The following is a 55,641-nucleotide window of genomic DNA, read 5'->3' as shown; positions in this document are numbered from 1 at the left end:
GCTGCCGGCGCCTATTTGCGCCAGTAGCGTTCCAGCAGCGGTTTGACCGTCAGGCCGTGGGCGACGATGGACAGGATGACGACGACCAGGGTGATGTCGGCCAGTTCGCGCGCCATGCCGTCCGCCAAGCCATGCGCGATGGCATAGCTGAGGTAATACAGCGAGCCGATGCCGCGCACGCCGAACCAGGCGGCCAGCCCGCGCAGGCGCACGCTGGTACCCGAGGCCAGCAGACCGAGCATCACGCTGGCCGGGCGCGCCACCAGCAGCAGGAACAGCGCTACGCTCCACGCCTGCCAGCTCCAGGCGGCGGCCGTGACGGCGCCGCCCAGCAGCAGCACCAGGGTCAGTTCGGACAGGCGTTCCAGATGTTCCTTGAAGACGAGGGATTCGCCGCTGACGGTCAGCGTCACGTCGCTGTCGTGCGGCTTGGCGGCGGACACGGCATGGATTTCCTCGGCCTGCAGCAAACCGTGCCGGTCTTTCGGCGCGCCGGCCAGCCGCAGTTCCGTCTGGCGCAAGGCCACGCCGGCGAAGAACACGGCCAAAAAGCCCCACGCGTGCAGCCACGTGGACACGCCGTACACGAGGGCGATCAAGCCCAAGGCCGCCAGATCGTCCAGCATCGCGTGTTTCGGCTCCTTGGCGCGCACCTGCCAGCCCAGCCAGGCCAGCAGCGCGCCGCCGGCCGCGCCCAAGGCGATGGCGCCCGCGCTGGCCCAGACCAGATCGCGCCACAGCCAGGTGATCCCGTGCGGCCCCAGCTCATGCAGGCCCAGCAAGCCCAGGCCCAGCATGACGAAGGGAAAGCCGCTGCCATCGTTCATACCCGCTTCGCTGGTCAGCATGAAGCGCAATTGCTCGCGGTCGCCCGCATGGCGCAGCTGCACGTCGGTGGCCAGCACGGGGTCGGTGGGCGCGAGGATGGCGCCCAGCAGTATGCCTGCGCCCAGGGGCAGGCCCAGCACGAGGCACGAGAAGGCCGCTACCAGGGCCACGGAAATGGCCATCGACAGCCACGCCAGGCGCAGCGACGGCAGCCAGCGCGTCAGGCTGAAGGGCACGGGCATCTTGACGCCGGCAGAAAACAGGGAGATGAGGACGGCGATTTCCGTCAGGGTTTCCAGCAGTGGCGCTTGCTGCACCAGGTCGAACGAAAACAGGCCAAGGAACATGGGCCCCAGCAGCAGGCCCACGCCCAGGTAAGCCATGGCCGAGGTCAATGGCAGGCGCGCGATGCCGTCGGCGCCCAGGCCACGCGCCAGCATCAGGCAACCGATCAGGATGAACCAGGCAGTGGTGCTCATGCGAACCATTGTAGCGGCGCGCGGGCAAGGGCAGCGCGCCGCACGGTTTTTTTATGCTTTGTGCAGCGACACGCTGTCGTTCTGCGCCTGCATGCCATGCAGCTCGATGGGGTCGTGCGTGGAGCGCAAGCGGGGCAGGCCGTGCGGATAGTGCGTGGTGATAAAGGCCAGCATCTGTTCGCGCACGATGCAGCGCAATTCGAACGCCTTGCCTGAATCGACAGCGCTGATGAGGAAACGCACGCGTACGGCCCGCTCGTTCGAATCCGTCGCCTGCACGGTGCAGACCCGGCCATCCCATTGGGATGCCGCTGCGCAGATGCGCGTCAGTTCCGCACGCAGCGGCTCGATCGGGATGCTGAAATCGAGCCACAGGAACACCGTGCCAAGGATCTCGGAGGAGGTATGCGTCCAGTTCTCGAACGGATTTTCAATGAACCACTGCAGCGGCACGATCAAACGGCGCTCGTCCCACACGCGCACGACCACGTAGGTGCCCTTGATTTCCTCGACCGTGCCCCATTCGCCATTGACGATCAGCACGTCGTCGATGCGGATCGGTTGAGAGAACGCAATTTGCAGCCCTGCAATGAAATTGCCGAGCACGGGACGGGCGGCGATACCGGCCACCAGGCCCGCCACGCCGGCCGAGGCCAGCAGGCTGGCGCCGATCTGCCGCGCACCGGGCAAGGTCAGCAGCACGAAGGACAGGCCCAGGAGGACCACGATGGCGTGCGCGCTGCGCGTCAGCACGCGGGCCTGGGTGATCCGGCGCCGCGCGCGCAGGTTGTCGGCCGCATCGACGGGATTGATCTGGGAAATCGTGATGCTGAGCGACTCGATGCATTGCATGGTCAGCCAGGTCAGCGCGATGATCAGCGCCACGCTGGCCAGGTGCGACATGGCGACCAGGCCCGGCGTGTCGTCGGGCGCGCTGGCCAGCACCATGCGCAAGCCGAAGACGATCAGGCTCAGCTGGCTGGCGCGGAAAGCCACGCGCGCGACGTTGCTGGCAAGCGGGTGGCCATTGGCCAGTCTTTTCAGCAGGCCGATGCCGGCCCGGTGCACGCCGATGGCAACCAGGGTGACGAGCAGGGCGGAAACGAGCACGGTCAGCGCCGACCGCAGCGGGCCTCCCATCAGCGAGTGGAACGTGCTGAGATCCATAGGCGAAAACTCCTTGAGATTGGTGGGGGATGTCGGAAGCGGGTATTTTACGGGCAGATGGCGTAACGGGGAGGTGCGTTGCCGAACGGATAAGACCTGCGTCAACGTGGATACTGGAACCAATTGCTGCGCTGCGCCATGTCACGTTGACGTTTCAATACGGAAAGCAAACGGGCGTCGCCGCAGTGGAAACATAGTCATACTTGCCATGCTTTTTGTTTTTGCAAAGGAAAACGATGATAGTACGATCACTCCGAATGTCCTTGCGCTTCATCCTGCCACTGGCCCTGGTGCTGGGACTGTTTGCCTATATTGTGGTACCCCTGCTCGACAACATCACCCTGCGCTGGTATGTGCGCGATCTCGACAGCCGGGCAGAATTACTCGCCGGAACCCTCCGGCCTTCGCTCACCGAATACCTGCCCGCGCAGGATACCACCCGCATCAGCGAACTGTTCCAGGGCGCCACGCGCGACGAGCGCCTGATCGCCATCGGCTTTTGCGACAACGCGGGCCATTTGCTGTACCAGTCCGCGCAATACCCCGCTTCCATCGGCTGCTGGAGCACACCTTCCACTGGCGGCTTGTACAAATCCCTGGCGCAATTGCCGCAAGGGCAAGTGCATATCAGCGAAACGCCCGTGATGCAGGATGCGTCCCAGCTGGGCCGCCTGGTGCTGGTGCAGGACATGAGCTTTGTCGAGCGCCGCAATACGGATACCAAACGTTTTATCTTTGCCTTCCTGGCCGTGCTGGCCGTGCTGATTTCCCTGATGACCGTGTTCGTGGCCCACCTGAGCTGGCGCGGCTGGCTGGCGGCCGTCAAGGACATCCTGCGCGGCGAATTGCTGTCGAAGAACAATCCCGCCGTTGCCGCCGCCGCACCGGCCGCCGCGCCCGCGCCGCCGCCGGAAATGCAGCCGCTGATCGGCGACTTGCGTGAATTGCTGCAGGAATACCATCTGGAACGCCAGGGCGATAACGGCTGGTCGTCCGACTGGACGCCGGACAAGCTGCGCGCCTTGCTGGAAGCGGACTTGTCGGGCGACCAGGTGCTCGTGGTGTCGAACCGCGAGCCGTACATCCATACCAAAACGGAGTCTGGTATTGCCGTGCAGCGTCCCGCCAGCGGTCTGGTGACGGCCGTGGAAGCCGTGATGCGCGCCTGTTCCGGCACGTGGATCGCGCATGGCGCAGGTTCCGCCGACCGCGAGACGGTGGACAAGCTCGACCACGTGCCCGTGCCGCCGGACAACCCCAGCTATACCTTGCGCCGCGTGTGGCTGACGCAAGAGGAAGAGCAGGGCTATTATTATGGCTTCGCCAATGAAGGCATGTGGCCGCTGTGCCATATCGCTCACGTGCGTCCCGTGTTCCGTTCATCCGACTGGGAGCAGTATGTGAAGGTCAACCGCCGCTTCGCCGACGCCGTGATCGCCGAGGCGAAGACGGACAACCCCGTCGTGCTGGTGCAGGATTACCACTTTGCCTTGCTGCCGCGCATGGTGCGCGAAGCCTTGCCGAAGGCGACGATTATTACCTTCTGGCATATCCCGTGGCCGAATTCGGAATCGTTCGGCATTTGCCCATGGCGCGAGGAAATCCTCGACGGTTTGCTGGGCAGCACGATCCTCGGTTTCCACACGCCATTCCACCGCAAGAATTTCCTCGAAACGGTGGACCGCTACCTGGAAACGCGCATCGAGCCGGAAGCGTCGACCATTTCCTATGGCGGCGAGATGACGCAAGTCGAGGATTATCCGATTTCCATCGCCTGGCCGGAAGACAACCCGGACCAGCCCGACGTGGCCACGTGCCGCGCGCAAATCCGCAGCGAACTGGGCGTGACACCCAACCACTTGCTGGGCATCGGCGTGGACCGCCTTGACTACACGAAAGGCATCGTCGAGCGCTTCCAGGCCGTCGAGCGCATGCTGGAACAGCAACCCGGCATGGTGGGCAATTTTACTTTCGTGCAAATCGCCGCTCCCAGCCGCGCTTCGCTCGATGAATACCAGAGTTTCGACGCCCGGGTGCGCAAGATGGTCGAGCGCATCAACCGCCGCTTCGGCAGCGGCAACTACGTGCCCATCCTGCTGAAAGCGGAACACCATGGCCAGGACGATTTGCAGCGCTATTTCCGCGCTTCCGAGGTGTGCATGGTGACGAGCTTGCATGACGGCATGAATCTGGTGGCCAAGGAATTCATCGCCGCGCGCGATGACGAGCTGGGCGTGCTCGTGCTGTCGCAATTCACAGGCGCCGCGCGCGAGCTGCACGAAGCGCTGATCATCAACCCCTACCATATCGAGCAGGGCGCCGACGCCCTGTACCGCGCTCTCGTGATGCCGCCCGTGGAACAGCGCGAGCGCATGAAGAGCATGCGGGCCCGTGTGAAACATTTCAATGTCTACCGGTGGGCCGGACGCATGCTGCTCGATGCGGCCCGTTTGCGCCAGCGCGACAAGGTCATGACCAAGATCGATGCCCACAGCCGCATCAAGCGGCGCAAGGGGATCTGATGGCGGAGATTCCTGACGATAGCGCAGCCTTGCTGCAACTGCTGAGTGCGCCCGGCAGCGCCGTCTTTTTCGACTTCGACGGCACCCTGGTCGATCTGGCGCCCACGCCCGACGGCGTGCGCCTGGAAGCGGGCGTGGTCGACGCGCTGATGCTGCTGGCGCGCTGGCATGGCGGCGCGCTGGCCCTCGTTTCCGGCCGCCCCGTGGCGCAGATCGACGCCATGCTCGCGCCCCTGATCCTGCCCGTGGCCGGCGTGCATGGCGTGGAGCGGCGCGGCGCCGACGGCACACGGCATGTGGCGGCCACGCCCGACGTATCGCTCGTGCTGGCGCATGCCCGCGCGCTGGCGGCGATGTACCCCGGCTTGCTGGTGGAACACAAGCGCGGCGCCGTGGCCCTGCATTACCGGCTGGCGCCGGAACTGGAGCAGCTGTGCTTGCAGGAAATGACGCTGGCCGTGCAAGCGTGCCCCGGTCTTTTGCTGTTGCATGGCAAAATGGTTCTGGAAGCCAAGCCGGCCGCCACGGACAAGGGCGGCGCCATCGCCGCCTTCATGGCCGAGGCGCCGTTCAAGGGACGCCGGCCCGTGTTCGCGGGCGACGATACCACCGACGAGGCAGGCTTTGCCTATGTTCAACAAATCGGGGGGCAGGGCGTGAAAGTGGGCAGCGGCCCCAGCGCCGCCAGCCTGCGCCTGGCCAGCCCGGACGTGCTGCGCACCGTATTGCTGGCCGCGTCCGTATCCCCGTTCAAGGAGTAGCCGATGACGACATCCTATGACACCCCCAGCGGTGCCCACGCATCCGCCGCCACTGCGCCGCCGGCGCAAGCGTCCCTCAACTGCGGCGTGGTGGGCAATTGCGCCTTCAGCGCCCTGATCGACCAGGCGGGGCAGGTCGTCTGGTCCTGCCTGCCCCGTTTCGATGGCGACCCCGTCTTCAATACCTTGCTGGACGACACGGAAAACGGCAGCGTGTGGGCCATCGACATCGAGAATTTTGCCCGCAGCGAACAATTCTACGAGCCGAACACGGCCGTGCTGCGCACGCGGCTGTACGACACGGATGGGCGCGGCGTGGAAATCACGGACTTCGCGCCCCGTTTCCTCAGCCGCGACCGCATGTTCCGCCCGCTGATGCTGATCCGCCGCGTGCGCCCGCTCGACCACGCCGTGCGCATCCGGGTGCGCCTGCGTCCCCGCTACGACTGGGGCAAACTGGCGCCGCAGGTCACGCAGGGCAGCCACCATATCCGCTACGTGGGGCCGGATCAGACCTTGCGCCTGAACACCGATGTTTCGCTCAACTATGTGCTGAGCGAAACGTATTTCGTGCTGGGCGGCACGGCCAACTTCCTGCTGGGCCCCGATGAAACCCTGGCCGGCGGCATCGACGAGACGGCGCGCATCTTTGAAAAGGAAACCATCAACTATTGGCGCGCCTACACGCGTCGCCTGGCCGTGCCGCTGGAATGGCAGGACGTGGTCATCCGCGCCGCCATCACATTAAAACTGTCTTTATATGAAGACACGGGCGCCATCATCGCCGCCATGACGACGAGCATCCCGGAAGCGCCTGGCAGCAGCCGCAACTGGGATTATCGCTACTGCTGGCTGCGCGACGCTTTCTTCGTCGTGCGCGCACTCAATAGTTTGTCCGAAGTGGGCACGATGGAAGAGTATTTGCGCTGGCTGACGAATATCGTCGCCCGCTCGAAAGGCGGCCACATCCAGCCCCTGTACGGCATCGGCCTGGAAGAGCAGTTGCCCGAATCCATGCTCGACCACTTGCCCGGCTACCGGGGCAATGGTCCCGTGCGCGTCGGCAACCAGGCGCAGGAACATTTCCAGCACGACGTCTACGGCAACATCGTGCTGGGCGCGGCGCAGGCTTTCCTCGACCACCGCTTGTTCCACCGGGGCGGAAAAGCCGAGTTCGCCGCACTGGAAGCCGTGGGCGACCAGGCCTTCAAACTGCACGCGGAACCGGACGCGGGCATGTGGGAGCTGCGCACGCGGGCCAGGGTCCACACCTCGTCCATGCTGATGAGCTGGGCCGCCTGCGACCGCCTGGCCAAGGTCGCCCATACACTGGGCTTGCCGGACCGGGCCGACCACTGGAACAGCCGCGCCGTGCTGATACGCGAGAGGTTGCTGCGCGAAGCGTGGAGCGAAGAGCGCCAGGCATTCGCGGAAAGCCTGGGCGGGCGCGACCTGGACGCCTCCGTCCTGCTGATGGCGGAAGTCAACTTCATCGATCCCATGGACCCCCGTTTCATCGCCACCGTCGACGCGCTGGAAGCATCGCTGTGCGACGGCCCCTATATGCGCCGCTACGAAGCGCCCGACGACTTCGGCAAGCCTGAGACGGCCTTCAACATCTGCACCTTCTGGCGCATCGACGCCCTGGCGCGCATCGGCAGGAAAGACGAAGCGCGCAAAATCTTCGAAACAATGTTGATGGCGCGCAACCACCTGGGCTTGCTGTCGGAAGATACGCACCCGGTGACGGGAGAGATGTGGGGGAATTTTCCGCAGACGTATTCGATGGTGGGTCTGATCAACTGCGCGGTCAGGTTGTCGGCGCCTTGGGATAGCGCTGTTTAAATAAATGCGGGCCTGGACCGCGGGCCTGAGAAAATGCCCATGGCGGCGTTGCTCGGGCTTGCCGTACATTCGTACTGTCTGCGCCCGCGCGCCCGGGTTTGCCCATTCGCTGGGCATTTTTCAGGCCCGCTGGGCCCGGGAGCCCGGGGTTGAGACTTGGGCCTTGGTTTGCTTTGCCACTGATTTAGATGTTAAGTCAAAGTTTTGGGTAAAGCAGGCTCGCGCCGTCCATACAACCTGCACTCCGCCGCCAGCGCCAGCAAATTCGGGTCGCGTTCGCGGCTGCTGAGCATCAGCAGGGTGATTTGCTGGTGCGAGCCGTAGCGCGCGTCCAGCGGCAGCAGTTCGATGCGCGAGCTGAAGGCGCGGACCCGGCCGGGCAGCAGGCTGTAGCCGATGCCGCCGCTGACGAGGTTGATCAGCGAGAAGATGTCGCCGACGCGCATGGCCGTGTCGGGCACGAAGCCCGCCAGGTCGAACGCGTGGTTGAAGCTTTGCGAGGTGACGAAACCTTCGTTCAGGGTGACGAATTTGTCATTGCGCAGCTGCTGCAAGTCCACCGAGGCGGCTCCCGCATAGGGCGAGGCTAGCGGTGCGGCCAGGTAGATGTCGTCCTGGAACAAGGGCACGGCGACCAATCCCGGGTGCTGTTCTTCCTCCTGCACGCCGACGATGATGGCGTCCAGGCGTCCATCGGCCAGGCTTTGCAGCAGTTCGCGGTTCGAGCCCAGGGTCAGGTCGATGTCGAGGCCGGGCCGGCGCAGTTTCAGGGCGATCACCAGCTGCGGGATGCAGTGCAGGGTCAGTGAGTACAGCGAACCGATCTTCAGGCGCACGGGGTTGATGCCCGACATTTCGCGCACCTTGCGCACGCCTTCCTCGCACTCGGCCAGCGCGCGCCGCGCCGATTCGGCAAAGGTGTAGGCCGCATGCAGGGGGATCAGGCTGCGGCCCTCGCGCTTGAACAGGGGGCAGCGCAAGCCGTCTTCCAGCGAGTGCAGGGCGCGGTGCACGCTGACCGTGCTCTGGCCCAGCGCATCGGCCACCCTTGCCAGGTTGTTCAATTCCATAAAGCTGAGAAAAACCTCGAGCTTTTTCAGCGTGATTTCTTCATTGATGGCCATGATCACCGTGATTATCGTGAGTTCATTAACTTCAGGGTAATGAACATGGTAGCAGGTTGATTGTCGCTGCCCCGTTTTCGCTCTATCGTCAGGGTTCGATAGCTTAATTCGGAGGCAAGATGTCAACCGCCACAGCAGCGCTAGCGCAGCGGCAAAAACAATGGGATACGCGGCGCATCGAGAAGCGCCGCCGCCTGGAAGCCGTGCGCCAGTACGCGAGCGGCCCTGTGCTGCAACAGGGCGACATGGTCGCCGTGCTCGAAGCGCTGCTCGCGCCGGGCGACCGCGTCGTCCTCGAAGGCAATAACCAGAAGCAGGCCGACTTCCTCGCCCGCATGCTGACCCAGGTCAACCCCGACAAGATCCATCATCTGCACCTGATCATGCCCAGCGTCAGCTTGCCCGAGCACCTGGACCTGTTCGAGCGGGGCATCGCCCGCAAGCTCGATTTTTCGTTTGCCGGCACGCAAAGCCTGCGCATCGCCCAGTTTCTGCAGGATGGCTTGCTGGAAGTTGGCGCCATCCACACGTATATCGAACTGTATGCGCGCCTGTTCGTCGACCTCACGCCGAACGTCGTCATGGTGGCCGGCTACATGGCCGACCGCCAGGGCAATCTGTACACGGGCCCCAGCACGGAGGACACGCCGACCCTGGTGGAATCGGCCGCCTTCCGCGACGGCATCGTCATTGCCCAGGTCAATCAGATCGTCGACGACGTCAGCGACTTGCCGCGCGTCGACGTGCCCGGCTCGTGGATCGATTTCGTCGTGCAGTCGGATAAACCGTTCTTCATCGAACCGCTGTTTACCCGCGACCCGCGCGTGATCAAGCCCGTGCACGTGCTGATGGCCATGATGGCGATCCGCGGCGTGTATGAAAAACACCAGGTGCAATCGCTCAATCACGGCATCGGTTTCAATACGGCCGCCATCGAGCTGATTTTGCCCACGTATGGCGAGCAGCTGGGCCTGAAGGGCAAGATTTGCCGCAACTGGGTGCTCAATCCCCATCCGACGCTGATACCGGCCATCGAGACTGGCTGGGTCGAGAGCGTGCACTGCTTCGGCGCGGAGCTGGGCATGGAGGGCTATGCGGCGGCCCGGCCCGACGTGTTCTTCACGGGCCGCGACGGCTCCATGCGCTCGAACCGCGCCCTGTGCCAGCTGGCGGGCCAGTACGCGGTCGACCTGTTCATCGGCGCCACCTTGCAGATGGATGGCCTGGGCAATTCGTCTACCGTCACCAATGGCCGCCTGGCCGGTTTTGGCGGCGCGCCGAACATGGGCCACGATCCGCACGGCCGGCGCCACCCGACGCCGGCCTGGCTCGACCTGATCGAAACCGATGATCCGCTCGCGCGCGGCAAGAAGCTGGTGGTGCAGATGGTCGAAACGTTCCAGGATGGCGGCCAGCCGACGATCGTCGAATCGCTCGATGCCGTGGCCGTGGGCCAGGCCAGCGGCATGCCGCTCGCGCCCGTGATGATCTATGGCGACGACGTCACCCACGTGCTGACGGAAGAGGGCATCGCCTACCTGTACAAGGCCCGTTCGCTCGACGAACGCAAGGCCATGCTGGCGGCCGTCGCCGGCGTGACGCCCATCGGCCTGCGCCACGACCCGAAGACGACGGCCAAGTTGCGTGCCGACGGCCTGATCGCGCTGCCAGAGGATATCGGCGTGCAGCGCGGCGCGGCGAGCCGTTCGCTGCTGGCCGCGAAAAGCATCGCCGACCTGGTCGAATGGTCGGACGGCCTGTATCAACCACCCGCCAAATTCAGGAGCTGGTAATGATTGCAATGAGCACGATGATGACAATGACACCGGTGCGGGAACGCTGCGCCACGTTGGGACGGCAAGTGCTGCAGGCGCTGCTCGATGAAGTGACCCTGACGCCGAAACCGGGCCTGGTCGATTTGCGCAGCCGTGGCGCTCACACGGACTTGAACTGGGCCCTGATGTGCCATTCGGCCTGCGTGCTGGAGCCCGTGTTTGCCGCCATGGCCGAGGCTGGCGCGCAGAGTGAAGACGACGACCTGCTGCGCCAGCGCATCGGCGCCATCGGCCGCGATGGCGAGGCGCTGATGCTGGACGCTACCGGCGGCGTGAATACGCACCGGGGTGCCATCTGGGCGCTGGGCCTCTTGGTGACGGCGGCGGCGCAGCAGGGTGCGCGCGGCGCGTCGCTGGCGCCGCAAGCCGTGGTGGCGCGGGCCGGCGCGCTGGCCCGTTTGCACGACCGCGGCGCGCCTGGCGCCACCGGCAACAAGGGCGAGCTGGCGTGCCGCCAGTACCAGGTCGACGGCGCGCGCGGCCAGGCACGCGCCGGCTTTCCCCTGGTGACGGGTGCCGGATTGCCTGCCTTGCACGCTTCGCGGGCGCGCGGCGACAACGAGACGACGGCGCGCCTGAATGCCTTGCTGGCGATAGTCAGCCAGCTCGATGACACCTGCGTGCTGTCGCGCGGCGGCGAGGCGGCCTTGCTGGCGGTGCGGGCAGGGGCGGCGCGGGTGCTGGCGGCCGGCGGCGCGGTCACTGCCGCCGGCACCGAAGCGCTGCTGGCGCTGGAAGCGGTGGCGCTGGCGCGCGGCGTCTCGCCGGGCGGCGCGGCCGATCTGCTGGCGGCCACCCTGTTCCTCGACCGATTGACAGAAGGAGAAGCGCATGGAAACGCGTGACTATACATTCCCGGCCGGGCAGCCGGCGGCGGGGCGCGCGCTGGCCGGCGTCGTCGGCTCGGGCGACCTGGAAGTGCTGCTGCAGCCGGGCAGCGATGGCGTGACCCGCATCGTCGTCAACACCTCGGTCGATGGCAAGGGCGCCGTGTGGGATGCGCTGTTGCAGCGCGTATTCGGCGGCGAGCCGCTGCCGGCGGCGCGCATCGTCATCAACGACTGCGGCGCCACGCCGGGCGTGGTGCGCATGCGCCTCGAACAAGCGTACGAAGCATTGCAAGCGGGGAGGGCGGCATGAGCACATTGCAGCAATTACTCGAGCGCGACAGCTTCATCGAACGGGGCGCGCGCAGCCGGGCCAAGGCCTTGCTGGATGCGGGCAGCATGCGCGAACTGCTCGACCCGTTCTGCGGCATCGCTTCGCCCTGGCTGCCGCAGCAGGGCGTGACGGCCCAGGCGGACGACGGCGTGGTGGTGGCCAAGGGCCTGTTCGGCGGCCAGCCGGCAGTGGTGCTGGCCATCGAGGGAGCCTACCAAGGCGGCAGTATGGGTGAGGTGGGCGGCGCGAAGATCGCCGGCGCGCTGGAACTGGCGGCGCGCGACAACCGCGACGGCATACCGACGCGCGCCGTGATCCTGTTCGAGACGGGCGGCGTGCGCCTGCAGGAAGCCAACCTGGGCCTCGCTGCCATTGCCGACATCCATGCGGCCATCGTCGACCTGCGCCGCTACCAGCCTGTCATCGGCATCACGGCCGGCACGGTGGGCTGCTACGGCGGCATGTCGATCGCGGCAGGCTTGTGCAGTTACTTGATCGTCACGCGCGAGGCGCGCCTGGGGCTCAACGGTCCCGCCGTGATCGAGCAGGAAGCGGGCGTGGATGAATTCGACTCGCGCAACAAACCGTTCATCTGGAGCCTGACGGGCGGCGAGCAGCGTTTCCACAGCGGCCTGGCCGACGCCTACGTGGAAGACGACACGGCGCAGATGCGCGCCACCGTGGCCGAATTGTTCGCACGCGGCGCGCCGCGGCAGCACCGTAGCAGCCAGGCCGACGATTTTCTCGCTCGCCTGGCGCAAGTGGACGCCGGCCCGCAAGCCACGCCGCAAGCCGTGCGCGCCATCTACAGCAAGGGAGCAGCAGCATGAACGCCATCACCGATACGAGCCGGGGCGCCGTCTGGCTCGCGGCCCTGACACAGCATGCCGCGCCGCTGCCTGATTACCCGCCTTCCGTGCGCGTGGTGGACGCGCCGCTGGCCGGCGAACCGGCGCGCTACCTCGCCGTGCTGCCCGACCCGGACAACCGTTTTCCCCGTGCACGCACGGGTGAAATCGGCCTGGTCGAAGCGTGGCAACTGGCGCGCGCCGTGCAGCAGGTAGTTTTTGAGGACCGAGAGTTGGCCGTGAAACGGCCCATCGTCGCCGTCATCGACGTGGCCAGCCAGGCGTATGGCCGGCGCGAAGAGGCCTACGGCATCCACCAGGCGCTGGCTGGCGCGGCTGGGGCTTACGCCGAGGCGCGCCTGGCCGGCCATCCCGTCATCGGCCTGATCGTCGGCAAGGCCATGTCGGGCGCTTTTCTCGCCCACGGCTACCAGGCCAACCGCCTGATCGCCCTCGACGATCCGCAAGTGATGGTGCATGCGATGGGCAAGGCGTCGGCGGCCCGCATCACCCTGCGCACCGTCTCCGCGCTCGAAGCGCTGGCCGAGACCATCGCGCCCATGGCCTACGACATCCGCAACTACGCCACCCTGGGGCTGCTGTGGCAAACCTTGCAGGTGGCGCAGCCGGACGCGCCGTCGGCGCAGGACACGGCCGCCGTCGGCGCCTGCCTGCGGGCGGCCCTGGCCGACATCCGCGCCGACCCGCTGCCGGACTTGTCCAGCCGCCTGGGCGCGCCGCACCGCCAGGCGTCGGCAAAAGTAAGGGAGGTGCTGGGGCAGCAGTGGTAGGTGAAACAACAGAGAAGACAAAAAGTCATTCCTATTCCTATAACGGAGACAATCATGATCATTTACGGAACCGCACTGCTGGCCCTGTGCCATTTGCTCGGCATCTTCCTGGGCGACCTGCTCGGGCAGTTGATGGGCGTCAAGACCAACGTGGGCGGTGTGGGCATCGCCATGCTGCTGCTGATTTGCGCCCGGCTTTACATGCAGCGGCGCGGCTGGCTGCCGCAGATGACGGAGCGGGGCGTCGAATACTGGGGCGCCATGTATATTCCCGTGGTGGTGGCGATGGCCGCGCAGCAGGACGTGGTGGCGGCGTTGCGCGGCGGGCCCGTGGCCGTGCTGGCCGCCATCGGTTCCGTGCTTGTCTGCGGCGCCGTGATTTCCATCATTAATCGCATGGAAAACCCGCGCATGGAAAACCCTGCCGCCGCCGAAGCCGACTCGATGCTGATCAAGGAGCACCGTCATGCTTGAGCTCTTTGAAAAAGCCGCCATCCACAATGGCCTGGTGACGGCATTCGCCGTTGTCGGCCTGGTCATGCTGCTGTCGGTGGCGCTGTCGAAGTATCTGACCCTGGGCCGCGTGCATGGCTCGGCGATCGCCATCGTCATCGGCCTGGGCCTCGCTTACTGGGGCGGCGTGCATAGCGGCGGCCACAAGGGACTGGCCGATTTGTCGCTGTTCGGAGGCATCGGCCTGATGGGCGGCGCCATGCTGCGCGACTTCGCCATCGTCGCCACGGCCTTCGAGGTGCAGGCGACGGAAGCGCGCAAGGCTGGCCTGATCGGCGTCGTGGCGCTGATGCTGGGCGTGGTGCTGCCGTTTCTCGTCGGCGCGGGAGTGGCGTATGCGTTTGGCTATTCGGATGCCGTCAGCATGACCACCATCGGCGCCGGTGCCGTCACCTACATCGTCGGCCCCGTCACGGGCGCGGCCATCGGCGCCAGTTCCGACGTCATGGCCCTGAGTATCGCGGCGGGCCTCATCAAGGCCATCCTGGTGATGGTGGGCACGCCCGCCGCGGCGCGTTTCCTGCGCCTGAAAACGCCGCGCTCGGCCATGGTCTTCGGCGGCCTGGCCGGCACCGTCAGCGGCGTCTCGGCGGGCCTTGCCGCCACCGACCGCAAGCTGGTGCCCTACGGCGCGCTGGTGGCCACGTTTCATACGGGCCTGGGCTGTTTGCTGGGTCCATCGTTGCTGTTCTTTGCCGTCAAGGCGGTGGTGGCCTGATGGAAGCCTGGCGTGCGCATGATTTGCTGTGGCTGGACGGCTTGCCGGACGACGCATCCTTGCCCGTCTGGGCCGACTCTGCCTGGCTGAGGGTTGCACCGCTCGTGGTGCGGCGCGCCGGCACGGCCCCCGGGCGCATCCCCGTGGGCGTGCGCGGCCGGCTGCGCAGCGAGCGGCATGCATGCGAAGTGGACGCCGCCGCCGTCGTGCGCCGCGTCACGCCGGAAATGCTGGTGCATGTGCCAGTGCCGGATGTTTCCTGCGCCGCGCTCGACGCGCTGCGGCAGGTGGCGCCGCCGCTCGACGCCACAGGCTGGATATGGGGGCCGACGGGCGGCGTCGGTTTCGCGCTGGCCAGCGGCTTGCCCGTGCTGCGCGCCGACAGCGACCTCGATCTGGTGCTGCGCATCGCCGCGCCGCCGGACGCCGCCCAGGCCGACGCCCTGCGCGCCATCGCGGCCACTGTCACGGCGTGCCGGCTGGACCTGCAGATCGACACGGGCCGTGGCGGCTTTGCGTATGCCGAGTGGGCGGCGGGGCGGGGCCGGGTCTTGCTGAAAACGAATCGCGGTCCCGTGCTGACGGCCACGCCATGGGAGCTGGCATGAGCGTCTTGTTTACCTTTCCCGGTCAGGGCGCCCAGACTCCGGGCATGCTGCATGCGCTGCCCGGCGATCCTGCCGTGGCGGCGGCCCTGGCCGAAGCGGCTGAAGTGCTGGGCCACGACCCTTTGGCGCTGGATACGGCTGCCGCGCTGGCGTCCACGCGGGCCGTGCAACTGTGTTTGCTGATCGCGGGCGTGGCGATGGCGCGTTCCCTGGCCGCGCGCGGCGCGCTGCCCGACATGGTGGCCGGCTTTTCCATCGGAGAATATGCGGCGGCCGTCGTCGCCGGCGCGCTCGATTTCACCGACGCCGTGCGCCTGGTGGCGCGGCGCGGCGAGCTGATGGAACACGCGTATCCGGCCGGCTACGGCATGGCGGCCATCATCGGCCTGGGCCTGGCGCAGCTGGAACCCCTGCTGGCGCAGGTGCACGGTGCCGCGCAACCCGTGTATATCGCCAACCTGAACGCGCCGCGCCAGATCGCCATAGCCGGCAGCGAGTCCGCCTTGCACGCCGTGATGGCGCTGGCTCTGGCGCATGGCGCCAGCAAGGCCAAGCGCCTGGCCGTCAGCGTGCCGTCGCACTGTCCGTTGATGGCCGCTGCCGCGAGCGAGATGGCTGCCGCCTTCGATGACGTGGTCGTGCGCCGCCCATCGCTCGTCTACCTGAGCAGCAGCGCGGCGCGCGCGCTGTTCGACCCGGCCCGCATCCGCGACAGCCTGGCCGCCAACATGGCGCAGCGCGTGCAGTGGACCGCTACCGCGCGCCTGGCTTGGGAACGGGGCGCCCGGCTGGCGCTGGAAATGCCGCCCGGCAGCGTCCTGACGCGGCTGTCGGCGCCAGACTTCACGGATGGCGTGGCCGTCTGCTGCGACGGCAACCGGGCCGACAGCCTGCTGGCGCTGGTGAGGCGGGAGCGGGGCGGCGCCGCGCCTTAGAGCCTGGCGCTCAGTCCAATCTGGAAGCCACGGCCCGGCAAGGGCGCGATGTATTTCAGTGGAGAGTTGTGCGGCCTGGCATCGTCATCGAGGAGGTTGGTGCCGCTGAGGAACACGTCGATGCCTGCAAACGGCGAATTGGGCACTTGCAGTGCGCGGCTCACCTGAAAGTTCACCATGGTGTAGCCGTCGAGCGGCACTTCCTCGCTGACACTCTTGCCCAGGTACTTCTGCTTGTCGTACCAGGTGCTGGAAAGCCTGGCCTTCCACCCCTTGTTTTCCCACAACACATTCGCGCCATAGCGGTTGGTGGGCATGTTGGGCAGGTAGGCGCCGTCGTTGTGCGCGCGCAGCTTGTCCGGATTGTCCGCCTTGTTCTTGACCAAGTCGGCAAATGCGGAGAGGTTCAGCTTGCCGTAGCCGCCAAGCTGAACGACCTGGGACACGTCGATCTCGAATCCCCTGACCGTCGTATCGGTCTGCTTCCAATATTTTAATGGCAGGCGATTCGCCGTCTGCAGTCCCGAGTGGCCAAGATACAGAAAGTTTTCATACTTCATGACGTAGCCGGTGGCGGACAGCTGGAAGCCGCGATTGCCGAACAATCCGGTAAGCTCGGTATTCCGCGCGCGCTCGGCCTTCAAATCCTGGTTGCCTTCTTCTTGGGTCATGATCGAATAGTGGCGGTTGCTTGCATACAATTCATTGACGTCGGGCGCTCTTTCCGACGAGGCATGGCGCAGCTTCGCACCGAAAAGCTGGCCAAGCTTGGCCGAGGCCCCCAGGCTATAGCTGTTCAGGCTGAACGACCTGTCCTCGAGTTTGGCGTTTTTCGCATTCCTCGACGTCTTGAATCCGCTCTTGCGGATGTCGTGCTCGACTTTTTCATGGCGAAAACCCGCATCGAAGGTGGCCCAATCGACGTCGAGGCTTTCCTTGACGAACAGCGCGCTGCTGGCCGTGCTCGCATCGGGAAGGTAAAGCTGCGGCCCGCTACCGGTGATGTCGCGGGATTGATGGCGCAGGCCAAGCAAGCCGCTCAAGGGGCCCGCGCGCCGGTGCGCCAGCAGGAGCTCGGCTTGATTGGTGTCGAAGCGGTAGTCATTCGCCTTCGCCGCTCCCAGGCGTTCTCCCGACGTATTGTTCAGGCGCGACACGCGCAGCTGCGCGCTTTCCATAGACGCGACGGGATTGCGCAGAGTGGCTTCCAGCGCATATTTATCCTGGCTGATCACGACGCCGACGGGCAACCCCTCGTCATAATTCGAGCCGAAAGACTTGTTTTCCATGGCAAAGCCCGGCACGCCATAGTCGCTATTCTTGGTGTCGAGGCTGACGGCCACGTAGCCGCGATCGAAAAAGTAGGTGCTGCCCACGGCAAAGTGGGAATTGCTGGCATAGCTGTTGCCCAGGGTGCCGTGGTAATCGGGTGTCACGTCCTTGTTGATCTTGTTCTGCACCGTCTTTGGTGTGCCGGGCACGTAAGCGGGGTTGGCCGGATTGACATAGGTCTTGCGCTGCCAGACGGACGTCGGCTGATTCGTATAGAAGGAAAAATCGCCATCCGCCCAGTCCGGATTTTCCGTCATGAACTGGTCGATAAACGGTTGCGAAGCCTTGTTGTAAACCTGCTGAATCCTCGCCTCTTTCTGGCAACTGTCGGCCAGAAAGCTATTCACGCCGCCCCTCGAAGGGAACAGCTGGCTGTTGCACACGCTTGCCTTGCTGTTGCCAGGAATATCGTAATGCCCGATTTTCTGGAAGGACATTTGCAAATTCGTCGAGAAATGTTTGCCATCGTTGAAATTCATGCGCAAGCCTTGCGCGTCGGCATCGTTGAAGCCCTTGCGCAGCACCAGCTCCAGATCTTTCTCCTTGCTCTCCATCTTCCTGGAAATGAGGCCGGAATCGACGTCCACGCTGCCGCCGATCGCATTGCCGCCGAAACGTACGCTGTCGGACGATTTGTTCACGCTCACGCTGCGCGCAAACAGCGGGTCGAACGGGATGTTGATATCGCCGCTGAGCGCATTCATGCCGAGGATGGACTGACCATCCTCGAGAATTTGCACGCGGCTGCCACTGAGGCTGCGAATCACGGGGGCGCCGGCATTCGGGCCGAAGGCGCTGCTTTGCACGCCCGATACATGCTCGAGCATGCCGCCCAAGGTCCTGTTCTGGGCTTGCGTATTTTCGACGATGACGACGCTGTCGATGCCGGAAGGCCTGTCTGCCCGGACTTTAATGGTTTGCAGGGCGACGTCGTCCGCCGCGTAAGCGAGCGGGGCAGTGGACAGCATGGCGGCTGCGAATACATGATGGCGCATAGGACTCTCTAAAGGCGAATGGGATGCTGGCGCCGGACGCAGGCGCAGCGCGAAGGTGTAGATGCAATTGAGTTGCAATAATAGTTTGCGCCCAATGCTATTGCAAGTAAACTGCATTAGCTGCGCGGAAAGAGTAGCGCGTACAGCCGGCATGAGCCGGCTACCGTGTAGCAAAGTGAGGAGGTGGGATGGCGTTACGCGTTGCGCGTGTGCGGCGCAGGCGCAACGAGCCCGCCTGCGCCCTTGTAGAGCGGTTACTTCAGGTGGATTGCTATGGCTTTTTCGCCTGCAGGCGGCGCGAACGCCGCTTTCTTTCCCAGATGACGATGCCCGTCACCGACAGCACGGCCACCATCACGCCCATGAAGGACATCATGATACGTCCCGGCATGCCGAGGATGCGGCCCGAGTGCAGGGGGAATTGCAGTTGCACGAAGACGTCGGCGGCCGTGCCTTCCCAAGGCTTGTGCTGGCCGATGATGCTGCCGTCCATGCCGTCGACGTACAGGTTTGACAGGCCCATGCCGGCCGCGCCGAATTCGTCGGCCGGGTCGAAGAACGAGACGTTGTAGAACGAGTAATTGCCGCCGTAATAAATACCGCCGATGGGTGAGGTGATGCCGCGCTGCACGGCCTGCTTTTTGGCGATGGCAACAGCTTGCTCGAAACCGATCGCGGGCGTGATATACGTGCCGTACGGTGCCGGCGTCTGCGTTTCGTACGGGCCCGGCGTGGTGGTCGAGACGAGCGACATGACGGGATAGAACACTTCACGGTACAGGTTCAGCGAGAACGAGGTGAACGCGACGACGATGATGATGGCCCACACCCACAGTCCGCCCGCGCGGTGCAAGTCGAAATTGAGCTTGTAGCCGCCGGCCGCCCAGCGCACCACCCACGACGGTTTCCAGCGCTGCCACCAGTTGGCGGCGTCGCGGTGGCGCGGCGATTCATCCTGCGCGCGCGGGCGCAAACGGCGCGGCGTGGTCAGATAAAACGCCACCATGCTGTCGAGCAGCCAGATCAGGGCGACCGTGCCCATCAGCCAGTAGCCCCAGCGGTCCGTGCCCCAGAAGGCGGGCACGTGCAGGCTGTAGTGCAGGTGGCGCAAAAACGGCATCAGGCTGCGGCGCGACAGGGAAATGGCCGTCGAATCGCGCGTGCCCGTGATCTGCGCCGTGACGGGATCGATGTAGACGGTGTTGTAGTCGAGCACGAACGGCTTGTTCGTGGCCGGGTCGGTGAGCGGACGCACCATGAAGGCGCCCGCATGACCTTCTTCCAGGCCCAGGGTCATGTAATTGACTTCCACGCGCGGGTCGGCGGCAGCCACTTTCTGCGCCAGCACGAACGGCTGCTGCAGGGGGCCGCGGCCCGGCGTTTCCATGATGTCGGCGTTGAGCCATTCGTCCAGTTCGTGGTCCCACGACGTGACGGCGCCCGTGAGGCCAGCAACGATGAGGAAGAGGGCGATGGTGAGACCGGCCCAGCGGTGTATGACAGTCCAGAAAGCGCGCATGCGGTACAAACCTTCAACATAAAACCGGCTTGTTGCCGCCAGCGGGCGCCACCGGGGCGCACAGGGAAAAGCCAAGTATGGGCCTAGTACAGGCCTGTTATTTTGATAATGGGAATCGTTCTCATTATCCGCCGTGGCGTGGCGTTTGTCCAGCGCCAATGGTGTTGCCTTGAGTCAAATGGCGCATGCTAAGATGCTAGCAAGAAGTTAATTTACATTCCACATGGAAATATTCAAGGTTGAAGCGGCATGCGTATAGAAGATCGGAACAATATCCGCGTGAACGAACGCAACGATGCACCGCTGGCGGGCGCGGCAGCCACCATGGTGTTCATGCATGGTTTTGGCTGCGATCAAACCATGTGGCGCTATCTGGAGCCGCTGTTTCGTCCGCACTACCGCACCGTGCTGTTCGATCTGGTCGGCAGTGGCGCTTCCGACCAGGGCGCCTATGATTTCGATCGCTATGCGCGGCTCGATGCGCATGGCGCCGATTTGCGCCAGGTCATCCATGCCGTTGGCGGCGGTCCCGTGATTTGCGTCGGCCATTCCGTCAGCGCCATGAGCGCCTTGCTGGCCACGATTGCCGAGCCGGAGTTGTTCGCCGCGCAAGTCATGCTGGCGCCGTCGCCGTGCTATGTCGACGATGCGGCGGCCGGCTACCGGGGCGGCTTCAGCCGTGCCGATATCGACGACCTGCTTGATGCCATGGACAGCAATTACCTGGGCTGGTCCGCCAGCATGGCGCCTGCCATCATGGGCGCGCCCGGGCAGCCGGGGCTGGGAGACGATCTTGTGAACAGTTTTTGCCGCACGGACCCGGCCATCGCCCGGCATTTCGCGCAAACCACTTTTTTGTCCGACCACCGCGCCATCTTGCTATACAACAGCACGCCAGCCCTGATCGTGCAATGCAGCGACGACTTCATCGCGCCGCCGTCCGTGGGCGAGTACTTGCGCGAAATGCTGCCGCGCAGCAGCCTGCACGTGGTCGAGAATGTCGGCCATTGCCCGCACATGAGCGCGCCCGATGCCAGCTACCGCGCCATCCGCCGCTTTCTCGACGGCCTGCACCTGTAATGCGCGACACGATGCCTTCCTTGCCTGATACCAGTACCTTGTTCCAGCACGCGGCCTGCGGCTTGCTGCTGTGCACGGCCGACGGCACCATCGTGCAGGCGAACGCCACCTTTTGCGGCTGGCTTGGCTATGGCGCCGCGGAAGTGCTCGGGAAAAAGAAACTGCAAGACTTGCTGACCATCGGCGGGCGCGTGTTCCACCAGACGCACTGGCTGCCGCTGATGCAGGTGCAGGGCAGCGTGTCGGAAATTCTGCTCGACATGCGCCAGCGCCAGGGGCAGTCGATCCCCATGCTGCTCAACGCCGTGCGCCGCGTGCACGAGGGCGTGCGTTATGACGAGATCGCCGTCTTTGTCGCCAGCGACCGGCGCAAATACGAACAGCAGCTGCAGCTGGCGCGCAAGGAGGCTGGCGAACTCAACGAGCGGCTGGCGGCCGCCGACCGGCGCAAGGACGAGTTCCTGGCCACCCTGGCGCACGAGTTGCGCAATCCGCTGGCGCCCATGCGCAATGTGCTGGAAGTGCTGCGCCTGGCGCAGCTGGACGATCCTCAGCTGCGCTGGGCCCGCGACGTGCTGGGCCGGCAAGTGGCGCACATGACGCACCTGGTCGACGACTTGATGGAAGTGTCGCGCATCACGCAGGGGCGCCTGGAATTGCGTCGCGCCAGCGTGGAACTGGCGCCCGTGGTGGAAGCGGCCCTGCACAGCGTGGCGGAGCTGGCCGCGCAGTCCGGCCACGCGGTGCACGTGGAGCAATGGCCGCAAGCCATCTGGCTCGACGCCGACGCCACGCGTCTGGGGCAGATGATTGCCAACCTGCTGACCAACGCCGTCAAGTACACGCCCGCCAACGGCATCATCGGGCTGGAAGTGGCATGCACGGAAAACGACGTGCACATTACCGTGCGCGATTCGGGCATCGGCATCGCGCCCGAGCACCTGGACACGGTGTTCGACATGTTTTCGCAGCTGGAGCCGGCCCTGTCGCGGGCCCAGGGCGGCCTGGGCATCGGCCTGTCGCTGGTGCGCGGCCTGGCCGAATTGCATGGCGGCAGCATCAGCGCGCACAGCGATGGCGTGGGGCTGGGCAGCATCTTCATATTGCGCCTGCCGCTGCCCGCCGTGCCGCTGCAAGCGCCGCCCGAGCCCAACCGCCGCTTGCTGGCCGGCACGCGCGAGGGCAAGGTGCTGGTCATCGACGACAGCGCCGACGCGGCCGAAAGCCTGGCGCTGGCGCTCGACATCCTCGGCTACGAAGTACGCACGGCCTACGACGGCCCGGCCGGCATGGCTGCGGCGCAAGTGATCATGCCGCAAGTCATCCTGCTCGACATCGGCTTGCCGGACATGAACGGCTACGACGTGGCACGGCTGTTGCGTAGTGAACCCTGCGGCAAGGACGCCATCCTCGTGGCCGTCACGGGCTGGGGCCAGGACAAGGATCGCCAGATGGCATCCGACGCGGGCTTCGATCTGCACCTGACCAAGCCCGTGGATTTTTATGAGCTTGATGCGGTGCTGCAGAAGATGCTGCGGGCGGAGTGAGGAGGGCATCAGCAAAATGAAAGACATGGAACAACTGACAGAATTGGACATTGCCGTTTTCCAGCTGCGCATGGGTTTCGCCCCGGCGGACCGCTGCGTGGATTGGGCCGTGGAACGCCTGCGTCTGGACCAGGAAGGCGACGACCTTGAGGTCGTGCTGCTGGCCAGCGCCCGGGGTGTTGAGGAGGTGCTGCCGCTGGCCGACGTGATCATCGAGCGCTACCGGGGCGCGCAGCGGCTCGATCAGCAATTCCTTGCTGGCAAATACATCGTCGAGCTGCGCGCCGCCTACCTTGCCGGCCGGGAAAGCGTGTCGTCGCTCGATGCCATCTTGACCCGCTTGTACCCGGCGCTCGATTATCCCCACTGGCTGACGATGCTGAGCCGCAATTGCGAGTATGCGACGGACGTGCCTGACTTCGAGCAGCCGTTCGAGGATGAATTCCACTATGTCGCCAGCCTGTGGGCGCAGGCGGAGAGCCTGGCCGCGTTTGATCGGGAATACAGCCGACAGACCTCCAATGGCCATGACATCAGGTAGATGCGGAGGGGCGACGGCAAGGTGCCGCGCCATCTGGATGGCGGCAGCGCTGCGTGCTTCTCTGCCGTCGTCTGGATACGCGTGACATACAATGTACGAAACTCTTTTTTGCCTGGATAGACGTGCAACATAAAACGATAGGCTTGATCGGCGGCATCGGCTGGGCTTCCACCCTGGAATACTACCGCTTGCTCAATGAAATGCTGGTGGCACGCATCGGTCCCGCGCATAGCGCGCGCATCATGCTGGTCAGCATCGACCAGGCCGATTTCGTGGCGCACGCGGCGCAAGCCGATTCCCACGCCATCGAGCAATTCCTCGTCAAGGAAGGGCGGCGTCTCCAAGGCATGGGTGCGGATTTTTTCCTGCTGTGCGCGAATGGCGCCCACCGCTTCGCGCCGGCCGTTGTGCCGCGGATTGGCTTGCCTTTCATCAGCATCGTCGAGGAAACGGCGAAGCGGGTGCGGCAGTCGGGCGTGCGCAAGGTGGGCTTGCTGGGCGTCAAACAGACCATGGCGGGCCGCTTTTATCACGATGCGCTGGAGCGTCTTGGCATCGCCACGGTGACGCCCGATGCGGCCGACCAGGAAGTCGTCCACGACATTATCTACACGGAACTGGTACAGAATATTGTTACCGATGCCAGTCGGAACATCTTCCTGGGCATCATCGAGAAACTACGGCTGCAAGGCGCGCATGGCGTGATTATGGGTTGCACGGAGATTCCATTGCTGGTCAAGCCCGGCGATATCGACTTGCCGTTATTTAATACCACGGCCATTCATTGCGAGGCGGCGGTGGCGTTTGCCATTGAGCACTAGATGAGAGGGCAGTGAGCGGCCGCCTGAGCAGGCCGCCACTCGCTTACACCATCAAGCCGGTTGCGCGCCGCCCACATTGCGGCTGCGGTTTTCCACCAGCACGGAAATACCGAGCACGACGATGCCGCCGCAGGCCAGCATGGCGCCGACCCAGCCCGTCGAGCGCAAGCCCATGCCCATGGCGATGGCGATGCCGCCGGCCCAGGCGCCCAGGGCGTTGGCGATGTTGAAGGCGGAATGGTTGAGGGCGGCGGCCACGGTTTGCGCGTCGCCGGCCACGTCCATCAAGCGCGTCTGCACGGCGGGAGCAACGGCGATGCCGGCGCCGATGGCGAACAGGTTGATGGCCGTCAGCCAGACATTGCTGCTGGTGTAGGTAAATGCAGCCAGGGCGGCCACGTTCCACAGCAGCACGCCGAAGATGGTCCACAGGCGCGAGCGGTCGGCAAGCCAGCCGCCGATCAGATTACCCACGGTCATGCCCACACCGATAATGGCCAGCAAGATGGAAATGACGAGGGGCGACACTTTCGTGATTTCCAGCAAGGTCGGTGTGATAAACGTGTAGACGGCGAACATGCCGCCGAAGCCGATCGCCACCATCAGCAGGGTCAGCCACACTTGCAGGCGGCGGAACACGCCCAGTTCGCGGCGCGGACTCGAGTCGCCAGCGGCGACCATGGGCACGAAGATGCGCACCATCAGCATGGTCAGCAAGCCCAGCGCGGCGACGAGCAAAAAAGCCGAGCGCCAGCCCAGGGTCTGGCCGATATACGTGGCCAGCGGCACGCCGAAGATATTGGCCACGGTCAATCCCATCAGGACACGGGCGACGGCCTGGCCCCGCTTGTCCGGTTCGGCCAGGGCGGCCGCCACCAGCGCCGCCACGCCGAAATAGGCGCCGTGCGGGATGCCGGCGACAAAACGCGCGACGACCAGCAAGCCATAATTGGGAGCGATAGCGCTGAGCAAGTTGCCGCCAGCGAACATCAGCATCAAGCAGATCAGCATCAAACGGCGCGGCATGCGGGCCAGGAAGATCGTGATCAGTGGCGCGCCGACGACCACGCCCAGCGCATAGGCACTGATCATGTGGCTCATCTGCGGCAGGGTCGTGCCCAGGTCGTCGGCCACCACGGGCAGGATGCTCATGGAGGCGAATTCGCCCGTGCCGATGGCGAGGCCGCCGATGGCCAGGGCCAGGTCGGCATAGCCAGCGCCAAAAGGCGCGGTGACGCGCGGTATCAATGGGTCTACGGATGCGTGCATGTTCTTGTTAGTTGGATAAGGATACGACAGGGTGGAGAGGCGTGCTGTGACTCAGCCGGAAGCGGCAATGCGCCGCCAGAATCGACGGCTGGCCGGTATTTTCGGGCTATATGAGCTGCCCAAAGACAACATTGTAAAAGATTCGGGCAAGTTCTGCCGGGAGTCGGCCAAAATATGCTGCACTGCACCCAACCACGCCTGCGCTTGTTGTTAACGATAACACGGAATCTGTCCGATTCCGTCACAGGCGGGCGAAGAATGCGCGGCTGTGGCGGAATTGGTTCTTGCTTGCTGTAATGCAGACTAGGTTTGCTGCAGCGCTTCGCCCGTAAGTGCTGAGCGAGCCCATGCTGCTGGCCATGCCCGCCGCGCTCCCGCTGGAGCAGGCCTCCGGTGTGGCCATGCCGGCGCAAAAAGACGTATAAATAAGGCAATCACGTGTAGGGAGGATTGCCATGTTCGATATGGATGTGCCGGTGTGGGAACTGGTGGCGCGCGCCGTCATCATCTACCTTGCCTTGCTGCTGATGGTGCGCATGACGGGCAAGCGGACGGTGGGGCAATTCACGCCGTTCGACTTGCTGGTTGTCATGCTGCTGAGCGAGGCGGTATCGAATTCCCTGTCCGGCGGCGACGAATCCGTTCCCGCCGGCCTTGTACTGGCGTTGACTTTGATCTGCCTCAATATGCTGATCGCATGGTTGAGTTCGCGCAGCCGCAAGTTCGCCGACCTGGTCGACGGCACGCCCGTGCTGCTGGGGCGCGACGGCAAGATTTTTGATGATGTCGTCAAGAAATGCCGGGTGGCCGGCGGCGATGTCGAGCAGGCGCTGCGCGAAGCTGATTGTCCGTTGGCGGACATGAAATGCGCGTTCCTGGAAGCGGACGGTAAGATCACCATCCTGCAAAAGTAAGCGGCCGGATCAGATTTTCTTGCTGTTCTTCAAATGCAGGGGCAGCCACCACCACATGCAAATGATGAGTGACCCCATCAGCACGCCGGCGATGATGCCGGCGATATGGCCGAACACTTCCGACATCACCAGGTTGGTGCCCAAAATAAACGCCAGCGCCAGGGAAAAGGCGCCGCACATCATGATGCGATCGGCCACGCGCTTGAAACGTTCGCGGTCTTGCAGCGGGCGCATCACGCGATGCTGGATGGCTGGTGCGCTGAGCAGTACCAGACTCGTCATGGAAAGGAAAAACGTCAGCAGGAAGACGACTTTTTCCGCCTGCACGATCTTCGCGAAGCCGCCATTGAAGGGCAGGATGATGAGGAAGGCCGTCAGCATCTGCGCGCCCGGCAAGAGGATGCGCAATTCGCTGAGCAGGTCGGACAAGTCGCCTTCGTCGCCTGGCTGGCCGTTTTCGTCCTGGTATTGCGTTTGTGGCATGGGGCCGTCCTCGTGGTGGTGATGGGGCCAGTCTACGCACAAGCGACCAGGCCGACTGTGGGCGGACGCACCTTCAGAACCATTGCGCGTAGCGCAGGCGCAGCCGCCACAGGGGCGTCGAGACGATGGCAGCTGCGCTGTGCGAGGCGTCATGGCCGCAATGGCCGCAGCTGTGGCGCTGGTGCGGCGCCAGCGCGAAGCTGCCCAGGTCCAGGTGCGGATGGCCGCAACGGGCGCAGTCGCTGCAGTCCAGCGGCGTGCCGGCCTGCAAGGCGGCGGTGAATGCTTGTGCGGCCGGTGGCGTGATGTTCAGCTGCACGACGTCGGGCGGGAACAGGCCGGGCAGGGCGCGGCAGTCGATGGCCAGCGCGGCCGCGTCGCGCGCCAGCAGGGCGCCGCCGTCATCGGCCTTGGCGCGCAGTTGCAGCAAGCCATCCTGCCCCGGGCGCAAGGTCGTGGCGTGAAACTGGCTGGGATCGAACAGCGCCGGATACAGCACATAGCCCATGGGACTGGCGTGCTGGCGGCAACGCATCTGCCGCGTTGACTGCCAGTCGGCCACGTCGGCCTGCGTGCCCCAGTAGCACTGGTGCGTACGGCACCAGTGGCGCGCCGCGCCGTTGCGGAACTTTCCGGCTGCCAGCAGATCGCACATGATGATGGCGTCTTCGCCCGCGCCGGCGCGAAAGTGGCCCGTGATGTGCTGCGTGGTGACGGCAAGGTGGCCCGTGCTCGCTTGCAGGGGCCAGCAGATGCCCGGCAGAGTCAGCGGCGTGGTCAACGGCCCCTCCGCGCGGCTATCGGCTTGCGAGCCGATAGTGGGCCGGAATGAAAAAGCCCGCCGACTGGGGCGGGCTGTGCTGAGGGAAATGCCTGCGGCATGGCCCGGTTTATTCTTCCGTATCGGCCAGGGTGACGATGGCGCGCGCCCACTTCGAGTATTTCAGATTCGCCAGATCGCGCACGGTCTTGATATTGAACGCTTGCTTGAGGAGCTCCGCATCCTTCTCGCTCACGCCTTGCAGCGCATCGACGGGTGCATCAGCGATTTCCTTGAAGGTCTTCTTTTCGTAAGCCTTGTCTACCGCTTTATTGATGTTCATGTGTTGATACTCCTCAGTAAGTGGGAAATTAATTCTACACGTTTTTGCAAACTGTCAATTTACGCTTGCAAGTTGTGCCGAACTAAATATGATGGAGGTGGATGCCTCGACAGTGAGGCGATCTGTACGTTCACCTCAAGATTGCAATTATAGCATTGTTATTATTCATAGTATAATGATTTCCATGGCGCAGAATGGTCTGCTCCATACCGAAGCCGCAGTCACGCGGCACCAATCGATAGCGTTCAGGAGAATACGATGAGTTTGCTAGATCAACTTGCAGGACAGGCGATGAGCGCTTTGGGCAATAAAAGTGCTGACGGGGAAGCCCCATCGGGATTGATGGCCAGTGTGATGGATCTGGTCAACCAGCACGGCGGCTTGCCCGGCCTGCTGCAGAAATTCCAGGAAAGCGGCCTGGGCGACCAGGTCGCCAGCTGGATCGGCACTGGTGCCAATGCGCCCGTCTCCGGCGAACAGATCAAGGATGCGCTCGGTAGCGACACGATCACTCAGATCGCTGAAAAAGCGGGCGTCGCACCGGACGCGGCCTCGGGCGGCCTGGCCGCCTTGCTGCCCCAGCTGATCGACAAGCTGACCCCCGACGGTCAGGTACCGGAAGGCAATGACCTCGTCAGCCAAGGTTTGAATATGCTCAAGGGCAAGATCTTTGGTTGATCAGACGATGCAGCAACAAAAAACCTCGCAGCGATGCGAGGTTTTTTGTTTTAAGCGGCGGCCATCATGCCGAAATATGGCTGCTCGGCTGTCAGCCTGGCTGTACTGCCTTCGACCAGATACGAGCAATAGCGGCGCCGCTCGGCGATGCCGCCGCGCCGTTCCATCAGTTCGCCCAGCATGGCGACGGCGTCGGTGGCCATCTTTTGCACGGGCTGGCGCAGGGTGGTGATGTCGTAGCTGAGCCAGCCCGATGCTTCCAGCGCGTCGAAACCGGCCACCGACATCTGCAGCGGCACCTCGATGCCCATCTGGTGGCGCGCCGTGTCCAGGCAACCGATGGCCATGATGTCGTTGCCGCAGATGACGGCGTCCGGCACGCGGCCCAGGCGGTCGATGACTTTGCGCAAGCCGCGTCCGCCGCTGGCGTAATCGTAGTTGCCGCTGACGACGATGGGCGCGGGCAAGCCCAGGGTCAGCAAACGGTCCAGCATGCCGGCCTTGCGTTCCTGCGCGACGGCCGAGTCGCCGGGGCCGTCGATGATGGCGAACTGGCGGTGGCCCGCCTCGGCCATGCGCGACACGAGCAGGCGCGCCGCTTCGCCCTGGTCGCACAGCACGGCATGCACAGCGTGTTCGCGCGGGCTGCGGTTGAACAGCACGAGCGGCACGTCGCGCCGGCCGAATTCGGCCATTTGTTCGTCCGACAGGCAGGCGGCCACGATGGCGCCATCGACCTGATATTGCCACACATCGCACAAGACCTTGCCGATGTCCACTTCGCGCTCGAGGGTAAACAACAAGAGGCGCTTGCCCTGGCGGGCGATTTGCTGGCTCAGGTCGGACAATACTTGCGGATAGTACAGATTGGCCAGGTTGGAAATGATGACGGCCACCAGGTTCGAGCGCCGCGTGATCAAGCTGCGGGCGGCCGCGTTGGGGATGTAGTCGAGGCTGATGGCCGCCTGCATGACCTTGGCGTGGGTGGCTGGCGAGACGCTGGCGCCCGGCTTGAAGCAACGCGATACGGCCGATTGCGACACGCCGGCCAGCAGGGCCACGTCATACGAGGTCACGCGCCGTCCGGCGCCGGATACGGGGCGGGCGGTGGTGCTGGGTGTCCGGGCTACAGTATTCTTTTTTCGCATAGTGGTCTGGCAAGCAACCTGTCTCAAAGTATTCCTGCAGGCCCGGCCGCTTGTGGCGGCCTGGGCGGGAAAAATGAGCATAGCGAAAATATTTCCATGTGGCAAGACTGTTTTCTTATCCATGTTGCAAATAATTTGATTTAATGGCAAGTGGTATGCTTGCTCCTCAATCTGGACTGTCGCAGGGGCCGCTGCCATAGGGGCTGAGGCGTCCCGGCGGGTCCACGCGGCGGGCGCTGAAATCGCTGGCCAGGGTGGGTAAGGGCAAGTCCGCCGTGGCGCTCGCTTCCGTGCCGCTGACCGTGCCCCGCACAGTCAATCCGATGCGCACCCAGGAACCGAAGTTGCGCGGATAGCTGACGGTGACGGTGGCCATGCCCAGCGCATCGCTCAGGCCGCTTGCGCTGACGGTCAGGGGAATGCCCGGGTCGAGCACGCCATTGCCGTTGCCATCGTAGGCGGCGTCAAAAATACCATTGCGCAAGACGTCCTCGTTGGCACAGCTGTAATTGGGCAGGGCCAGGCGCCAGACGCCCGTGTCGGGGAACTCGGGCTTGTCCGCTTGCCACACATAGGATCCCTTGGCATAGCGGCTGGGCCAGGCGGCGGCCGTGATGGCGACGCCGGGCACGGCGTTGCCGGCGCTGTCGGACACGAACACGGCAAAGTCCTTTTGCAGCACGCTGGCCGAATACTCGCGCAGCAGGCTGCCCGTGCCCAGCTTGACCGACAGCGCTTGCCGCGCCACCGTCAGGCGCACGAGGGCCATGGCCGCCGCCTGCGCAGCCCCCTCGATGCGGGCCTGGATCAGCACGCCGTCGCGGCCGCTGTCGGCCGGTCCCGCCACGTACTCGGCGCGCGCCAGGCCGTCGCTGCCCGTCAGTACGCGGCCCGCCTGCCGCAGGTAGCCGCCGCTGGGGTCGCTCAAGATGGTAAACAGCACGGGCGCGTTCTTGACCAGGTTGTTGGCCGCGCCATCGCGCACCACGGCGCCGATGGTGCTCATACTGGAGCTGGCGTTGTCGGCCAATGCCGCCGTGTTGGCGCGCAGCACGGCCGGATCCGCTTGTGCGGCCAGCTTGCTTGCAGGGCTCAATGGCGCGACGAATTCCAGCCGCGTCTGCGCCGAGGGACCACCGGCTACGGCCGCCGTGATGGTGGCCACGCCCGTGTTGGCCGACTGCACATAGCTGCGCGGCAAGTTGCCATTGCTGAACATCAAGCTGGTGGGCAAGGCCTGGCTGCAGGCGCTGTCCGCAAACAGGCTGCCGCGCGAGGTCGACAGGCTGGCGCTGCCCGTTTGCGCCACGCCCGCCTTGTCGTAGCGTGCGTCGATGGGCTGGCATGCCAGGGTGGCCACTTCCGCCAGTACGTCCGCGCCGCTGGCATCCTGGCCCACGGCCGGGCTCAGGCGCAGGTCGCTGCCCGCCACGGCGTACGGCTGCGTGGCGGCGGTGCCCAGTGCGCTGACGGACACGGCGTCCCTGCCCAGACTGCCGGCAGTCAGGCGCAGCACCAGCTGGCCTTGCGCATTGCTGAGCGCCGCGCCGCCATCCTTGACACGTACGCCGTTGCCGGTGCCCGTGCTGTAGGCGATGGCGGCGCCTGCCACGGGTTTGCGCGCCGAGTCGCGCACGGTGACGGTGAGGTCGGCGCTCTGGCCCAGCATCAGGGCGGCCGGCCCCAGCAGCTCTACAGTACTGCCCGTGACGGCCACCGTGCCCTTGCCGCTGCGCGTGCCCACATTGGCCGTTACGGTGATGCTGCGGTTGCTGTTGGCGCCTCCCGTGCCCAGCAGGGCGCGCGCCTGGCCGTTCTTGTCCGTCACGGCGTCGACGCTGCCGAGGATACCGGAATCGGCGGCAAAGGAAATCTTTGCGTTTGGCAAGGCGAGATTGGCGCCATCCTTGACGAGGGCCGTGACGGCCACTTCGCCGCCGGCCAAGCCCGCCGAGGCCAGTTCCGTGCTGGAAAACACGAGGTTGACGGCGCTGGCCAAGGTGGCCGGTTCGGGCGGCGTGACGGGCGGAATCACGGGCGGAATCACGGGCGGCGTCACCGGAGGCGTCACGGGCGGATTGACGACCGGCGGCGGGCTGCCGCCGCAGCCTGCCGTGCTGTGCAGCCCGCAACCGGCGCCGGCCTGGGTGTCGGCCGAACCGCCGCCGCAGCCGGCCAGGGAAACGAGGAAGGCGGCCAGCAAAGCTGCTGGCAGGTGGCGCAGGGGAGCATGGGGCACGATGGGTCTCCGGGAGCTGGCCGAGTTGCTCGGCGTTAATTTTCCAAGAGTATCTTTTGCGTGCGGTTGGTACTTGATGCAAAGCAAGCTTATGCTGTTGAGCCCGTCGGACGGGTTTTGCTGGTGCAAAAGCCTGCCTTCTGATAACATAACGCCCCTTTATTCAGGGAAGGGTCGACATGGCCAATGCTTGCGGCGTCGATTTCGGCACGTCAAATTCCACGGTAGGCTGGGCACGTCCAGGGCAGAGCACCATGCTCGGCCTGGAAGATGGCAAGACGACCTTACCGTCCGTCGTCTTCTTCAATGCGGAAGACGAGGAAGTCAGTTTTGGCCGCGCGGCGCTGGCCGGCTATCTGGCCGGTTACGAGGGGCGCTTGATGCGCTCGCTGAAAAGCTTGCTGGGCACGAGCCTCATCGATGGCCAGACGGAAGTGGGTGGCCGCGCCTTGCCATTTCGCATGTTGCTGGCGCAATTCATTGGCGAAGTGAAACGCCGCGCCGAGCAGTCCGCCGGCCGCGAATTCTCGTCCGCCGTGTTCGGCCGTCCCGTCTTCTTTATCGACGACAACGCGCAAGCGGACCAGCTGGCGCAGGACACCCTGGCCGAAGTGGCCCGTTCCGTCGGCTTCAAGGACGTCGCCTTCCAGTTCGAGCCGATTGCCGCAGCGTTCGACTACGAGTCGCAGATAGCCAAGGAAGAGCTGGTGCTGATCGCCGACATCGGCGGCGGTACGTCCGACTTTTCGCTGGTCCGTTTGTCGCCGGAACGGGCGAACAAAGCCGAGCGCCGTGACGATATCCTCGCCACCGGCGGCGTGCACATCGGCGGCACGGATTTCGATAAATACCTGAGCCTGTCTTCCGTCATGCCTCTGCTCGGCTATGGCAGCCGCCTGAACAACAATAGCGAAGTGCCGTCCAGCTATTATTTCAACCTGGCGACGTGGCACACGATCAACCTGGCCTATACGAAGAAGATCTGGGTGCAGCTGGCCGACGTGTGCCGCGATGCGCGCGAGCAAGACAAGATGGGGCGTCTGCAAAAGCTGATCGACGAGCGCGCGGGCCACTGGCTGGCCATGAAAGTGGAAGAGGGCAAGATTGCCCTGTCCGACGCGGCCGAAGTGCAGCTCGAGCTGGACCGTTTGTCGCCCGCGCAGAGCCTGTTGCTCAAACGTACGCAGTTCGACGAAGCTATCGGCCACCTGTGCGGTTCCGTGGAAGAAACCGTGCTGCGTCTGCTGCGCGACGCGGGCGTGGCGCCGGAAGCCGTCGACACCGTGTTCTTCACGGGTGGATCGAGCGGCGTGCGCCTGCTGCGCGAAAAGATCGCGGCGCTGGTGCCGGCCGCGCGCAAGGTCGAAGGCGATTTGTTCGGCAGTATTGGCGCAGGTCTTGCGCTGGACGCCGTACGTAAATTTGGTTGATAATCGCCACCCATTGCCGTACCCACGAAAGAACGCCCCATGAATGTGTTTGACAAACCGATCGTCATGATCGACTTCGAGACGACCGGACTGTCGCCCGACATGGGCGACCGCATCACGGAAGTGGCGGCGCTGCGCATCGAGGGCGGGCGGATCACGGACCGTTACGTGACCCTGATCAACTGTAATGCGCGCATTCCCTCGTTCATCACGGGCTTGACGGGCATCACGCAGGCGATGGTGGACAAGGCACCGCCCGTGGCCGAAGTGGTGCCGCAATTGCTGGACTTCATCGGCAGCGATGCCTTGTCGGCGCACAATGCCAGCTTCGATGAAAAATTCCTGCGCGCGGAAAGCGCCAGGCTGAACCTGACACCGGCGCACCAGTCGCTCGTGTGTTCCTTGAAACTGTCGCGCCGCGTGTTTCCCGGCATGGCCAGCTACAAGCTGGGCTTGCTGTCGAGCCAGCTGGGCATTTCCTTCAAGAGCGCCGCCCACAGGGCCGAGTCCGATGCGGAAGTGGCGGCGCAAGTGCTGATCCATATCGGCCGCCATTTGCGCAGCAGCTATGGCATCGCCGATGTCGACGCCGACTTGCTGGTGTCGCTGAACAAGCTGGCCGCCGCCAAGGTGCCGCAATTCCTGCAAAAGCATCCATCGCGCCGCTGAGCGGCGTTTCCCCTCTAAGCGGGCTCATCAAAGCGATATAATTTTGTTATTTCTATTGAGTCTGCTCAAGTCCTTCCCCCGCAGCGAATTTAAAATTTAAGCAACACACGATTTCGCCGCCCTGGGCCGCCGTTTTGCGCGTGCTGCCGGCAAGCGCAATGTGGATGGGGGCGCACATGGACAAGCACCATACTGCCAGAGATAGCCACCAGGCGTATATCTGGTTCCGCACGGCTGCCGAGCAGGGCAATGCCTACGCCCAGTTCAACCTGGGATTGATGTACAAGAAGGGCGAAGGCGTGGCGCAGGACGACGCGCGTGCCTTTGTCTGGCTACGCCTGGCAGCGCTGCAAGGGCTGGCTTTTGCGCAGAACCACCTGGGCGCCATGTATTACCACGGCCGCGGCGTGGCGCAGAGCGATGCCGACGCCGTGCTGTGGTTTCGCCGCGCGGCCGCCCAGGGCGATGCCTCGGCACAGCAGAACCTGGGGCAGATGTACCGCAAGGGACGCGGTGTGCTGCAGAGCGATGAGCTGGCCCTGGCGTGGTTTTACCGCGCTTCCGAGCAGGGCGTGGCCAGCGCGCAATCTCTGCTGGGCGAAGCCTATGCCCAGGGTCTCGGGGCGAAAAAGAACGATGCGCTGGCCCTGGCCTGGTTCCGCAAGGCAGCCTTGCAGGGCGATGCGCAGGCGCAGCTGAACCTGGGGCTCGTCTACAAACGGGGGCAGGGCGTGGTGCAGAGCGATGCGCAGGCGCTGGCCTGGTTCCGCCAAGCCGCGGCCCAGGGCTTGGCGGTGGCGCAGCGGCAACTCGGCGTGGCGTATGCGGAAGGCCTGGGCGTGGCGCCCGACCAGCTGCGCGCCTATGCCTGGCTGCAGCGGGCGGCCGAGCAGGATGACGCCGACGCCCAGTTCAACCTGGGCCTGATGCTGGCGCGCGGCCAGGGCGTGGACAAGGACGAGGTGCGCGCCATCGCCTGGTACCGGCGTGCCGCCCTGCAAGGCCATTGTATGGCGCAATACAATCTGGGCGGCATGTTTGCGGGCGGGCGCGGCGTCGCCCGCGACGTGCGCCAGGCCTTGGACTGGTATGCGAGGGCGGCGGCCCAGGGCGCGTCGAATGCGCAATTCAACCTGGGCGTGATGTATGCCAATGGCCAGGGCGTAGAGCGCGACGAAGTGTGCGCCGTGCGCTGGTACCGCACGGCGGCCGAGCAGGGCGATGCCAGCGCGCAAAATAACCTGGGCGTCATGTATGCGAACGGCCATGGCGTGCCGCAAGACGATGGCCTGGCCGTGCTATGGTATGCGCGCGCAGCGGGCCAGGGCCATGCGCTGGCCCAGTACAACCTGGGCGGCATGTACAACAGCGGGCGCGGCGTGGAGAGGGACCCCGTCTGCGGCTACATGTGGCTGGCGCTGGCGGCCGAGGGTGGCGATGGCGGGGCGCCCAGGGCCAGGGAAGCGGCTGCCACCAGGCTGGAGCCGGCACAGCTGCAAGAGGCGCAGCAGCGTGTGCGGCAATGGCACCAGGTGCGCTTTCCGCCGCTGCCGCCGCCTGACTGAAGCGCCGCCGCTGTGCGCGCATGGACGCGCGCCGCATGCGATAATTGCCGGCAGGCATGTCGCCAAGGCGGCACGGTTTTTCGGCACGGTGAAAGGTGAAGCATGGTAAGGCAGGCAGGCGAGGATGCATCAGAGCAAAAAGTCATCGACGACATCGCCACGCATGGCTGGCATGGCGTGCATATCGGTGCCGATGAAGAAGGTCCCGGCTATGCTTTTACCATAGGCGCTGGCCACAGCTTCGGCCAGCCTGAATTCCTGATCATGGGCTTGCCCCATTCCATGGCCCACCGGATACTCGATGTGGCGCTGGACGCCGCGCGCAGCGGCGCCATCACGGATTTCACGACCACCACGGACGTCTTGCTGGAAGGCCATCAGTGCGCCTTCGTGCGCGTGCCCGTCGAGCAATACCGCGACTATGTCGGCTATGCGCGCTGGTATTACCAGGGCGATGATTTTATCTTGTACCAGATCGTCTGGCCGTCGCGCGATGGCCACTTCCCATGGCAGGCGCAAGCGAGCGCGCAGTATGTGGAGAGCCAGCCCCTGCTGGGACCGGCGTCGCTGGCCACATGACGAGCATTGTGACCGGGACGGCTACCCTGTGCGTGTTCGACCCTGCGCTCTTGCGCCACAAGCTGGAAGATGACTGCGATTGGTGGAGCATCCCCAGCGAGGAACTGGCGGCCGTGAATGCGGGGCAAGTCGCGTTTTTCAACGTGGGCGGCGATGGCGCGTATGAACTTGCCTTGCACGCCGAACTTGCCGAACCGCAGGTGATCGTGCATCTTGCCGTCGTCTCGGGCCGCGTCTTCATCGGCGCGGGGGAAGACGTCACGGGAGGCGACCTGGAACCGGACACGGCGTATGGAGGACTGTTCGTGGACTTGCCCGCAGGCAGCTACCGCGTGCAGGCGCGCCGCGATGGTGCGCACATCAGCCTGGCATTCGTGCCTGATACGCGCAGCGGCAATGCGTTTGTCGATCTCGTGCGTATTTGATCTTGCGTATTTATATTGCCCCAGGCTAGGCATCCATGCGCGCCACAGCCGCGCCTTGCCGCCGGTCCAGGAACAGGCTATTGCCGTGGATTTTCTTTGCCTGCTTTTTTGCCTCGGCCGCTTGCGTGGCGATCTGGTGATGCGTGTAGTACTGGTGCGCCTCGACCTTGATGACGCCCAGCGACAGGCTGATCAACGAATAAAACACTTTCTTGCCTTGCCGGTCTTCGCTGATGTAGCCGCCCCGTTCGCAGTCGCCCGTGCTGTAGTAGGCGAGGATGGCGGCCGCGAAGTCGTCGAGCATGGCCTGGCAGCGCGTTTCCCAGTCTTCGCTCTGGAACAGAATCATGAAATCGTCGCCGCCGATGTGGCCGATGAAGTCGCGGTTCGGGTCGCAATGGCTGCTGAGGATTTCTCCCGTCAGCTGGATCACGTCATCGCCCTTGCGGTAGCCGTACACATCGTTGAAGGGCTTGAAGTGGTCGAGGTCGCAATAGCAGACCCAGAAGCGGCTGCCGCTGTGCAATAAACGGTCGATATGCTCGTTGATGGGCACATTGCCGGGCAGCTGCGTCAACGGGTTGGCGTAGCGGGCCGCGTTAATTTGCATTTGCGTGATTTCGCGCATCAGGTCGTGGCCCGTGCCCATGCCCAGGTAGCGGCCGTGCTCGGTGATGATGAAGCCGTTGAACAGGTGGTGGGCATCGGACTGCACCATCGTGTAGCTGAGTTCCTGCAAGCTCGTCTCGTGGTCGGCGATCAGGGGTGTGGCATCCATGAACAGGCTGCATGATTTCTTGCCATAGAGTTCGCGCTGGTAGGGGCGGGCGAAGTGGTCGATCATTTCGAAGCGGCTGATCAGGCCCAGCGGCACGCCGTCGTCGACGACGGGAATGATCATCAGCTTCGGTTCCTTCAGGAAAATATCGTACACCTCGTTATTGTTGAGCTGCGGCGACACGGCCGCCACGCGGTGCAGCAGCTTGCGGATGCTGGCGCCATTCTTTTCCAGGCTGCTGCGCTGCGGATACACTGCCACGCCGTTGCGCCCCAGCGCCTGCACCACTTCGGCCGGCAGCGCGCGCGCCGGCACCGCGTTGGGCCGCCCCAGGTGATAACCCTGGCCAAACGCCACGCCGAGGTCGCGCAAGACCAGCAATTCCGTCTGCGCCTCGATGCCTTCGGCGATCACCAGGGTGCCCGATTTCTCCGCGATTTCCTGGATCGAGCGCACGAACTGCAGTTTCACGGGATCGTTGTTGATGCCCTGGATGAAATGCATGTCGATCTTCACGTATTCCGGGCGCAGTTCCGACCACAGGCGCAGGCTGGAAAAGCCTTCGCCCAGATCGTCGATGGCGATCTGGAAACCCATGTTACGGTAATGCAGCACCGCTTCGCGCATCAGCTCGTAATCATAGGTGGGCTGGTTTTCCGTCAGCTCGATGATGACACGGTCCGGATTGATGCCGATGTGCTCGATGTATTCGAGGGTTTCGCCATGGCGGGCATTGCGCAGCAGCAGGCATTCGGGGCTGACGTTGAGGAACAGCTTGCCCGGCAGCTGCAGTTCGGCAAAGCGTTCGAGCACCACTTGGCGGCACAGGTGCTCCACTTCCAGGGTCAGGTCATGCGCGCGCGCCACCTTGAACAGATTCATCGGTGCGTGCAGGGGGCTGTCGGACGGCCCCCGTATCAAGCCTTCGTAGCCGATGATGTCGCCGCTGTGCATGTGGATGATGGGCTGGAACAGCGCGCTGAGCTTGCGGCCCGCCAGGATGTCGTGCAAGGCGTCCGTCCCTTCGATGGTCATGGTGGCCGATGGCGGCTTCAGATAAGCCACATTCGATAGCGTCGCGGGGGCCGGCGCGGCATTGGCGGAAGGGAGGGCGAGAGTGTGCATAGGAGGCTGTGGCGGCACGGCCTCTGGACGGGCCATGAACATGTTGCCGATAGTAAAGAAGATTTATGACAACTTGATGAAACGACTTTACTTTTGATAATGTTTCTTGCATGAACGTCAGTTTGCCGATTCCGCCGAAGGCGAGATTTATCATGGCAATTCACGTAAATTTCCCAAACAAAAGACGGCAAATCCATCAGATAACTGTGCTTTAAAAGTGGCAATCCGCGCTATGATTTCTCTTGGCGAAAGTCAACATGGGCAGCCGCGGCGTGTGTTTGAGCGGCCTGCTTTCCTCGACATCCAACAATGAGACAACAACCCATGCAATTACGTAGTGCAACCCTCATATTCAGCTTGATGGCCGCTTTCGGTGGCAATGCCCTGGCGCAAAGCGCCGCGACGCCATCGTGCCCGGCCGGCGACGGCGCTGCCGTGACGTATCCGGTCAGCAAAAAAGTCGACCAGCAAGACAGCTATTTCGGCACCACCATCGCCGACCCGTACCGTTGGCTGGAAGACGCCAACAGCGCGGAAACGGGCGAGTGGGTCACGGCGCAAAACAAGCTGACGCAGTCGTATCTGGGCACCATCCCCGAGCGCGCCGCGATCAAGCAGCGCCTGACCAAGCTGTGGAATTATGAGCGTTTCTCTACGCCAACGAAGCAGGGCGGCCGCTATTTTTACAGCCGCAACGACGGCTTGCAGAACCAGGCCGTGCTGTACACGGTGAAAAAACTGACGGACGAACCGCGTCTGCTGCTGGACCCGAACACCCTGTCGACGGATGGCACGGTGGCGCTGGCCGGCACCTCGATCAGCCCGAACGGCAAGTACCTGGCGTACGCCACGTCCGCTTCCGGTTCCGACTGGAACGAGTGGAAAGTGCGCGACATCGAATCGGGCAAGGATTTGACGGACCACATCAAGTGGGCCAAGTTCTCGGGCGCTTCGTGGACCAAGGACAACACCGGTTTCTTCTACAGCCGCTATGACGCGCCGAACGAAGCCACCAAGCTGGCCGATATCAATTACTTCCAGAAATTGTACTTCCACAAAATTGGCACGCCGCAAAGCGACGACATGCTCGTCTTCGACCGTCCCGACCAGAAGGAATGGGCGTTCGGTGGCAGCACCGTCAGCGACGACGGCAATTATCTGATCATCACGGCCACGCAAGGCACGGAACGCAAGAACCGCGTCTTTTACAAGGACTTGCGCCAGAAGAATGCCAAGGTGGTCGGTTTGCTGGAAGCGTTCGACGCTTCGTACTCGTTCATCGACAATGACGGTCCCGTGTTCTTCTTCAAGACGGACAACAAGGCGCCGAAATCGCGCGTGATCGCCATCGATACGCGCAAGCCTGCGCCTGCCGACTGGAAGGAAATCGTGCCGCAAAGCGCGGAAACCCTCGTCGCCGTCAACCTCATCAACAACCAGCTGGTGCTCGACTACTTGAAAGATGCGCAAACGCAAATCAAGATCGTCGACCTGAATGGCAAGCTGGTGCGCGAAGTGGCCTTGCCGGGCATCGGTTCGGCCGGTGGTTTTGCGGGCAAGCGTGGCGACACGGAAACGTTCTACTCGTTCACCAGTTTCACGACGCCAGCGACCATCTACCGCTACGACATGAAGTCGGGCAAGAGCACGGTGTACCGCCAGCCGAAGGTCGATTTCGACCCGAACGCCTTTGAAACGCGCCAGCAATTTTTTACCAGCCGCGACGGCACCAAGGTGCCGATGTTCATCGTCTCGAAAAAAGGCATGAAGCTCGACGGTTCCAATCCGACCTATCTGTACGGCTATGGCGGCTTCAACATTTCGCTCACGCCGAGCTTCTCCGTGGCGAATTTGGCCTGGGTGGAAATGGGCGGCGTCTACGTGATGGCCAACCTGCGCGGCGGCGGCGAGTACGGCGAAGCCTGGCACCAGGCTGGTACCAAGCTGAACAAGCAAAACGTGTTCGACGATTTTATCGGCGCGGCGCAGTGGCTGGTGGACAACAAGGTCACCTCGCCATCGAAGCTGGCGATCGGCGGCGGCAGCAATGGCGGCCTGCTGGTGGGCGCGGCCATGACGCAGCGTCCCGACCTGTTCGCCGCGGCGATCCCGCAAGTGGGCGTGCTCGACATGTTGCGCTTCCACAAGTTCACCGTGGGCTGGGGCTGGGTGCCTGACTACGGTTCGTCGGACGACGCCGAGCAGTTCAAGGCGCTGGTGAAATACTCGCCGCTGCATAACCTGAAGGCGGGCGGTTGCTATCCGGCCACCATGATCACGACAGCCGACCATGACGACCGCGTCGTGCCAGCGCACAGCTTCAAGTTCGCGGCCGCGGCCCAGGCAGCGCAAGGCGGCGCGGCGCCCGTGCTGATCCGCATCGACAGCAAGGCAGGCCATGGCGCCGGCAAGCCGACGACCAAGCAGATCGAAGAAGTGGCCGACCGCTGGGGCTTCCTCAGCCGTTCGTTGAAGATGACGCCGGTAGTTGCGGAGCCGGCCAAGGTGGCTGCGAAGTAAATACGGTAGGTCGGATTAGCGCGGCATCGCCGCGCGTAATCCGACAACACCCGTCATGCCAACAATGTGTCGGATTACGCGGCGTGCCGCCGCTAATCCGACCTACGCTGGCCTGCGTGCACGATCCTTGCCAGTACCCCCTCACCAAACACCGTTTGAAACGGCAAATCCTTGCGCTGCGCATAGCCGATATAGCAATCGCACTTGAAGCGCGGGCAGCGGCGTTCCTGCAGCATGTCTGCCAAGTCATCCACGTACAGATTCCCCAAGCGCTCCGGCACGAAATGGCAGCGCGTCAGTTCGCCATCGCCGTCGACGGACAGCGACGCTTCGCCCGCCAGGCACGGTTTGCCGCGCGAGGGTGACGGACGGCGGCTTTGCGCGAACCACGGATCGGCGGCGTCGAGCCAAGCCAGGTCTTCCCCGCTGTAGTAGCCGGGGCCACGGCGGTCATAGGCGTTGAGCCACAGGTAGACGTGCGCGGGCAGGGCCGCGCGCAGGGTGCGGATGGCGTCCAGGTGTTCGTTCATGGCGACGACGCCGACGGAATAGCGCACGCCCATGGTGTCCAGGCGCGCGCAGCGTTCGAGAAAACGGGCCAGCGTTGTCTGGTCCGGGTGGTAGGTGCACCACAGGCCAATCTTTTCCACCCCGTCCATCGCTTGCAGCCAGTTCAGGGGGCCGGACAAATTCGTCTGCAGCGCTACTTGCCGCACATGGGGCAAAGCTGCCAGGGTTTGCATGGCCGTGCGGTAGTGGCGCCGCACCAGTGCTTCGCCCCACGGCGTGAACAGGACGCTAATGTCCCGTTTTTGCGCCGCCACCCAGCTGGTAAAGCGCGCCACTTCGCGCGCATCGCGGGTCAGGGTGGCGCGGCTGTCGCGCTTCTTGGCAAACGGGCAGTAGCCGCAGGCATAATTGCAGCTCGCCAAAGTGCCCCGGTACAGCAGGGACAAGGTGCCGGGCTCAGGTGTCATCTCCGTTATCAGCACGCCTGGCCGCCTTCGGCCATCAGCGCGCGCACCTTATCGGAGGCCAGCCACGGGCCGATGGTGTCGGCGTAGCTGTAGCCGCGGTCATTGAGGCGCAGCAGCGGGCCGTTTTCTTCCACCAGTTCCAGCGCGTGCAGTTCGGCCAGCTGCGGCAGATCAAGCTCGCAGCGGCTGCCGAAGCGCGCCGTGTAGGCGTTGCGGTCCAGGCCCGGTTCCGTCAGCAGCGACTGGATCACGTAGCGGCGGCGCTGTTCCGCATCATCGAGCACATAGCCGTGTTCGGCCTGCGCGAAGCGTTCCTCGTCCAGCGCCAGGTAGTTGTCGATGATGCCGATGGTCTCCGTTCTCGCCACCGCGTACTCGCTCGAATAATGCAGGCGCGAAGTGTAGGAGCGGGCGCCCGCGCCCAGGCCCACCATGCCGTCATTCTGGCAGCAGTACGACGGGCCGTTCTGCTCCGGCGCATGCGGTGCGCGGAACATGCGCATCGAGACCTGCTCATAGCCCTGGGCGCGCAAATGGTCGCGCGCGGCCGCGTACAGGGCCAGACGGCTGTCGCCGTCGCGGGCCAGCATGATGGGGTTGAGCGATTCCGCTCCCTGACGGCGCGCCACTTTTCCAAGACCCGTTTGTTCCCGCACGTACAGCGGATACAGATAGATTTCCTCGGGCCGGAAGGCCAATGCGCTGTCGATGGAAGCGAGCAGGCTGGCGACGGTTTGCCCGGCGATGCCGTAGATCAGGTCCAGGTTCAGGGTGGGAAAGCCTGCCGCGCGTATCAGGCCGATGGCGTGATGGACGGTGGCGTTTTGCTGGGGACGGGCCAGCGCGCGCATCTCGCCGGCGGCAAAGCTCTGGATGCCGAGGCTGACCCGGTCGATGCCATGCGCGCGGCAGACGGCAAGCCGCTCGGCCGTGATGGTTTCGGGCGACGCTTCGATGCCGGCCGGCGTGGCTTGCAGGTCGATGCCGAGGATGTCGCGCGCGCCGCACAGCAAGGTATCGAGCTGCGCGGGCGACAGATAGGTGGGCGTGCCGCCACCGAGCGCGAAGCGGGCAAAGTGCCGTTCGCCGAGGGCGCCGTTCATCGCGCGCATCTGCACAAGCACCTGCTGTACGTAGCGCTCGACCATGTCGGCGCTGGGGCGGGCCATGGCGAACAGGTTGCAAAAGCCGCAGCGCATTTCGCAAAACGGGATGTGGACGTAGGCGAAGAGGGCGGAGCGGTCCTGCTGCGCCCACAGCGGCGCGAGCGGCGCGGCCTGCGGCAGGGCGCGGTAGGCCGCCTTGTGCGGATACGAGTACGAATACGCCTGGTAGGGCGTGTGGCGCATGCGCTGCGCCAGGGTGCCCGGTTGTTCGGATGGGTTCACGGTGGGGACTCCTGGGAAATGGTATCTGGCGTGAGGAAGAAGTGCGCATACGGCACCTGCCACACGCTGTCATGGGCCACCCTGTGGCCACGGTAGCCGTCTTCGCCATACGCGCTGCCGTGGTCCGAGCAGACGATGGCAAACGTGGGCGAGCGCGCGGCGCAGGCCGTAAACAGCGGCGCCAGCGCGCTGTCGACATAGCGCAGGGCCGCCGCATGGCTGTCCAGGTTATCGCTGCGGCAGCCGGGCAGGTAGGCGCGGTTCGGCGTGTGCAGGGCGGCCACGTTAATGAACAAGAAGGTGCGCTGGTCGTTTTGCGCCAGCAGCCGGGTCGCCAGCGCCACCTGCTTTTGCGTCGAATGGCGGCTGGCCACGCCCATGCCGGCGCTCCAGTGGCTTTCCTGGAACAGCGATGGCAGCACCGTGCCCAGCGCCGTCTGTTTATTGAAGAAACCCACGCCGCCGATGCAGATGGTGCGGTAGCCGCGAGCGGCCAGCGCGGCGGGAAGGTCCGCTTCCTCGAATGTAAACGTGTGCGGCGAGGTGGTTTCGCTGCCAGCAAAGGCGCTGGCGAACAGGCGCGGATGGCGGCCCGGCGCGGCCGGCGTGGGCAGAAAGCCGGCAAAAAAAGCCTGGTGCGCCGCGTAGGTGAACGTGGCGGGCGAATGGCGCTTGTCCCAGCCGCCCGGCGGCAGAGAACGCCCCAGCACGGGCAATTCACCCGCCTCATACAGGGCTTGCGCCACGTCATAGCGCAGGGTGTCGAGCGTGATGAAAACGATGTCGTGGCTGCCGACGATGGCGTGCATGTCGGGGATGGGGGCTGTGTCTTTAAACATGTGTCAGTTGCGCAGCGTAAGTGTCCGCGCCTTGCCACAGCAGTCTTGGCAGCAGGTCGCCGAAGGCGTTCGCTTCGAGTACGCGGGCCTGGCCGTGGCGCACGACGAGGTCGTAGCCTGTTACGTGGCTGTGGGGGAATGCGCGCGCGGCCTGGGCGCTGGCCGCTTCCAGCGCCGCCATGTCGGCTGCGTTCAAGAGGCCGGCCGCATCGCCGCGCCGGTTGTCGAGGTGCAGATTCGTCATCATCTGGTCGCCGATGCGCGCCACCCGGTGCGCGGGCTGGCCGGCCACGGTCACGACTCGCAGGTCGTAATGGCTGTCGCCGCAGCGCGGCTTGTTCAGCCACGCTTCTGCGTACAGCTGTTGCGCGGCCAGCGCATCGACGAGGGCCGTGATGTCGTGCCGGGTTTCGTAGCGGGCCATGCGCTTGACGTTGAACAGGCGCGCCGCGCCGGCTCCATGGTGCAAGGCGGCCGAGGTGGTGGCTTGCTGGCGCCCGGCCTTGTTCCTGCGGTAGGCGACGACACCAGACGCGGACGAGCCGTAGCGCGGTTTCAGATAGACGCGGTCCAGGTCATGTTCGTGCAGCAGCGACTGCAGATGGTCGTAGCTCTCCACTGGTCCCAGCAGGGCAGGTATGGGCACGCCGTGCGCGGCCAAATGGCGCTGGCACGCCAGCTTGTCCGTCATGAGACAGATATCGGCTGGCGCATTGAAGACGCGCGCCTGCGGCAGGTCCGCCAGTTGCGCCGCCAGGGAGGCCATGGCAGCGCTAAAACCGGTAAACCACGCATCCATGGCCAGCAGCTCGCCATGTGCGGGCGCCTCGGCCGGCGGGCGGTCCAGCATCCGGCAGCCCGCATGCAGCAACAGCAGGTGGGCGGCAGGATCGTCGCCGGGCGGCTCGATCTTCAACTGGCCGGGCTGGCGCAAGGCTTCCCCCAGCAGCGCCGGCTGTGCCAGCCAGTCGCGCCACTCGAGCACCTGCGCGGGAGGCAGGCGCAGGTGCGCGCGCGCCGCCTGCATCAGGCGCACGCGCTTGCTGCCCTGTGTCGCCAGCAAAAGCATCGGTATTTATTCGCCGACGGCGACATAACGATAGCTTTCGCCGTCGTCTTCATCGGCTTCCTGTGGATCGTCCAGCACCACCTCGAACGGCAGCGCCTTCAAGTTCGCCTGATTTTCTTCCGAGATGTAATGGTGCGACAGGTCCAGGCGCTTCAACTTGCCCAATTGTGTGTGATTGAGTATCGCCACCGCGCCCAGGTCGCCGATGGTGCCCAGCGACAGGTCCAGGGTGTCAAGTTGCGCCACCAGTGGCTCTTCCGCCAGCCAGACGGCCAGGTCGTCGGCGATTTCCGCGTCGCGCAAGCCCAGGTAGCGCAAGGTCGGCACGGTCAGCTGCGCCAGCACCTTGCGGTACAGGTCGACGTCGCCGGAAAAGCCGTAGTCGTCCGTACCCAGCCACAGTTCCAGGTGTTCCAGCTGCGGCATGCTCGATTGCGCCAGTGCCTCGGCGATCTTTTGATCGAGGCCGCCCGCTTCGATGGTGAACCGGCGCAGGTTCTGGTGCGCGAACGGTTCGACGGTCAATTCATTGCCGCCACGGATGCGCAGCTCTTCCAGCTGCGGGAAGGCGTCCAGCAGCGGCTTGTAGCTGCCTTGCACGATCCACGAGATTTCGCATTCTTCGTACGTCATGTCGCCGATAAACAGGGCGCGCAAGTTCGGCAACTGCGGCGCGTGGCTGATCAGCGCAGCGATCACCTCGTCGGCGCCCGCTTCGTACGGGTCGCCCCACATGCCGATGATCAGCGCCTCAAGCGCATTCTTGTCGGTTTTTTCCAGGAAGCCGGCGATCAGGTCCGGCATCTTGCGCTTGTCGTCATATTCGAGCGAGAGGCGGTAGACGATATCCTGCCCGGATTGCAGCGCAATATCAGGATCGTACTGGACGACCTTTTTTTGGTGGAAGAGGGTGGTGCTTTCGGAAATCGTCATTGCTAAGGCTCCATGAAAGACAGTGAAAATCTTGTCTAATCCAAAATCTTAGCATGGGCGAAAGAGCCTATTGCACACCGCTGAAAAGCAACTATCTATGGATGACCACCAATAAGGCCTTGCCTTCCGTCTTGCCCAGGTTGCGTATCGTATGCGGCTGATCCGCCGGGTAGCGTGCCGTGCCGCCATTCTTGACCTTTTTCTTCGCCGTGCCCACTTCCAGCTCCAGGTTACCGTGGATGACCGTCAAATGTTCGGTGGTGCCCGGGTCGTGCGGCTGCGACGCCAGTTCGCCGCCCGGCGCCAGGGTCACTTCATACCATTCATATTTGCCGGCCAGTTCCATCGGTCCCAGGATGCGCAGCACGTAGCCCGCGTGGTCGCCGGGCAGGGTGGGTGTTTCGTGGGCGTCCGTGATGCGGATGGTTTCCACGGCTTTTTCCGCGCTGGACAGCAATTCGCCGATCTGTACGCCCAGGGCGTTGGCCAGGCGCCACGTGATGGCGATGGTGGGATTGGCTTTTTCGCGCTCGATTTGCGACAGCATGGACTTCGAAACGCCGGCGATGCGCGACAAATCCTCGAGTGTCAGGCCGCGCGCCAGGCGCAGCCGTTGCAGGGTGGCACCCACTTCAGGGGGAGAATTGGTCGAAACGCTGGTTTTCATCGGCAGGTGGCTTGCAAAGTTCAAAAGGCTTGGGTAATATCCACTATATTGAATTTCAGTTCGAAATAGTGGATTTTGAGGGGAAACACGGAAACGTGTAGACTTCAAACAGCGCTTCACGGTACAGCATAGTGCGCGCACCGGTCAAGCGGCCGCTTTCCCTATGGCGGCTGAGGTCACACGGATACCACAAACGCAGGGACACACAAGGATCATCATGAGCGAGCAAGCGAAGAACACCTTTTTCAGCGGTCTGCAACAGAACCTCGATCAACTGCGCCAGCAGGGCTTGTACAAGCCCGAGCGCGTGATCGCCTCGCGCCAGGGCGCCGAAGTGGTGTGCGACGATGGCCGTACCCTGATCAATATGTGTGCGAACAACTACCTGGGCCTGTCCGGCGACCTTCAGACGCAGGAAGCGTCCATTGCCGCTACGCAAAAATACGGCTACGGCCTGTCGTCCGTGCGCTTCATTTGCGGCACGCAAACCGTGCACAAGGAACTGGAGCAGGCGATCTCCAGCTTCCTCGGCACGGAAGACACGATCTTGTACGCGGCGGCCTTCGACGCCAACGGCGGCGTGTTCGAACCGCTGTTCGATGAAAACGACGCCATCATCTCGGACGCGCTGAATCACGCTTCCATCATCGACGGCATCCGCCTGTGCAAGGCTGGCCGCTACCGCTATGCCCACAACGACATGGCCGACCTGGAAGTGCAGCTGAAAGCGGCGATTGCCGCCGGCAAACGCCATAAAGTCATCGTCACGGACGGCGTGTTCTCGATGGATGGCACGATCGCGCAACTCGACAAGATCTGCGACCTGGCCGACCAGTACGGCGCGCTGGTGATGATCGACGAATGCCACGCTTCCGGCTTCATGGGCGCGACGGGCCGCGGCACGCACGAACACCACAATGTGATGGGCCGCATCGACATCATCACGGGCACCCTGGGCAAGGCCTTGGGCGGCGCCATGGGCGGCTTTACGTCGGCGCGCAAGGAAGTCATCGATACCCTGCGCCAGAAATCGCGTCCCTATTTGTTCTCGAACACGCTGGCGCCATCGATTGCCGGCGCTTCGCTGTCGGTACTGGAACGCCTGGCCAAGTCGACGGAACTGCGCGACCGCCTGCATGAAAACACGGCCTTCTTCCGCAGCGAGATCGAGCGCATCGGCTTTACCATCAAGCCGGGCACGCATCCGGTCGTGCCGGTGATGCTGTTCGACGCGCCCGTGGCGCAGAAATTTGCCGCCCGCCTGTATGAACTGGGCGTGCTGGTGACGGGCTTCTTCTACCCGGTCGTGCCGATGGGCCAGGCTAGGGTCCGCGTGCAGCTGTCGGCCGCGCATACGCGCGAACAGCTGGTGCAAGTGCTGGCCGCTTTCGAACAGGCTGGCAAGGAACTCGGTTTGCTGACCACTACCACTACTAATTAACAAGATTTCAGGAAAATAGCATGGAACGCATCTTAGTCATTGGCGCAAACGGCCAAATCGGTAGTGAACTGGTGGGCGCGCTGGCGCTGCAGCACGGCGCGGACAACGTCATCGCCAGCGACATCGGCACGAATAATCTGTACCAGGCCAAGCGCTACGCCCAGCTCAATGTGCTGGACAAGGACGGCCTGGCGAGCATTATCGCCGATGAAGGCATCACCCAGGTGTACCAGCTGGCCGCCATGCTGTCGGCCACGGGCGAAGCGGCGCCGCTGAAGGCGTGGAGCCTGAACATGGATGGCTTGCTCAATATCCTGGAACTGGCGCGCGAGCGTGGCGAGGCGGGCAAACCGCTGCGCATCTTCTGGCCATCGTCGATCGCCGCCTTCGGCCCGAATACGCCGCAAGTGAACACGCCGCAAATGACGGTGATGGACCCGACCTCGATGTACGGCATCAGCAAGCTGGCCGGCGAGCGCCTGTGCGAGTATTACTTCAACAAGTATGGCGTGGACGTGCGCAGCATCCGCTACCCGGGCATCATCAGCTACAAATCGCCTCCGGGCGGCGGCACCACCGATTACGCCATCGCCATCTTCCATGCGGCCTTGCGCGGCGAGCGCTATGACTGCTTCCTCGACGCGAACACCACTCTGCCGATGATTTACATGCCCGACGCGATCCGCGCCACCATCGAACTAATGGACGCGCCAGCGGCACAGATCAAGATCCGCTCGTCGTACAACGTGGCCGGCGTGTCGTTCAACCCCGAGCAGCTGGCCAAGGCCATCGTGCGCATGGTGCCGGACTTCAAGATCAGCTACAAGCCGGACAGCCGTCAGGCCATCGCCGACAGCTGGCCGCAAAGCCTGGACGACAGCAAGGCCAGTGCCGACTGGGGCTGGAAGGCGCAGATCGGCGTCGAGCAGATGGTCACGGACATGCTGGCCAATGTCGACGTGGGCCATGCGGCCAAGGCGGCCTGAGTTCAGCAGCAGTACTAAAAAAACATACTAAATAAAGAGACACCACATGGACATGAGCGTATTTGACCTGTTTAAAATCGGCATCGGGCCGTCGAGTTCCCATACCGTGGGACCGATGGTGGCGGCGCGGCGTTTTCTGGTCGAATACGGTCCGCTGGACCAGGTAGTGGGCGTCGAGGCGGCCCTGTATGGCTCGCTGGCGCTGACGGGCGTGGGCCATGCGACGGACAAGGCCGTCATTCTTGGCCTGATGGGCGAAACGCCGCAGGACGTGGCGCCCGATGAAGTCGACAGCAAGCTGGCGGCCATCGAGGCGGCCGGCGAGATCGCCTTGCTGGGCACGCACGTGGTGCCATTCACGGCCGCCACGGGTCTGGTCTGGCACAAGAGCGAGTCCCTGCCCGAACACCCGAACGGCATGCGTTTCACCCTGAAACTGGCGGACGGCAGCCGTGTCGACAAGGTGTATTACTCGATCGGCGGCGGTTTTATCCGCGAAGCCGAGGAAGTTCAAACTGCGGCGCAGGCCGAAGCAGCCGTGGAATCGGCCGCCAGCGCGCGAGTCGTCTTCCCCTTCGACACGATGGAGCAGTTGCTGGCCCACGGCGTGGAAAGCGGCTTGTCGATCCCGGAAATGCTGCGCGCGAACGAGTGCGTCAAGCGCAGCGACGAGGAATTGAACGCGGGCCTGGACCGCATCTGGCACGTCATGCGCGACTGCATCGCGCACGGCCTGGAAACGACGGGCAACCTGCCGGGCGGCTTGAATGTGAAGCGCCGCGCCGCGAAATTGTGGCGATTGGCGCAGGAGGCGAAAGCGTCCGACAACCGCGCCAACGACTTGCCGCACGACGCCGTGCACCTGGTCAGCCTGTATGCGATGGCCGTCAACGAGGAAAACGCGGCCGGCGGCAGGGTCGTGACGGCGCCGACCAACGGCGCCGCCGGCATCATCCCGGCCGTGCTGCGCTACTACGCGCAGGATTGCCGCCCCAGCGATCCGGTGGGCGGCGTGCGCCGCTTCATGCTGACGGCGGCGGCCATCGGCATGCTGTGCAAGCGCAATGCGTCGATCTCGGGCGCTGAAGTGGGTTGCCAGGGCGAAGTGGGCGTCGCTTGCGCCATGGCGGCGGCCGGCCTGGTGGCGGCCCTGGGCGGCACGAACGGACAGATCGAAAACGCGGCCGAAATCGGCATCGAACACCACCTGGGCATGACGTGCGACCCCATCGGCGGCCTGGTGCAGATCCCGTGCATCGAGCGCAATGGCATGGGCGCCGTGAAAGCCATCACGGCCGCCTCGCTGGCGCTGAAGGGCGACGGCACGCATTTCGTCAGCCTCGACGAAGTCATCGAAACCATGCGCCAGACGGGCGCGGACATGCAGGACAAGTACAAGGAAACGTCGCTGGGCGGGCTGGCCGTGCATGTGATTACGGTCAATCACGCAGCTTGCTGATGCGCTGGTGGTGTTGTCGGACTACGCGCTCACGCGCTAATCCGACCTACGGTGAATGGCAAGTCGCAGGTCGGCGTAGGTCGGCTTAGCGCAAAGCGCGTAAGCCGACACCACCACGGTAGTTGCCGACAAACTCACTCCTCCTCAAACAACTGCTCCAGCCTGCGCGGGTAGTTATTCAAGAAATCGCGCGTCACTGCATAGTGTTCCGTGTCTTCATATGCCACTTCGTGGATGCCGCCGCCTGTAAACATCAAAATCTTCGCGTTCGGGTACGCGAGCAAGATCGGCGAATGGGTGGCGATGATCAGCTGCGAGTCGTCCTGCACCAGCTGGTGGATCACGGACAATGCCGCCATCTGGCGGCTCGGCGACAGGGCCGCCTCCGGTTCGTCCAGCAGATACAAACCCTTGCCCCGCAGCTTGTTGATCAGGGTCGCCATGAACGCTTCGCCGTGCGATTGCGCGTGCAGCGACTTGCCGCCGTAGCTGCCCAGGTATTCGGGCATGTCGTCCATATAGGTGGCGACGTTGAAAAAGCTCTCGGCGCGCAGGAAATAGCTGTCCTCGGGTTTTTTATAGCTCTTGCTCAGGCGCAAGTGTGCGTGCAAGCCCGATTCCTCGTCCGACGGCAGGGCGATGCGCACATTGCGCGTGCCGCCATCTTTGCCGAAGCCCAGCCCCACGGCCAGCGCTTCGAGCATGGTCGACTTGCCGCTGCCATTTTCGCCCACGAAAAACGTCACGTCGCGGTGGAAGTCCATGTGCACGAAGTCGCGGATGGCGGGGATGGTGAACGGATAGTGATCGAGGTCGACGACGGCGTCGGAGCGCAGCGCGGCGCTTTGCAGATACGGTTTTTTACTCAGCGACATGGCCGGTTCTCGACTCCAATAATGATCATGGCAAGGGATACTCAGCACAGTGTGACGTAAATCGCCGGCGCACGCCAGTGCGTACGCCAGCCATGTTCGCCTGGCTTGATCTCATGCATTATGGCTTGTTTGATAATATCCAGGCTCTCCAATTGTCACATCTTGATCAGGCGGGCGCCACGCGATTCGCCTTGGACGGCGGCTGGCACTATAATATCCGCTGCCATTCATGATCAACCGCACTCAGCTCAACTGGACTCTTCAAATTTATGCACTACGTGTCTACCCGCGCTGATAAAGCGCCATCGAATCTGCAGCAATTCTCCGACATCCTCCTGGGCGGCCTGGCCCCCGATGGCGGACTGTATCTCCCAGAACACTACCCGCAAGTCACTGGTGCCGAGCTCAACGCCTGGCGCACATTGTCGTATGCCGACCTGGCCTACGAAATCCTGAAGAAGTTCGCCACCGATATCCCGGCCGCGGACCTGAAGGCACTGACGGCGAAAACCTATACCAAGGCAGTCTACAAGAACGCCCGCGTCGGCGAAAACGCGGCCGACATCACGCCGCTGCGCGTGCTCGAAGAAAACGCCGTCAAGGGCGGCCAGACCACCCTGATGCTGCAGGCGCTGTCGAACGGCCCGACCCTGGCTTTCAAGGACATGGCCATGCAGCTGCTGGGCAACCTGTTCGAATACACCTTGGCCAAGCACGACGCCGAACTCAATATCTTCGGCGCCACGTCGGGCGACACGGGCAGCGCTGCCGAATACGCGATGCGCGGCAAGAAGGGCATCCGCGTCTTCATGCTGTCGCCGCACAAGAAAATGAGCGCCTTCCAGACGGCGCAGATGTTCAGCCTGCAAGACCCGAATATTGTCAACATCGCCGTCGAAGGCGTGTTCGACGATTGCCAGGACATGGTCAAGGCCGTGTCGAACGACTTGCCGTTCAAGGCCAGGCAGAAGATCGGCACCGTCAATTCCATCAACTGGGCGCGAGTCGTGGCGCAAGTTGTCTACTACTTCCGCGGTTACCTGGCAGCGACCACCAGCAACGAGCAAAAAGTGTCGTTCACGGTGCCTTCGGGCAACTTCGGCAATATCTGCGCCGGCCATATCGCCCGCATGATGGGCTTGCCGATCTCGAAACTGGTGGCCGCCACGAATGAAAACGACGTGCTCGACGAATTCTTCCGCACGGGTGTCTACCGCGTGCGCAAGTCGGCCGAGACGTACCACACAAGCAGCCCGTCGATGGATATCTCGAAAGCGTCGAACTTCGAGCGCTTCGTCTACGACCTCGTGGGCCGCGACAGCGACCGCGTGCGCGCCCTGTTTACGAAAGTGGAAACGCACGGCGGCTTCGACTTGTCCGGCAAGCCTGGCAGCGATGGCGACGAATTCAAGCTCGTCGCCAAGTACGGCTTCAAGTCGGGCAAGTCCACGCACCAGGACCGCCTCGACACCATCCGCGACGTGGCCGACGACTACGGCATCACCATCGACACGCACACGGCCGACGGCATCAAGGTGGCGCGCGAGCACCTGGAACCGAACGTGCCGATGATCGTGCTGGAAACCGCATTGGCGGCCAAGTTCAACGAAACCATCCTCGAAGCGCTGGGCGTGGATGCGGAACGGCCAAGCGGCTTCGAGAACATCGAAGACTTGCCGCAAAAGTTCGTCGTGATGGATGCCGATGTCGAGAAAATGAAGGCGTATATCGCCGCCAACACGGGACTGTGATGACAGACGCCAGCCCTGTACGCAAACCGATGCTGTCGGTGGCCGAGGCGCAAGCCTTCATGCTGCGCGCGGCGCGCCCGGTGGCTGACGTGGAGCTGGTCGACACCATGCGCGCCAACGGCCGCGTGCTGGCGGCCGCGCAAACGTCGACCCTGAACGTGCCCGAGCGCGACAATACGCAGATGGACGGCTACGCCGTGCGCGCCAGTGACTGCGCCAGCGGCGCGGCCAGCTTGCCCGTGTCGCAGCGCATCGCGGCCGGCCACGTGGGCCAGCCCTTGCAGCCGGGGACGGCGGCGCGCATCTTCACGGGCGCTTTGATTCCGGAAGGCGCCGATTGCGTCGTCATGCAGGAGCAGTGCACGGTGGCGGATGGCGTGGCGACGGTCAACCACGTGCCGGCAGCGGGCGAATGGGTACGCCGCCAGGGCGAGGATATCCGCGCCGGCGGCGAAATCCTCGGTGCGGGCCGTCGCCTGCGCAGCCAGGAAATGGGCCTGGCCGCCTCGGTGGGCCTGGCGCAGCTGCCCGTGCTGCGCAAACTGCGGGTGGCCGTATTTTTCACCGGCGACGAGCTGGCCATGCCCGGCGAACCCCTGGCGCCGGGTGCCGTCTACAACTCGAATCGCTTTACCTTGCGCGGCTTGCTGGAAAACCTCGGTTGCGAAATCACGGACCTGGGCATCGTGCCCGACAGCCTGGACGCGACGCGCGCCGTGCTGCGTCAAGCGGCCCAGGGCAATGATCTGATCATCACCTCGGGCGGCGTGTCCGTGGGCGAGGAGGACCATATCAAGCCGGCCGTGGAAGCGGAAGGACGCTTGAACATGTGGCAGATCGCCGTCAAGCCGGGCAAGCCGCTGGCGTTTGGCGAAGTGCGGGAGGCGTTCTTTGTCGGCTTGCCCGGCAATCCCGTGTCCAGCTTCGTCACGTTTTTGCTGTTCGTGCGCCCGTTCATCCTGCGTCTGCAAGGCGTGGCGGGGGACCTGGCGCCGCGCAGCTACAAGCTGCCGGCCGCGTTCGAACGCCTGAAGGCGGACAAGCGCAACGAGTTCTTGCGCGCCAAAGTCAATGACGAGGGCGAGCTGGAACTGTTCGCCAACCAGAGTTCGGGCGTGCTGACGTCCACTGTGTGGGGCGACGGCTTGATCGATTGCCCGCCGGGGCTGTCGATTGCGCGCGGCGACATGCTGCGTTTTATCCCGTTTAACGAATTGCTGTACTGAGGAAGCATCGATGAAGATCAATCTGCGATTTTTTGCCAGCGTGCGCGAGCTGGTGGGCACCGGTCATGAAGTGCTGGAAGGTGCCGAGCCGCTGACGGTGGGCGCGGTGAGAGCGCTGCTGATCGCCCGCGGCGGCAACTGGGAATACGCGCTGGCGCAGGGCCGCGCGCTGCGCATGGCCCACAACCAGGTGATGTGCGATGCCGACACCGTGATCGGTGACGGCGACGAGGTGGCGTTCTTCCCGCCCGTGACGGGCGGCTGATCCCGCTTGCCAGTGAGACGGCCACTTCATCGAAGTGGCCGTTTTTTCATGAAGACTTGGTTTTCGGTTTGTCGCCGCTGCACGTGGCGCAGGTGACGGCTTTCCGGTAGCGCCAGTATTTCGAGCCGATGAAAATGGCCGAGGCCACCAGCGACCAGATCAGCGCGCTGAGGATGTCGGCCTGGCTGGTCGTGCCCTTGCTGTACTCGACCACCGTCAGGATGATGAATAAAATCGAACTGGCCAGCAAATAGCGGGAAATCCAGAATCCTGCGCCCATGTGTTTCTCCTCTTGTCGTCTCGTTGTCTCGTGAAGTCAAAGCTGATCGTTGCAGCATGTCCGCGCAGTATGCATCATTTTTCGGCATTCTTGCCATCCCCATGCCTTATCTCGACTAAAATGCCGGGGTTTTCACCGTCTTCCAGCATGCCATGACCCATTCCAGCCTTCCTCCCTTTCACATCGCCGTCATCGGCGGCGGCCCCGCCGGCCTGATGGCCGCCCAGGCTGCGTCCGGCCTGGGAGCCAGGGTGGAACTGTTCGACGCCATGCCGTCCGTCGGCCGCAAATTCCTGCTGGCGGGGCGTGGCGGCATGAACATCACGCATGCGGAAGGCTACCAGCCTTTTGTCTCGCGCTACGGCAGGCAGGCGCATCGGGTGAAACCGGCGCTGGACCAGTTTGGCCCGCAAAAGGTGCGTGACTGGGTGCACAGCCTGGGCGTGGAGACCTTTGTCGGCTCCTCGAACCGCGTCTTCCCGACGGACATGAAAGCGGCGCCATTGCTGCGCGCCTGGCTGCACCGCCTGCGCGAAGCGGGCGTGCAATTTCACATGCGCCACCGCTGGACGGGCTGGCGCGACGGCCAG

52 protein-coding genes (1 of these 52 only partly in view) are annotated in these 55,641 nt (G+C 64.0%); 32 read left to right on the top strand and 20 right to left on the bottom strand.

Features of this window, described 5'->3' with window-relative positions; all coding sequences use genetic code 11:
- Positions 1 to 11 precede the first annotated feature (11 nt).
- Both ACQ4WO_RS07710 and ACQ4WO_RS07705 read right to left on the bottom strand, forming a co-directional pair.
- Entirely contained in the window at positions 12 to 1,307 is a 1,296-nt protein-coding gene (locus ACQ4WO_RS07710; protein ID WP_436480901.1) for a cation:proton antiporter, read from the bottom strand.
- A 51-nt stretch (positions 1,308 to 1,358) separates the two neighbouring features.
- Entirely contained in the window at positions 1,359 to 2,474 is a 1,116-nt protein-coding gene (locus tag ACQ4WO_RS07705) for a mechanosensitive ion channel family protein (RefSeq protein ID WP_436480900.1), read from the bottom strand.
- Positions 2,475 to 2,731: 257 nt separating this feature from the next.
- Between ACQ4WO_RS07705 and ACQ4WO_RS07700 the strand changes: the two genes are divergently transcribed.
- Genes ACQ4WO_RS07700 through ACQ4WO_RS07690 form a run of 3 tightly spaced genes read left to right on the top strand, consistent with a single transcriptional unit; the run spans position 2,732 to position 7,602 of the window.
- Complete coding sequence (locus ACQ4WO_RS07700) at positions 2,732 to 4,996, top strand: alpha,alpha-trehalose-phosphate synthase (UDP-forming) (protein ID WP_436480899.1); 2,265 nt, start codon at positions 2,732 to 2,734, stop codon at positions 4,994 to 4,996.
- Positions 4,996 to 5,757, top strand: coding sequence for a trehalose-phosphatase (gene otsB / locus ACQ4WO_RS07695; protein ID WP_436480898.1), 762 nt, complete (start codon positions 4,996 to 4,998; stop codon positions 5,755 to 5,757). The genes ACQ4WO_RS07700 and otsB overlap by 1 nt, the downstream gene beginning before the upstream one ends.
- Before the next feature lie 3 nt (positions 5,758 to 5,760).
- A complete protein-coding gene (locus ACQ4WO_RS07690) occupies positions 5,761 to 7,602 on the top strand; it encodes a glycoside hydrolase family 15 protein (protein WP_436480897.1) in 1,842 nt (613 codons plus the stop codon).
- Positions 7,603 to 7,793: 191 nt separating this feature from the next.
- Here the strand turns inward: ACQ4WO_RS07690 and ACQ4WO_RS07685 are convergent, their stop codons facing one another.
- The gene (locus ACQ4WO_RS07685) at positions 7,794 to 8,726 is read right to left on the bottom strand and encodes a LysR family transcriptional regulator (protein ID WP_436480896.1); all 933 of its coding nucleotides are present in this window, start codon (positions 8,724 to 8,726) and stop codon (positions 7,794 to 7,796) included.
- A 119-nt stretch (positions 8,727 to 8,845) separates the two neighbouring features.
- Between ACQ4WO_RS07685 and mdcA the strand changes: the two genes are divergently transcribed.
- The 9 genes from mdcA to mdcH are packed head-to-tail and all read left to right on the top strand — an operon-like array spanning position 8,846 to position 16,135.
- On the top strand, positions 8,846 to 10,519 hold the full coding sequence (gene mdcA, locus ACQ4WO_RS07680) for a malonate decarboxylase subunit alpha (protein WP_436480895.1): 1,674 nt from the start codon (positions 8,846 to 8,848) through the stop codon (positions 10,517 to 10,519).
- Positions 10,519 to 11,406: a triphosphoribosyl-dephospho-CoA synthase gene (locus tag ACQ4WO_RS07675; protein ID WP_436480894.1), complete on the top strand. Its 888-nt coding sequence runs from the start codon at positions 10,519 to 10,521 to the stop codon at positions 11,404 to 11,406. The genes mdcA and ACQ4WO_RS07675 overlap by 1 nt, the downstream gene beginning before the upstream one ends.
- Positions 11,393 to 11,701, top strand: coding sequence for a malonate decarboxylase subunit delta (locus tag ACQ4WO_RS07670; RefSeq protein WP_436480893.1), 309 nt, complete (start codon positions 11,393 to 11,395; stop codon positions 11,699 to 11,701). The genes ACQ4WO_RS07675 and ACQ4WO_RS07670 overlap by 14 nt, the downstream gene beginning before the upstream one ends.
- The gene (locus ACQ4WO_RS07665; protein ID WP_436480892.1) at positions 11,698 to 12,552 is read left to right on the top strand and encodes a biotin-independent malonate decarboxylase subunit beta; all 855 of its coding nucleotides are present in this window, start codon (positions 11,698 to 11,700) and stop codon (positions 12,550 to 12,552) included. The genes ACQ4WO_RS07670 and ACQ4WO_RS07665 overlap by 4 nt, the downstream gene beginning before the upstream one ends.
- Positions 12,549 to 13,361, top strand: coding sequence for a biotin-independent malonate decarboxylase subunit gamma (mdcE, locus tag ACQ4WO_RS07660; RefSeq protein ID WP_436480891.1), 813 nt, complete (start codon positions 12,549 to 12,551; stop codon positions 13,359 to 13,361). Before ACQ4WO_RS07665 ends, mdcE begins: the two co-directional genes overlap by 4 nt.
- A gap of 54 nt (positions 13,362 to 13,415) precedes the next feature.
- Positions 13,416 to 13,835: a malonate transporter subunit MadL gene (gene madL, locus ACQ4WO_RS07655; protein WP_034751142.1), complete on the top strand. Its 420-nt coding sequence runs from the start codon at positions 13,416 to 13,418 to the stop codon at positions 13,833 to 13,835.
- Positions 13,828 to 14,592 carry a malonate transporter subunit MadM gene (gene madM, locus ACQ4WO_RS07650; protein ID WP_436480890.1) on the top strand — a complete coding sequence of 255 codons (765 nt, stop codon included), beginning with the start codon at positions 13,828 to 13,830 and terminating at the stop codon, positions 14,590 to 14,592. Before madL ends, madM begins: the two co-directional genes overlap by 8 nt.
- Positions 14,592 to 15,200, top strand: a complete 609-nt coding sequence (locus ACQ4WO_RS07645; RefSeq protein WP_436480889.1) for a malonate decarboxylase holo-ACP synthase — start codon at positions 14,592 to 14,594, stop codon at positions 15,198 to 15,200. Before madM ends, ACQ4WO_RS07645 begins: the two co-directional genes overlap by 1 nt.
- Positions 15,197 to 16,135, top strand: coding sequence for a malonate decarboxylase subunit epsilon (gene mdcH, locus ACQ4WO_RS07640; RefSeq protein WP_436480888.1), 939 nt, complete (start codon positions 15,197 to 15,199; stop codon positions 16,133 to 16,135). Before ACQ4WO_RS07645 ends, mdcH begins: the two co-directional genes overlap by 4 nt.
- Here mdcH and ACQ4WO_RS07635 read toward each other — a convergent pair.
- Both ACQ4WO_RS07635 and ACQ4WO_RS07630 read right to left on the bottom strand, forming a co-directional pair.
- Positions 16,132 to 18,435, bottom strand: coding sequence for a TonB-dependent receptor (locus tag ACQ4WO_RS07635; protein WP_436480887.1), 2,304 nt, complete (start codon positions 18,433 to 18,435; stop codon positions 16,132 to 16,134). The genes mdcH and ACQ4WO_RS07635 overlap by 4 nt on opposite strands.
- A 298-nt stretch (positions 18,436 to 18,733) precedes the next feature.
- Complete coding sequence (locus ACQ4WO_RS07630) at positions 18,734 to 19,981, bottom strand: PepSY-associated TM helix domain-containing protein (protein WP_436480886.1); 1,248 nt, start codon at positions 19,979 to 19,981, stop codon at positions 18,734 to 18,736.
- A 249-nt stretch (positions 19,982 to 20,230) separates the two neighbouring features.
- Here ACQ4WO_RS07630 and ACQ4WO_RS07625 point away from each other — a divergent pair, with 249 nt between their 5' ends.
- The 4 genes from ACQ4WO_RS07625 (at position 20,231) to ACQ4WO_RS07610 (ending at position 23,970) form a co-directional block, all read left to right on the top strand.
- Complete coding sequence (locus tag ACQ4WO_RS07625; RefSeq protein WP_436480885.1) at positions 20,231 to 21,061, top strand: alpha/beta fold hydrolase; 831 nt, start codon at positions 20,231 to 20,233, stop codon at positions 21,059 to 21,061.
- Positions 21,062 to 21,072: 11 nt separating this feature from the next.
- On the top strand, positions 21,073 to 22,608 hold the full coding sequence (locus tag ACQ4WO_RS07620; RefSeq protein WP_436480884.1) for a hybrid sensor histidine kinase/response regulator: 1,536 nt from the start codon (positions 21,073 to 21,075) through the stop codon (positions 22,606 to 22,608).
- A gap of 25 nt (positions 22,609 to 22,633) precedes the next feature.
- Complete coding sequence (locus ACQ4WO_RS07615; protein ID WP_436480883.1) at positions 22,634 to 23,149, top strand: hypothetical protein; 516 nt, start codon at positions 22,634 to 22,636, stop codon at positions 23,147 to 23,149.
- Between the two features lie 122 nt (positions 23,150 to 23,271).
- Positions 23,272 to 23,970 carry an aspartate/glutamate racemase family protein gene (locus ACQ4WO_RS07610; RefSeq protein ID WP_436480882.1) on the top strand — a complete coding sequence of 233 codons (699 nt, stop codon included), beginning with the start codon at positions 23,272 to 23,274 and terminating at the stop codon, positions 23,968 to 23,970.
- Positions 23,971 to 24,021: 51 nt separating this feature from the next.
- On the opposite strand, the gene ACQ4WO_RS07605 is transcribed toward ACQ4WO_RS07610, so the two are convergent.
- The gene (locus ACQ4WO_RS07605) at positions 24,022 to 25,239 is read right to left on the bottom strand and encodes an MFS transporter (RefSeq protein WP_035818476.1); all 1,218 of its coding nucleotides are present in this window, start codon (positions 25,237 to 25,239) and stop codon (positions 24,022 to 24,024) included.
- 455 nt (positions 25,240 to 25,694) lie between these two features.
- Between ACQ4WO_RS07605 and ACQ4WO_RS07600 the strand changes: the two genes are divergently transcribed.
- Positions 25,695 to 26,153, top strand: a complete 459-nt coding sequence (locus ACQ4WO_RS07600; protein ID WP_230516428.1) for a DUF421 domain-containing protein — start codon at positions 25,695 to 25,697, stop codon at positions 26,151 to 26,153.
- Between the two features lie 9 nt (positions 26,154 to 26,162).
- Here the strand turns inward: ACQ4WO_RS07600 and ACQ4WO_RS07595 are convergent, their stop codons facing one another.
- The 3 genes from ACQ4WO_RS07595 to ACQ4WO_RS07585 all read right to left on the bottom strand — a co-directional run bounded on the left by ACQ4WO_RS07595 (position 26,163) and on the right by ACQ4WO_RS07585 (position 27,739).
- Positions 26,163 to 26,636 (bottom strand): DUF6328 family protein, encoded by a 474-nt coding sequence (locus ACQ4WO_RS07595; protein ID WP_436480881.1) that lies wholly within the window; start codon positions 26,634 to 26,636, stop codon positions 26,163 to 26,165.
- A gap of 73 nt (positions 26,637 to 26,709) precedes the next feature.
- A complete protein-coding gene (locus ACQ4WO_RS07590) occupies positions 26,710 to 27,417 on the bottom strand; it encodes a hypothetical protein (RefSeq protein ID WP_436480880.1) in 708 nt (235 codons plus the stop codon).
- A gap of 109 nt (positions 27,418 to 27,526) precedes the next feature.
- Positions 27,527 to 27,739, bottom strand: a complete 213-nt coding sequence (locus ACQ4WO_RS07585; RefSeq protein ID WP_034751103.1) for a hypothetical protein — start codon at positions 27,737 to 27,739, stop codon at positions 27,527 to 27,529.
- A gap of 258 nt (positions 27,740 to 27,997) precedes the next feature.
- Here ACQ4WO_RS07585 and ACQ4WO_RS07580 point away from each other — a divergent pair, with 258 nt between their 5' ends.
- Positions 27,998 to 28,417, top strand: a complete 420-nt coding sequence (locus tag ACQ4WO_RS07580) for a YidB family protein (protein ID WP_034751100.1) — start codon at positions 27,998 to 28,000, stop codon at positions 28,415 to 28,417.
- Between the two features lie 50 nt (positions 28,418 to 28,467).
- Here ACQ4WO_RS07580 and ACQ4WO_RS07575 read toward each other — a convergent pair whose 3' ends face one another.
- The gene (locus tag ACQ4WO_RS07575) at positions 28,468 to 29,493 is read right to left on the bottom strand and encodes a LacI family DNA-binding transcriptional regulator (RefSeq protein ID WP_436480879.1); all 1,026 of its coding nucleotides are present in this window, start codon (positions 29,491 to 29,493) and stop codon (positions 28,468 to 28,470) included.
- Between the two features lie 238 nt (positions 29,494 to 29,731).
- Complete coding sequence (locus ACQ4WO_RS07570; protein ID WP_436480878.1) at positions 29,732 to 31,804, bottom strand: Ig-like domain-containing protein; 2,073 nt, start codon at positions 31,802 to 31,804, stop codon at positions 29,732 to 29,734.
- A gap of 179 nt (positions 31,805 to 31,983) precedes the next feature.
- On the opposite strand from ACQ4WO_RS07570, the gene ACQ4WO_RS07565 reads away from it, so the two are divergent.
- From ACQ4WO_RS07565 to ACQ4WO_RS07545, 5 genes are all read left to right on the top strand, one after another.
- Positions 31,984 to 33,234 carry an Hsp70 family protein gene (locus ACQ4WO_RS07565; RefSeq protein WP_436480877.1) on the top strand — a complete coding sequence of 417 codons (1,251 nt, stop codon included), beginning with the start codon at positions 31,984 to 31,986 and terminating at the stop codon, positions 33,232 to 33,234.
- A 39-nt stretch (positions 33,235 to 33,273) separates the two neighbouring features.
- Positions 33,274 to 33,903 (top strand): 3'-5' exonuclease, encoded by a 630-nt coding sequence (locus tag ACQ4WO_RS07560; protein WP_436480876.1) that lies wholly within the window; start codon positions 33,274 to 33,276, stop codon positions 33,901 to 33,903.
- 176 nt (positions 33,904 to 34,079) lie between these two features.
- Entirely contained in the window at positions 34,080 to 35,468 is a 1,389-nt protein-coding gene (locus tag ACQ4WO_RS07555) for a tetratricopeptide repeat protein (RefSeq protein WP_436480875.1), read from the top strand.
- Positions 35,469 to 35,570: 102 nt separating this feature from the next.
- Positions 35,571 to 36,047, top strand: coding sequence for a DUF4262 domain-containing protein (locus ACQ4WO_RS07550; protein WP_436480874.1), 477 nt, complete (start codon positions 35,571 to 35,573; stop codon positions 36,045 to 36,047).
- On the top strand, positions 36,044 to 36,472 hold the full coding sequence (locus tag ACQ4WO_RS07545; protein WP_436480873.1) for a DUF6386 family protein: 429 nt from the start codon (positions 36,044 to 36,046) through the stop codon (positions 36,470 to 36,472). The genes ACQ4WO_RS07550 and ACQ4WO_RS07545 overlap by 4 nt, the downstream gene beginning before the upstream one ends.
- 25 nt (positions 36,473 to 36,497) lie before the next feature.
- Here the strand turns inward: ACQ4WO_RS07545 and ACQ4WO_RS07540 are convergent, their stop codons facing one another.
- The gene (locus ACQ4WO_RS07540; protein WP_070301891.1) at positions 36,498 to 38,285 is read right to left on the bottom strand and encodes a GGDEF domain-containing protein; all 1,788 of its coding nucleotides are present in this window, start codon (positions 38,283 to 38,285) and stop codon (positions 36,498 to 36,500) included.
- A 196-nt stretch (positions 38,286 to 38,481) separates the two neighbouring features.
- Here ACQ4WO_RS07540 and ACQ4WO_RS07535 point away from each other — a divergent pair, with 196 nt between their 5' ends.
- Positions 38,482 to 38,688, top strand: a complete 207-nt coding sequence (locus ACQ4WO_RS07535) for a hypothetical protein (protein ID WP_436480872.1) — start codon at positions 38,482 to 38,484, stop codon at positions 38,686 to 38,688.
- A gap of 11 nt (positions 38,689 to 38,699) precedes the next feature.
- A complete protein-coding gene (locus tag ACQ4WO_RS07530) occupies positions 38,700 to 40,895 on the top strand; it encodes a prolyl oligopeptidase family serine peptidase (RefSeq protein WP_436480871.1) in 2,196 nt (731 codons plus the stop codon).
- A 92-nt stretch (positions 40,896 to 40,987) separates the two neighbouring features.
- On the opposite strand, the gene ACQ4WO_RS07525 is transcribed toward ACQ4WO_RS07530, so the two are convergent.
- The 6 genes from ACQ4WO_RS07525 to ACQ4WO_RS07500 form a co-directional block, all read right to left on the bottom strand.
- Complete coding sequence (locus tag ACQ4WO_RS07525) at positions 40,988 to 41,872, bottom strand: STM4011 family radical SAM protein (RefSeq protein ID WP_436480870.1); 885 nt, start codon at positions 41,870 to 41,872, stop codon at positions 40,988 to 40,990.
- An 8-nt stretch (positions 41,873 to 41,880) separates the two neighbouring features.
- The gene (locus ACQ4WO_RS07520; RefSeq protein ID WP_436480869.1) at positions 41,881 to 43,260 is read right to left on the bottom strand and encodes an STM4012 family radical SAM protein; all 1,380 of its coding nucleotides are present in this window, start codon (positions 43,258 to 43,260) and stop codon (positions 41,881 to 41,883) included.
- A complete protein-coding gene (locus tag ACQ4WO_RS07515; RefSeq protein WP_436480868.1) occupies positions 43,257 to 44,099 on the bottom strand; it encodes an STM4013/SEN3800 family hydrolase in 843 nt (280 codons plus the stop codon). The genes ACQ4WO_RS07520 and ACQ4WO_RS07515 overlap by 4 nt, the downstream gene beginning before the upstream one ends.
- Entirely contained in the window at positions 44,092 to 45,168 is a 1,077-nt protein-coding gene (locus ACQ4WO_RS07510; RefSeq protein ID WP_436480867.1) for an STM4014 family protein, read from the bottom strand. Before ACQ4WO_RS07510 ends, ACQ4WO_RS07515 begins: the two co-directional genes overlap by 8 nt.
- A gap of 6 nt (positions 45,169 to 45,174) precedes the next feature.
- Positions 45,175 to 46,101: an STM4015 family protein gene (locus ACQ4WO_RS07505; protein WP_436480866.1), complete on the bottom strand. Its 927-nt coding sequence runs from the start codon at positions 46,099 to 46,101 to the stop codon at positions 45,175 to 45,177.
- Positions 46,102 to 46,192: 91 nt separating this feature from the next.
- The gene (locus ACQ4WO_RS07500) at positions 46,193 to 46,768 is read right to left on the bottom strand and encodes a helix-turn-helix domain-containing protein (protein WP_034751403.1); all 576 of its coding nucleotides are present in this window, start codon (positions 46,766 to 46,768) and stop codon (positions 46,193 to 46,195) included.
- A 217-nt stretch (positions 46,769 to 46,985) separates the two neighbouring features.
- Between ACQ4WO_RS07500 and kbl the strand changes: the two genes are divergently transcribed.
- Genes kbl through ACQ4WO_RS07485 form a run of 3 tightly spaced genes read left to right on the top strand, consistent with a single transcriptional unit; the run spans position 46,986 to position 50,654 of the window.
- On the top strand, positions 46,986 to 48,209 hold the full coding sequence (kbl, locus tag ACQ4WO_RS07495; protein WP_436480865.1) for a glycine C-acetyltransferase: 1,224 nt from the start codon (positions 46,986 to 46,988) through the stop codon (positions 48,207 to 48,209).
- Positions 48,210 to 48,229: 20 nt separating this feature from the next.
- A complete protein-coding gene (locus tag ACQ4WO_RS07490) occupies positions 48,230 to 49,195 on the top strand; it encodes an NAD-dependent epimerase/dehydratase family protein (protein ID WP_436480864.1) in 966 nt (321 codons plus the stop codon).
- Positions 49,196 to 49,241: 46 nt separating this feature from the next.
- Complete coding sequence (locus ACQ4WO_RS07485) at positions 49,242 to 50,654, top strand: L-serine ammonia-lyase (RefSeq protein WP_436480863.1); 1,413 nt, start codon at positions 49,242 to 49,244, stop codon at positions 50,652 to 50,654.
- A gap of 134 nt (positions 50,655 to 50,788) precedes the next feature.
- On the opposite strand, the gene ACQ4WO_RS07480 is transcribed toward ACQ4WO_RS07485, so the two are convergent.
- Complete coding sequence (locus ACQ4WO_RS07480) at positions 50,789 to 51,529, bottom strand: AAA family ATPase (protein ID WP_139092813.1); 741 nt, start codon at positions 51,527 to 51,529, stop codon at positions 50,789 to 50,791.
- A 269-nt stretch (positions 51,530 to 51,798) separates the two neighbouring features.
- On the opposite strand from ACQ4WO_RS07480, the gene thrC reads away from it, so the two are divergent.
- The 3 genes from thrC to ACQ4WO_RS07465 are packed head-to-tail and all read left to right on the top strand — an operon-like array spanning position 51,799 to position 54,771.
- Positions 51,799 to 53,280, top strand: a complete 1,482-nt coding sequence (gene thrC / locus ACQ4WO_RS07475) for a threonine synthase (RefSeq protein ID WP_436480862.1) — start codon at positions 51,799 to 51,801, stop codon at positions 53,278 to 53,280.
- Complete coding sequence (locus tag ACQ4WO_RS07470; protein WP_436480861.1) at positions 53,280 to 54,506, top strand: molybdopterin molybdotransferase MoeA; 1,227 nt, start codon at positions 53,280 to 53,282, stop codon at positions 54,504 to 54,506. Before thrC ends, ACQ4WO_RS07470 begins: the two co-directional genes overlap by 1 nt.
- A 10-nt stretch (positions 54,507 to 54,516) precedes the next feature.
- The gene (locus ACQ4WO_RS07465) at positions 54,517 to 54,771 is read left to right on the top strand and encodes a MoaD/ThiS family protein (RefSeq protein WP_436480860.1); all 255 of its coding nucleotides are present in this window, start codon (positions 54,517 to 54,519) and stop codon (positions 54,769 to 54,771) included.
- Positions 54,772 to 54,817: 46 nt separating this feature from the next.
- Here the strand turns inward: ACQ4WO_RS07465 and ACQ4WO_RS07460 are convergent, their stop codons facing one another.
- Positions 54,818 to 55,051 carry a hypothetical protein gene (locus tag ACQ4WO_RS07460; RefSeq protein WP_436480859.1) on the bottom strand — a complete coding sequence of 78 codons (234 nt, stop codon included), beginning with the start codon at positions 55,049 to 55,051 and terminating at the stop codon, positions 54,818 to 54,820.
- A gap of 152 nt (positions 55,052 to 55,203) precedes the next feature.
- On the opposite strand from ACQ4WO_RS07460, the gene ACQ4WO_RS07455 reads away from it, so the two are divergent.
- On the top strand, positions 55,204 to 55,641 hold the 5' end (the start) of the coding sequence (locus tag ACQ4WO_RS07455) for a TIGR03862 family flavoprotein (RefSeq protein WP_436480858.1). Its footprint extends 813 nt past the window's final position; 438 of the gene's 1,251 nt are visible here — the first part of the coding sequence; it begins with the start codon at positions 55,204 to 55,206; its stop codon lies beyond the right edge, outside the window.

The sequence above is a fragment of the Janthinobacterium aestuarii genome (assembly GCF_051380835.1).
Classification (GTDB): domain Bacteria; phylum Pseudomonadota; class Gammaproteobacteria; order Burkholderiales; family Burkholderiaceae_D; genus Janthinobacterium; species Janthinobacterium aestuarii.
The sequence above is the reverse complement of the archived record's forward strand: the minus strand, read 5'-3'. Positions and strand labels throughout refer to the sequence as shown.

Bases quoted from the DNA above. Each gene is read 5' to 3' on its own strand.
- ACQ4WO_RS07710 (WP_436480901.1), bottom strand. From the start codon at position 1,307: ATGAGCACCACTGCCTGGTTCATCCTGATCGGTTGCCTGATGCTGGCG.
- ACQ4WO_RS07705 (WP_436480900.1), bottom strand. From the start codon at position 2,474: ATGGATCTCAGCACGTTCCACTCGCTGATGGGAGGCCCGCTGCGGTCG.
- ACQ4WO_RS07700 (WP_436480899.1), top strand. From the start codon at position 2,732: ATGTCCTTGCGCTTCATCCTGCCACTGGCCCTGGTGCTGGGACTGTTT.
- otsB (WP_436480898.1), top strand. From the start codon at position 4,996: ATGGCGGAGATTCCTGACGATAGCGCAGCCTTGCTGCAACTGCTGAGT.
- ACQ4WO_RS07690 (WP_436480897.1), top strand. From the start codon at position 5,761: ATGACGACATCCTATGACACCCCCAGCGGTGCCCACGCATCCGCCGCC.
- ACQ4WO_RS07685 (WP_436480896.1), bottom strand. From the start codon at position 8,726: ATGGCCATCAATGAAGAAATCACGCTGAAAAAGCTCGAGGTTTTTCTC.
- mdcA (WP_436480895.1), top strand. From the start codon at position 8,846: ATGTCAACCGCCACAGCAGCGCTAGCGCAGCGGCAAAAACAATGGGAT.
- ACQ4WO_RS07675 (WP_436480894.1), top strand. From the start codon at position 10,519: ATGATTGCAATGAGCACGATGATGACAATGACACCGGTGCGGGAACGC.
- ACQ4WO_RS07670 (WP_436480893.1), top strand. From the start codon at position 11,393: ATGGAAACGCGTGACTATACATTCCCGGCCGGGCAGCCGGCGGCGGGG.
- ACQ4WO_RS07665 (WP_436480892.1), top strand. From the start codon at position 11,698: ATGAGCACATTGCAGCAATTACTCGAGCGCGACAGCTTCATCGAACGG.
- mdcE (WP_436480891.1), top strand. From the start codon at position 12,549: ATGAACGCCATCACCGATACGAGCCGGGGCGCCGTCTGGCTCGCGGCC.
- madL (WP_034751142.1), top strand. From the start codon at position 13,416: ATGATCATTTACGGAACCGCACTGCTGGCCCTGTGCCATTTGCTCGGC.
- madM (WP_436480890.1), top strand. From the start codon at position 13,828: ATGCTTGAGCTCTTTGAAAAAGCCGCCATCCACAATGGCCTGGTGACG.
- ACQ4WO_RS07645 (WP_436480889.1), top strand. From the start codon at position 14,592: ATGGAAGCCTGGCGTGCGCATGATTTGCTGTGGCTGGACGGCTTGCCG.
- mdcH (WP_436480888.1), top strand. From the start codon at position 15,197: ATGAGCGTCTTGTTTACCTTTCCCGGTCAGGGCGCCCAGACTCCGGGC.
- ACQ4WO_RS07635 (WP_436480887.1), bottom strand. From the start codon at position 18,435: ATGCTGTCCACTGCCCCGCTCGCTTACGCGGCGGACGACGTCGCCCTG.
- ACQ4WO_RS07630 (WP_436480886.1), bottom strand. From the start codon at position 19,981: ATGCGCGCTTTCTGGACTGTCATACACCGCTGGGCCGGTCTCACCATC.
- ACQ4WO_RS07625 (WP_436480885.1), top strand. From the start codon at position 20,231: ATGCGTATAGAAGATCGGAACAATATCCGCGTGAACGAACGCAACGAT.
- ACQ4WO_RS07620 (WP_436480884.1), top strand. From the start codon at position 21,073: ATGCCTTCCTTGCCTGATACCAGTACCTTGTTCCAGCACGCGGCCTGC.
- ACQ4WO_RS07615 (WP_436480883.1), top strand. From the start codon at position 22,634: ATGGAACAACTGACAGAATTGGACATTGCCGTTTTCCAGCTGCGCATG.
- ACQ4WO_RS07605 (WP_035818476.1), bottom strand. From the start codon at position 25,239: ATGCACGCATCCGTAGACCCATTGATACCGCGCGTCACCGCGCCTTTT.
- ACQ4WO_RS07600 (WP_230516428.1), top strand. From the start codon at position 25,695: ATGTTCGATATGGATGTGCCGGTGTGGGAACTGGTGGCGCGCGCCGTC.
- ACQ4WO_RS07595 (WP_436480881.1), bottom strand. From the start codon at position 26,636: ATGCCACAAACGCAATACCAGGACGAAAACGGCCAGCCAGGCGACGAA.
- ACQ4WO_RS07585 (WP_034751103.1), bottom strand. From the start codon at position 27,739: ATGAACATCAATAAAGCGGTAGACAAGGCTTACGAAAAGAAGACCTTC.
- ACQ4WO_RS07580 (WP_034751100.1), top strand. From the start codon at position 27,998: ATGAGTTTGCTAGATCAACTTGCAGGACAGGCGATGAGCGCTTTGGGC.
- ACQ4WO_RS07565 (WP_436480877.1), top strand. From the start codon at position 31,984: ATGGCCAATGCTTGCGGCGTCGATTTCGGCACGTCAAATTCCACGGTA.
- ACQ4WO_RS07560 (WP_436480876.1), top strand. From the start codon at position 33,274: ATGAATGTGTTTGACAAACCGATCGTCATGATCGACTTCGAGACGACC.
- ACQ4WO_RS07555 (WP_436480875.1), top strand. From the start codon at position 34,080: ATGGACAAGCACCATACTGCCAGAGATAGCCACCAGGCGTATATCTGG.
- ACQ4WO_RS07550 (WP_436480874.1), top strand. From the start codon at position 35,571: ATGGTAAGGCAGGCAGGCGAGGATGCATCAGAGCAAAAAGTCATCGAC.
- ACQ4WO_RS07545 (WP_436480873.1), top strand. From the start codon at position 36,044: ATGACGAGCATTGTGACCGGGACGGCTACCCTGTGCGTGTTCGACCCT.
- ACQ4WO_RS07540 (WP_070301891.1), bottom strand. From the start codon at position 38,285: ATGACCATCGAAGGGACGGACGCCTTGCACGACATCCTGGCGGGCCGC.
- ACQ4WO_RS07530 (WP_436480871.1), top strand. From the start codon at position 38,700: ATGCAATTACGTAGTGCAACCCTCATATTCAGCTTGATGGCCGCTTTC.
- ACQ4WO_RS07525 (WP_436480870.1), bottom strand. From the start codon at position 41,872: ATGACACCTGAGCCCGGCACCTTGTCCCTGCTGTACCGGGGCACTTTG.
- ACQ4WO_RS07515 (WP_436480868.1), bottom strand. From the start codon at position 44,099: ATGTTTAAAGACACAGCCCCCATCCCCGACATGCACGCCATCGTCGGC.
- ACQ4WO_RS07510 (WP_436480867.1), bottom strand. From the start codon at position 45,168: ATGCTTTTGCTGGCGACACAGGGCAGCAAGCGCGTGCGCCTGATGCAG.
- ACQ4WO_RS07505 (WP_436480866.1), bottom strand. From the start codon at position 46,101: ATGACGATTTCCGAAAGCACCACCCTCTTCCACCAAAAAAAGGTCGTC.
- ACQ4WO_RS07500 (WP_034751403.1), bottom strand. From the start codon at position 46,768: ATGAAAACCAGCGTTTCGACCAATTCTCCCCCTGAAGTGGGTGCCACC.
- kbl (WP_436480865.1), top strand. From the start codon at position 46,986: ATGAGCGAGCAAGCGAAGAACACCTTTTTCAGCGGTCTGCAACAGAAC.
- ACQ4WO_RS07490 (WP_436480864.1), top strand. From the start codon at position 48,230: ATGGAACGCATCTTAGTCATTGGCGCAAACGGCCAAATCGGTAGTGAA.
- ACQ4WO_RS07485 (WP_436480863.1), top strand. From the start codon at position 49,242: ATGGACATGAGCGTATTTGACCTGTTTAAAATCGGCATCGGGCCGTCG.
- ACQ4WO_RS07480 (WP_139092813.1), bottom strand. From the start codon at position 51,529: ATGTCGCTGAGTAAAAAACCGTATCTGCAAAGCGCCGCGCTGCGCTCC.
- thrC (WP_436480862.1), top strand. From the start codon at position 51,799: ATGCACTACGTGTCTACCCGCGCTGATAAAGCGCCATCGAATCTGCAG.
- ACQ4WO_RS07470 (WP_436480861.1), top strand. From the start codon at position 53,280: ATGACAGACGCCAGCCCTGTACGCAAACCGATGCTGTCGGTGGCCGAG.
- ACQ4WO_RS07465 (WP_436480860.1), top strand. From the start codon at position 54,517: ATGAAGATCAATCTGCGATTTTTTGCCAGCGTGCGCGAGCTGGTGGGC.
- ACQ4WO_RS07460 (WP_436480859.1), bottom strand. From the start codon at position 55,051: ATGGGCGCAGGATTCTGGATTTCCCGCTATTTGCTGGCCAGTTCGATT.